Here is a 57,205-nt window from a genome sequence, read left to right on the forward strand (position 1 = left end):
CAATGACTTCGTCACCAACGTCGATCGCGATGCAGAGCATCTGATCATCGACGTCATCCGCAAGTCTTATCCGCAACACAGTATCGTGAGCGAAGAACGCGGTGAGCTGATCGGCGAAGATCGCGATGTGCAATGGGTGATCGATCCACTGGATGGCACTGCAAACTTCATCAAACGTTTCCCTCATTTCTCCGTTTCCATCGCCGTACGCATCAAAGGCCGTACCGAAGTGGCCGTGGTTTACGATCCGATGCGCAACGAACTGTTCACCGCCACGCGCGGCCAGGGCGCACAGCTCAACGGTTACCGTCTGCGCGGCACCAACGCCAAAGATCTGGATGGCACCATCCTGGCGACTGGCTTCCCGTTTAAAGTCAAACAGCACGCCACGCCTTACATCAATATCGTCGGCAAGCTGTTCACCCAGTGCGCGGACTTCCGCCGCACCGGTTCCGCTGCGCTGGATCTGGCCTATGTCGCCGCCGGCCGCGTGGACGGTTTCTTCGAAATCGGCCTGAAGCCGTGGGACTTCGCCGCAGGCGAACTGCTGGTGCGTGAAGCCGGCGGCCTGGTCACCGACTTCGTCGGCGGCCACAATCACTTCAGTTCCGGCAACGTGGTCGCAGGCAACCCGCGCGTGGTGAAAGCCATGCTGGCCACCATGCGTGAAGAACTGAGCGAAGCGCTGAAGCGTTAATCGCCAGAAGCGAATCGAAAAAAAGCGCTGCCGATGCAGCGCTTTTTTTATGCCCGTTAGCGGGAGAAGGGGCGGATGCCGCCGCCGAATTCCGGCTGCGCGCTGACGTACAGCAACAGCCCGGCGGCCAACAGGATCAGACCGCCGGCCAGCGCCAGCGCTCCCCAGGCCACCGCGCTCCAGGCAGCGGGCGCGCGCGAACGGCTGAGGCGCACCGCCAGCCGGCGGCTGTAATGCACCAGCAGCGCCAGCATGGAGATGGTCAACGAGGTGCCGAACGCCATCGCCAGCGCGGAGATCACTCCCCAGCCGAACACGCCGATCACCTTGGAAAACAGCAACACCAAAATCGCTCCCGAACAGGGACGCATGCCCATCGCCAGCACGATGGCGGCCTGAGTGCGCCAATCGCTTCCCGCCTGCAGCTCGCTGTCGCTCGGCAGATGCCGGTGGCCGCAGCCGCAATTGGCGCTGTGCACATGATCCGCCGCCAGCGGCGTCAGGCTGTTGATGCGCAGCGCCGGCGCCGGGCGCATCGCCTTGATCGCCGCAAACAGGCGTTTCAGCGCGCGCCAACTCAGCAGCACGCCAAGCAGCATCACCAGGATAAAACTGCCCTTCTCCAGCCAGAAACTGCTTTGATGCAGTTGGCGCGAAGAGAGCTGTAACACCACCAGCATCAACGTGACCAGCGCGATCGCCACCCCGCCCTGCACCAGTGAAGCGGCGAAGGTCAGCTTCAGGCTGCTTTTCAGCCGCGCCGGATGGGTGGCCAGATAGGTGGCGATCACCACTTTGCCGTGGCCGGGGCCGAGCGCATGCAAGACGCCATAGCCGAGGCTGAACAGCATCAGCGCCAGCCCGGCCTGCTGCGGCGCGGCCTTCACCTGCTGCAATAGCCCCGCCATCTGCTGGTGCAGCGCTTTTTGCCATACCACGCTCTGCATCAGCAGCTGCGGCCAATAGTGCCACGCCAGCAGCGCGGCGGCCGCCAGCGCCAGCGTAAACGGCAGCAGCGGCCACAGGCCGAAGGCCCAGTGGCGCCGGCTCGTCGTCGGTTGCGAGAGATTCAGCGACATTGCAGCGTCACCCGCTGGGCGAACTGCTGCCCCAGCGCCAGGTCTTCACCGGGCGAGTCGTTCTTGTCGAGCGACAGCGCATAGGCCTGCAGCGACGCATTCGGCTGCGGCGTCATCAGCTTGTAGCTGCACTGCTGCGCCATCTGCGGCGGCAAATGCAGCGCATTTTGATCTTTATAGGTCATATCCACGAAATAAGTCGGATCGTAAGTAGAAAGTTCGAACGGCTTGCCCGCCAGCGGCTGCGGTTCGGCCAACGGCAGCACGAACTCCAGCACCGCCTGGTTGCCCTGGCGCGACAGGTGATATTCGCTGGGCAAGTTCAGGTATTTCACCGGCTTGCCGTCGCGGTAAAGATCGGTGAAATAGTGCTGCCCCAGCACATTGGCCATCACTTCCGCCGCCAGCTTTTTCCATACTTCCGAATCGCTCTTGGCGTTTTTCGCATCGTAGAGCAGATCCGCCGAGGTGATTTCATCCATCACCCACACCATTTTCAGGCCGACCAGCCGCTGGTCCTTGGCGACAAAGGTGGTGTTCATGTCGATAAAGCTGTGCGGATGCGCGATTGCACCGGCGCTGAACACGGCGCCGAAAGCAGCCAAAAGACGACGTAACTTCATCATTATCCTGTCTTACCTGCATTTGTTATAACGTAACACAAATAACTGCCGAACGGCCCGCCTCTCCCGGCGATATTTGTGACGAAAGTTGTAAGCCGAAGTAAAAGCCGCGCTGTCATCCTGACGTTACAAAGCCTTTTGCTATGCTTAGGCATAATCGCAACCTTTTATGCCGGAAGGTGATAATGAGCCTGGACACCTCTCCCGTGCCCGCGCTCTCCGGACAACAACGGCGCTGCCATCTGCTGCTGATGCTGTACACGCCGGAGCCCGAGTTACAGCTGGAGACCCTAAGCCGAATCAACGGCGTCGCCCCCCCGATAACCCGGCAAGATATAGCCGAGGTAGCCAGTGAAATCCAGCGTTTCCATCACCTGGAGATCGCCGTCGATCCCGACCATGGCTACCAACTGCGGGGCAGCGCGCTTGACCAACGCCTGTGCCTGATCCATTGGCTGCGGCGGGCGCTGCGCTGCAGCCCGCTGTTTGTCGAAAGCGACTTCGCCCCGCGCCTGAGGCAAGCGCTGGCGGCCGATGCCGTCCCGACGTCTGCGCTGGCGGAGGCGATCGACGCCTGCGGGCCGCTGCTTAACCGCCACTTCGACGCGCGCGACCGCCAATTTCTGCAGCATTACCTGCTCTACTGCGCCTGGCAAAATCGCCTGCAGCAGCATCCGCGTTTCGACGCCGTTCAACGCGACTGGCTGCGGCAAAAGCCGGAGCAGCAAGCCGCCGCCTGGCTGCATCAGGCCTGCAACCGGCTGTTTAACCAGCCGCCGCAGGCAGACGAGCGCGATTTTTTGGCGCTGACCTTCACCCTGTTGAAAAATCACAGCTACCACAGCAATGACTCGGCGCAAGAGCAGCGGTTGATGACGGCGATCGACAGCATGGTCGAGCGTTTCCAGCAGCTTTCCGACATGGCCTTCAGCAACAAGGCGGAGCTGGTCAGCCAGCTGTTCGCCCACCTGGCGCCGGCGCTGGAGCGCTGCCGTTTCGCCATCGGCATCGACAATATGCTGTTGGAAGACGTGGTGCGCAAATACCCGCGGCTGATGCGCACCACGCAGGAAGCGCTGAAACCGCTGGAACAGGAGTACGGCGTGCATTTTTCCAACGAGGAGGCGGGCCTGGTGGCCATCAGCTTCGGCGCCTGGCTGATGCAGGACAACGCGCTGCAGGAAAAACAGGTGCTGTTGCTGACGCTGGACAACCCGCAGCTGGAAGAGGAGGTGGAATATCAGATCCGCGAGCTCACGCTGTTGCCGCTGAACATCAAGTACTTACCGCTGAGCGACTATCTGCGCGGCGGAGCGCCGCAGGGCGTCATGCTGGTGATCACTCCTTATGCGGCGGTGCACAACGAGCCGCACCCGCCGCTGATCTATACCGAACTGCCGCTGGAAAACCGGCAGCGCCAGGCCATCCGCGCGCTGCTGGAAGCGCCTTAATCAACGGCTGACGCTGACCGCCGGCGGCCGGATGAACAAGGCCGGCACCGCGACCGCCGCCATCACCCAGAATACCCCGCCCTGCCAATGTTCGAACAGGAACCCGGCAATGACCGTCATAACGGCGATGCCGCCGCCCATCGCCAGCGCCGAATACACCGCCTGCAGCCGGATCACCTCTTGCCCCTGACGCGCGGCGATAAAGCGCATCGCCGCCAGATGGCAGACGGTGAAGGTGCCGCAGTGCAGGATCTGGATCAGCAGCAGCCAACCCAGCTCGGTGCTGTAGGCCATCAGGCTCCAGCGCAGCACGCCGCAGCAGGCGGAAAGCAGCAGCAGGTTGCGCGCATTCCAGCGGCGGAACAGCACGTTGCTGCTGGCGAAAATAATCACCTCCGCCACCACGCCAAGCGACCACAGATAGCCGATGGTCGAGGCCGAATAGCCCGCCTCCTGCCAGTAAATGGAGCCGAAGCTGTAGTAGCCGGCGTGCGCGCCCTGCAGCAGCGTGACGCACAGCAGGAAGCGCCAGACCGGCCCCTCTTTCAGCAGCGCCCACAGCGAACGCTCGGCCCCGCCGTGCGTGCGCGCTTCGCCCTGCGGCATGACGCTCGGCTTCAGCAACATGCCCAGCAGCATCGCCAGCACGCTGAAGATCAGGCTGTAGAGAATGGCGTTATGGCCCCACACCGCCACCAATTGCCCGGTCAGCGCCGAGCCGATGACGAACGCCAGCGAGCCCCACAACCGCACCCGGCCATAGTCCATGCGGATCTGCTTTTGCCAGGTGGCGGCCAGCGCGTCGGTCAGCGGCACCAGCGGCGAGAAGAACAGGTTGAACCCCGCTATCACCAGCATCAGCCAGCCCCAACCGTTGCCGAAACAGAAGCCAACCGCGAAGGCCAGGGTCAGCAGCGCCAGCAGGCGCAGGGCGGAGACCAGATGAGAGGGATCTTTAACGCGGGGAGCAATCAGTAAACTGCCGAGGAAGCGGGCCACCAAACCGGCGCCGAGCAATATGCCGATGGTTTCGGGCGCGATGCCCTCGCCTTTCAGCCACACGCCCCAGAACGGTAAGAAGATGCCATAGGAAAAGAAGTAGGTGAAATAACTGAGCGCGAGCCAACGCGTGGATTGCAGAACCATGATCCCTCCGGAGTGAGGGCAATACTTTGACAGAGCTCACACCGGCCCGCAATCTTCATTCCACTTCAATGCGTTAGAGTGCCAGGCAGCTCACAGTTTGCCGCAAGCGGCCATAAAAAAACCCGCCGTAGCGGGTTTTGTCAGGCGAAAGCGGGATTAGGCGTAAACCGGCAGGCGGGCGCAGATATCCAGCACTTTCTTCTTGGTGCGTTCGATGGTGGCTTCATCGTTGATGTTGTCCAGCACATCACAGATCCAACCGGCCAGTTCGCGCACGTCGGCTTCTTTGAAGCCGCGACGGGTGACGGCCGGGGTGCCGATACGCACGCCGGAGGTGACGAACGGGCTCTTCGGATCGTTCGGCACGCTGTTTTTGTTGACGGTGATGTTGGCGCGGCCCAGGGCGGCGTCAGCTTCTTTACCGGTCAGGTTTTTGTCGACCAGATCCAGCAGGAACAGGTGGTTATGGGTGCCGCCGGAGACCACTTTGTAGCCGCGCTGCAGGAACACTTCCACCATCGCCTTGGCGTTGACCGCCACTTGCTGCTGGTAAACCTTGAACTCAGGCTCCATCGCTTCTTTCAGCGCCACCGCCTTGCCGGCGATCACGTGCATCAGCGGGCCGCCCTGGCCGCCAGGGAACACGGCGGAGTTCAGCTTCTTGTACAGCTCTTCATCGCCGCCCTTCGCCAGGATCAGGCCGCCGCGCGGGCCCGCCAGGGTTTTGTGGGTGGTGGTGGTGACGATGTGCGCGTGCGGCACCGGGTTCGGGTACACGCCGGCGGCGATCAGGCCGGCCACGTGCGCCATGTCGACGAACAGGTAAGCGCCGATGCTGTCGGCGATTTCGCGCATTTTGGCCCAGTCAACCACGCCAGAGTAGGCGGAGAAGCCGCCGATGATCATTTTCGGCTTGTGGGTTTGCGCCTGTTTGGCCAGATCGTCATAGTCGATTTGACCTTTGTCGTCGATACCGTAAGGCACCACGTTATACAGTTTGCCGGACAGGTTAACCGGGGAACCGTGGGTCAGGTGGCCGCCGTGCGCCAGGTTCATGCCCAGAATGGTGTCGCCCGGCTGCAGCAGCGCGGTGTAAACGGCGAAGTTAGCCTGGGAGCCGGAGTGCGGCTGCACGTTGGCGTAATCGGCGCCGAACAATTCTTTGGCGCGGTCGATAGCCAACTGCTCAACGATATCCACGTATTCGCAGCCGCCGTAGTAACGCTTGCCCGGATAGCCTTCAGCGTATTTGTTGGTCAGCTGGGAACCCTGAGCCTGCATTACGCGCGGGCTGGTGTAGTTCTCAGACGCGATCAGCTCGATGTGCTCTTCCTGACGCACCACTTCCTGCTCCATGGCACGCCACAGTTCCGCATCGTAATCGGCAATGTTCATTTCACGCTTTAACATCCGGCATCTCCTGACTTAAATCAGCTAACTAAAAAATCACCAAATAACTACCCGTTTGGGTTCTGGGCCACAGTGTAAACCGTTTCGCCCCACCGAAGATAGGTCTTGACAGAGGTTTTTACGCAAACGATTGGCATAAGGCGGCGCAAGGCTTTGATCCGCGAAACGCTCCCGTTTATCAACGGACATTTCCTCATGCGAACAATGCGCTTTTTTCATGTTCTGTGAGCGCGATCGACGCCCGAAGAACACCGCAACGAAAACAAGGGTATTTACAAGCGGCGCGGAACCCAATAAGATGCATTTAAAATACATCATTACAATTTTCGTCAAGATCCCAACCCAAGGAGCGCCCCCATGCTGGATAGCCAAACCATCGCCACCGTGAAATCCACCATTCCCCTGCTGGCAGCAACCGGGCCGAAGCTGACCGCCCACTTTTACGATCGCATGTTCGCCCACAACCCGGAATTGAAAGACATTTTCAATATGAGCAATCAGCGCAACGGCGATCAGCGTCAGGCGCTGTTCGACGCCATCTGCGCCTATGCCGCCAACATCGAGAACCTGGCGGCGCTGCTGCCGGCGGTGGAGCGCATCGCGCAGAAGCACACCAGCTTCAATATCCAGCCGGAGCAGTACCAAATCGTCGGCGGTCACCTGCTGGCGACGCTGGACGAAATGTTCAGCCCGGGCCAGGAAGTCTTGGACGCCTGGGGCAAAGCCTACGGCGTGCTGGCCAACGTATTTATCCAGCGTGAAGAGCAGATTTATCAGCAAAGCGAAACCGACAACGGCGGCTGGCGCGATCTGCGCGCATTCCGCATCCTGAAGAAACAGCCGCAGAGCGACGTGATCTGCAGCTTCGTGCTGGCGCCGGTGGACGGCGGCCGGGTGGCGGACTTCAAACCGGGGCAATACCTGGCGGTTTACATCAAGCACGACAGCCTGGAGCATCAGGAAATTCGCCAGTACTCGCTGACCACCTCGCCGAACGGCGAGTTCTACCGCATCGCGGTGAAGCGTGAAGATCAGGGTAAAGTGTCCAACTACCTGCACCAGCAGGCGCAGGAAGGCGACGTGATCTACATCGCCCCGCCGCACGGCGACTTCTTCTTCGACGTGACGCCGACTACGCCGGTGGCGCTGATCTCCGCCGGCGTCGGCCAAACCCCAATGCTCGGCATGCTCAACACCCTGCACGACAGCCAACATCAGGCGCAGGTCCACTGGCTGCACGCGGCGGAAAACGGCAGCGTGCACGCCTTTGCCGATGAAGTGGCGGATATTGCCGGGCGCATGCCGAATCTGAGTCGCCATGTGTGGTACCGCGAGCCGGGTGCCGATGACGTGGAAGGCCGCGACTACCACAGCCGCGGATTGATGGATTTGAGCGCGCTGCAAGGCAGCCTGGCCGATCCGCAGATGCACTATTACTTCTGCGGCCCGGTGGCCTTCATGCAGTTCGTGGGCAAACAGCTGCTGGAGATGGGGGTAGAGGCCGAGCGCATCCACTACGAATGCTTCGGCCCGCATAAAGTGCTGTAATGCGTGCGGAGCGCGGCCGTCAAGCCGCGCTCCCTCTTCATTTCGCCTGCAGTTGGCGCGCGTCCTGGACCTGCAGCGCCGTCACCGGCGCCGCCTGGTTGCCCCAGCTTCCCCGCAGATAGCTCATCAGATCCGCCGCTTGACGATCGTTCAACGCCCAGCCGTAGGCCGGCATGTCGAACGCCATCGCCTGCTGCGTGATCGGCGTATGCGCCCCTTCCAGCACCACCCGCAGCGCGGTCAGCGGATTGTCCGCCGTTACCGTGGCGTTGCCCGCCAGCGCCGGAATGGCGAAGTCGGTGCCTTCACCTTTATTGCCGTGGCAGGTCGAGCAGTACATCGCATAGGTCGCCTTGCCGCCCGAATTATCCGCCTGCACGGCAGGCGCAGCGGCTTTGGCGGCGGTGTCCGGCGCCAGGCTGCGCAGGTACACCGCGATGGCGTTCAGATCGCCGTCGCTGAGGTACTGCGTGCTGTGGGTCACCACCTCGCTCATCGGCCCGGCGACCGCCGCATGGCGGCTGCGGCCGGTCTTCAGCAGCGCCGTCACCTCTTCCGGCGGCAGCCCGCGCAGATTGGAGGCGTACCAGCCGTCCAGCTCGGCGCCGCTCAGGAACACCGGTTCCTTGCCGTCCAGCCCCTTCTCCTGCATCGCCCAGCCGCGCGGCGTATGGCAGCTGCCGCAGTGGCCCGCGCCCTGCACCAGATAAGCGCCGCGGTTCCACTCGGCGCTTTGCTGCGGATCCGCCTGATACGGCTGGTCGTCGTGGAACAGCTGGTTCCACACCGCCAGCGGCCAACGCATCGACAGCGGCCAGCTGATGTCGCTGTCCCGGTTGGCGACGTTCTGCGCCGGCACCTCATTCATCAGATAGTCATACAGCGCGCGCATGTCTTCCGCGCTCATTTTGGCGTACGAGGTGTACGGCATCGCCGGGTAGAGCCGGTGGCCGTCTTTGGCCACCCCCTGACGCATGGCGCGATCGAACTCCTCGAACGAATAGGCGCCGATGCCGTGCAGCTTGTCCGGCGTGATGTTGGTGGCGTAGATAGCCCCGAGCGGCGTCGGAAACTTCATGCCGCCCGCCAATTCTGCGCCGCCCGGCGCGGTATGGCAGGCGGTGCAGTCACCGGCTTTGGCGACGTATTCACCGGCCGACATCGCCTGGGCCGAGCCGCCGGCGGCCAACAGGCTCAACAGGTACAGCGAGCGCAGACTCATGCTCCCTCCTTGGCGGCAATCTTGCCGTAGGCCAGTTCATTCACCGCACGCCACGCCTGATCGATCGCCGAGTTAGCGTACGGGCTCCAGTCGGCATCGGAGTTGGCGATAGCGATCTTGCCGATCGGCTGCCGCGCCGTTTCGATGATTTTCTTGGCTTCGTCTTCGTCATCAAACAGCCCGTTAAGGAAGTAGGAGTAACCGTGTGACCAGCGGTTGACAGTGATCGCCTGAATGTCGCGCTGATGATCGAAACCGGCCTCGCCCAGCATGCCCTGCAGCTGTTCGCGGATCATCTGTTCGTGCACTTCGAACGGCGTGCCCAGCAGCAGCGCGCGCCCTTTGCGCGACTGTTCGCGCGTGCTGAGGCCGCTGCCCGGCAGCGTCGGCACATACACCATATGCAGGCCGATCGGCCGATCCGGATCGCGCGGGTGCTGATAGCCGCCCATGCTCACCGGATAGTCCAGCTTCACGCGGCTGTACGGCGCGGCCGGCGAATAGACCTCGTGCACGCCCAGCTTGATGAACGGCTGCCAGTTGCGGATCACCACCTTGCTGTACACCAGCGGCGCCTTGACGTTCTGCTTCAGCGCCTCCTGCTGCTCGTGCGCCATCTCCGGCACCAGATACGGGATCATCATGTTGTAGCCGGCCATCACCACCTGTCCGGCGCGCACTTTGGTCATCTTCTCGCCGGTCATGTAGGTGACTTCCACCTTGTCGCCGACGTTGGCCGCGTGCAGCCCGGTGCTGTTCAAACGCAGCTTCACCGGCGATTCCGGCCGATCGAGCTGGCTGTAGTCGAATTTGGCCAGCACCACATCGTTCATGTCCTTGCCGGCCGGCGCCACCGCCGGGATCAGTTGGCGCACCATCAGGCGCGCCAGCGTGGCGTTGCCGTCCGGGAAGTGGAACACGTAAGGATCGTCGAGATCCGCCTGCGACTCTTCGTCCAGCGGCGGCAGATTCATGCCGTTCAGGCCCGGCAGATCGCAAATGCGCGCATCGCTGCACGACGTGCCGTCGATGCCCACCGCCTGAAAATCGTTGGTGGTCTGCTGGAAATAACGGATCGCCAGTTCGCTCAGGCCCACCTTCTCGCGCAGGAACTGGGTGTAGCTGTGGCTGTCGAGCCAGTCGACCTTCTGCTCCAGCGTCATCTCCGGCAGATAGTCTTTCTCCACCGTGTGCAGCGCGATCAGCGCCTGGCGATCGCTTTCCGGCAGCGGGAAATCGCCGATGAACGCTTCATAAGAGCGGCCATTGAGGCGATCGCGCGGAATGTCGTCCGCCACCGTGCGGCCCGGATCGCCGCTCACCACCTTGTCGACGCCGAAGTTCTTGCGATCGAAGTAAACCCCGCGGCTCAAATTCAAATCCGGGTAGAAGGTGGTGTCGAAAGCCTGCTCCAGTTGATCGATATCGACGCCGAGCTTGCGCAGCAGCCCCATCGCCACCGGGCTGAAGTTGGAGCGCGGCGACTGCAGCGATTCGCTGCCGCCGTAGCCGAGCAGCATGCCGTCGTCGCTGTTGAACTCGTTGCGCTTGGCGTGGCCGCCGAAGTCGTCGTGGTTGTCGATCAAAAGAATGCGCTGCCGCTCGCCTTTCAGCTGCTGCCAGAAACAGGCGGCCGCCAGCCCGCTGATGCCGGCGCCCACCACCACCAGATCGAACTCTTCAACGGCGGGCACGCTGCCGAAATCAAAGGTTTTGCCGTCGCGCCCCAGCTGGTGCGCATGCTCGAACGAGCCCGGATGATTGCCCCGCAGCCCGGTCAGCGCCGGCGGATAGTACAGGGTTTGATTGGCGGTTTGCGGCGACGCGCGCAAGATTTGCAGCGGCGTCAACCCGGCGGCGATGGTGATCGCCACTCCGTTGAGAAAATCTCGTCTGGTGATACCCATATAGGCTTCCTTTCAATTTTTATTATCATCAGCCGGCCGGAGCCGGCTCGAAGGCCGCGCTATTGTGCGGATAATTACTGTAAAATCAATGTTTGAACATGACATGACGAATAGCCGTGTAATCCTCCAGCCCGTACATCGACATATCCTTGCCGTAGCCGGACAATTTCTGGCCGCCGTGCGGCATTTCGCTCACCAGCATGAAGTGGGTGTTCACCCAGGTGCAGCCGTATTGCAGGCGGGCGCTTAAGCGATGCGCGCGGCCCACGTCGCGGGTCCACACGGACGACGCCAGGCCGTAGTTGGATTCGTTCGCCCAGGCCAGCACCTGCTCTTCGTCGTCGAACGGCGTCACCGTCACCACCGGGCCGAACACTTCGCGCTGCACGATCTCATCGTCCTGGCGCGCGCCGGCCAACAGCGTCGGCTGGAAGTAATAGCCCGGCCCTTTCACCTTCTCGCCGCCGGTCACCACCTGCACGTGCGGCAACGCTTTGGCGCGCTCGACAAAACCGGCCACCCGCTCCAGATGCTGGGCGGTAATCAACGGCCCCAGCTCGGTGCTCTCGTCGTCCGGCGCGCCGATCTTCAGGCTGGCCACCGCCTCGCCCAACCGCTTGACCAGCTCGGGATAAATGTTTTTCTGCGCGTAGATGCGGCAGGCGGCGGTGCAATCCTGCCCGGCGTTGTAGAAACCGAAGCCGCGAATGCCGTCCACCACCTGCTGCAGATCGGCGTCGTCGAACACCAGCACCGGCGCCTTGCCGCCCAGCTCCATATGGGTGCGCTTAATGCCGGCGGCGGTGTGGGCGATAATGTGCTCACCGGTGGCGATCGACCCGGTCAGCGACACCATGCGCACCTTGTCATGCCCGGTCAGCCGATCGCCAACGCTGGCGCCGCGCCCGAACAGCACGTTGAGCACGCCCGGCGGGAACAGCCCGGCGGCCAATTCGGCCAGTTTGAAGGTGGTCAGCGGCGTCTGCTCCGACGGCTTGATCACCACGCAGTTGCCCGCCGCCAGCGCCGGCGCCAGTTTCCAGGCCGCCATCATCAGCGGGTAGTTCCACGGGGCGATCGAAGCCACCACGCCGAGCGGATCGCGGCGGATCATCGAGGTATGCCCGGCCAGATACTCGCCGGCCGCCATGCCGGTCAGGCAGCGGCTGGCCCCGGCGAAGAAGCGAAACACGTCGGCCACCGCCGGCAGTTCGTCATTCAATACGCAGTGATAAGGCTTGCCGCAGTTGAGCGACTCCAGCCTGGCGAAGGTCTCGGCATGCTCGTCGATCAGATCCGCCAGCTTGAGCAGATGCTCGGCGCGCTCCTTCGGCGTGGTTTGCCCCCAGGCGGCGAACGCGGCGTCCGCCGCCAGCACCGCGCGATCGACCTGCTCCGGGCTGGCCTCCGCCACCTGCGCGATCACTTCGCCGGTCGCCGGGTTATACACCGGCTGGGTCGCGCCCTGGCCGTTCACCAGTTGGCCGTCAATCAACAGTTGGCTTTGCATAGGGTTATCCTTTTATCAGAGGTCGGGTAAGGAAATTATTTGCCGCTGCCGGCGACGCTTTCCCCACCTTTGGTCAGGTAGTAAGCGCCGAGGATCGGCAGCATGGTCAACAGCATCACCGACAGCGCCACCACGTTGGTGATTGGCACGTCGCGCGGGCGGCCGAGCTGGTTCAGCAGCCACAGCGGCAGCGTGCGCTCGTGGCCGGCGGTAAAGGTGGTCACGATGATTTCATCGAACGACAGCGCAAACGCCAGCATGCCGCCGGCCAGCAGCGCCGAGCCGAGGTTCGGCAGGATCACATAGCGGAAGGTTTGCCAGCCGTCGGCGCCGAGATCCATCGACGCTTCGATCAGGCTGTACGAGGTACGGCGGAATCGGGCGATGACGTTGTTGAACACGATCACCACGCAGAACGTCGCATGGCCGACGACGATGGTCAGGATGCCCGGCTCGATGTTCAGCGCCTTGAACGCCGCCAGCAGCGCCAGGCCGGTGACGATCCCCGGCAGCGCGATCGGCAGCAGCAACAGCAGCGAAATGCTGTCTTTGCCGAAGAAATCGCGCCGATACAGCGCCGCCGCCGCCAGGGTGCCGAGCACCAGCGCGATGGCGGTCGCCAGGCAGGCGATCTGCGCCGACAGCAGCACCGCATCGAGGATGTCCTGCCGTCCGGCGGCGACGTTAAACCAGTGCAGCGTGAAGCCCTTCGGCGGGAAGCTGAAGGCCGCGTCCTCGGTGTTGAAGGCGTAGATGGCGATGATCGCCAACGGGAAATGCAGGAAGACAAGTCCGCCCCAGGCGGCCAGCTTCAGCCCTAAGGGCGCGCGTTCAGAGTGCATCGAAAGCCCCCAGACGTTTGACGATGGAAAGGTAGATGGCGATCAGGACGATCGGCACCAGCGTAAAGGCCGCGGCCATCGGCATATTGCCGATCGCGCCCTGCTGGGCGTAGACCATGCTGCCGATGAAATAGCCCGGCGGCCCCACCAGCTGCGGCACGATAAAGTCGCCCAGCGTCAGTGAGAAGGTGAAGATCGATCCGGCGGCGATGCCCGGCACCGCCAGCGGCAAAATGACATGGCGGAAGGTCTGCGCCGGCCGGGCGCCCAGATCCGCCGAGGCGTGCAGCAGCGAGGGCGGCAGGCGCTCCAGCGCCGCCTGGATCGGCAGGATCATGAACGGCAGCCAGATATAGACGAACACCAGAAAACGCCCCAGCCCCGAGGTCGACAGCGTGTTGCCGCCGACGCCGGGCACCGTCAACAGCGACGCCAACAACGGCTCCAGCCCCAGGTGCTGCAGGAACCACTGCGCCACGCCGTCTTTCGCCAGCAGCAAAGTCCAGGCATAGGCTTTAACGATATAGCTGGCCCACATCGGCATCATCACCGCGATGTAAAAGAACGCCTTGACGCGGCCGCTGGTGTAGCGCGCCATGTAATAGGCGATCGGGAACGCCAGCGCCGCGCTGGCCAGCGACACCAGCACCGCCATGGTCAACGTGCGCAGGATGATGTCGTAGTTGGCCGGGTTGAACAACGCCGCCAGGTTGGCGAAGGTCAGATCCGGCGTCACCGCCATGGTGAAATCGTCGAAGGTGTAAAACCCTTGCCACAGCAGCGTCAGCAGCGAACCGAGGTAGACCGCGCCGAACCACAGCAGCGGCGGCACCAGCAGTAACAGCAGATACAGCGTCGGCCGGCGATAGAGCCAGGTCGACAGCGCGCGCACGGTACCGCCGCGCGCCGGGGGGGAATCGATGCTCATGTCCATCTCACCTCTCCTCCAGCAGCGGCACCATCGCCGCGCGCGGCCAGCAGGCGACGATCGGCTGGCCGATCTGCCGCTGTTGCCCTTCGGCGATCCACTGCGGATTGGCCTGGCTGACCAGCAGCTTTTCGCCGCCGTTCAGCGCGATTTCATAGCGCGTGGCCGCGCCCTGGTAATGGATTTCCTGCAGCGTGCCCTGCACCTGGATCTCGTCCTGCGCCGCGCCGCCTTGCTCCAGCAGGCGGATATGTTCCGGCCGGATCGAGAAGGTTCGGCTTTCGCCGAGCAGGCGCTGCGCCAGCTCGCTGCGCACCACGTTGGAGGTGCCGACGAACTCGGCGACGAACGGCGTCTTCGGCCGCATGTAAAGCTCGCGCGGCGTATCCACCTGTTCGATGCGGCCGTTATTGAACACCGCCACCCGATCGGACATCGACAGCGCTTCGCTTTGATCGTGGGTGACGAAGATAAAGGTGATGCCCAGCTGGCGCTGCAGCTTCTTCAGCTCGCCCTGCATCTGCTCGCGCAGCTTGAGATCCAGCGCGCCGAGCGGTTCGTCCAGCAGCAGCACCCGCGGCCGATTGACCAGCGCGCGCGCCAGCGCCACGCGCTGCCGCTGGCCGCCCGACAGGTGCGCCGGCTTGCGTTCGGCGACGAAACCGAGCGCCACGCTCTCCAGCGCCTCTTGCGCCCGCGCCAGCCGCTCGCGTTTGGCGACCCCCTTCACCATCAGGCCGTAGGCGACGTTTTCCAGCACCGACATGTGCGGAAACAGCGCGTAATCCTGAAACACGGTGTTCACGTCGCGCTGGTACGGCGGCAGGTTGGCGGCTTCCTGGCCGTGGATGCGAATCGAGCCGGAAGTGAGCTGTTCAAAGCCGGCGATCAGGCGCAGGCAGGTGGTTTTGCCCGAGCCGGACGGCCCGAGCATGGAGAAGAATTCCCCGTCCTGAATGTCGATGGATACCCGATCCACGGCGCGAACATCGCCGAAAGTCCGCGAAACATCGATGAATTGCACGGCAATGGTCATTTTCTGTGCTCCATTCTGATGTAATTCGGGCGCAGCGGGCTGCGCCCCGCGGCTTAGCGGCCGCCCATGATGGCGATGTAATCCTGGGTCCAGCGGCTATATGGCACAAACTTGCCGCCCTGCGCCTGCGGCGTTTTCCAGAAGGCGATTTTATCGAACTGGTTAAAGCCGTTGGTTTCGCAGCCCTTCTCACCCAGCAGCGCGCTGGCCTTACAGCCCGCCGGCGAAGCCGGCACCGACCCGAACCAGGCCGCCACATCACCCTGCACCTTCGGCTCCAGCGACCAGTTCATCCACTGGTAGGCGCAGCTCGGGTGTTTGGCGTCGCTGTGCAACATGGTGGTATCCGCCCAGCCGGTCACGCCCTCTTTCGGGAACACGGTGGCGATCGGCTGCCCCTCGCCCTTCAGGGCGTTGGCCTGATACGGCCAGGCGCTGGAGGCCACCACGCCTTCGTTTTTAAAGTCGCTCATCTGCACCGAGGTGTCGTGCCAGTAGCGGTGGATCAGCGCGTGCTGGCTGCGCAGCAGCTTCAGCGCCGCCTGATACTGCTCTTCGTTGAGCTGGTAAGGATCGCTGATGCCGAGCTGCGGCTGGGTGGCTTTCAGGAACAACGCCGCGTCGGCGATGTAGATCGGGCCGTCGTAAGCCTGCACCCGCCCCTGGTTGCTCTTGCCGTCCGGCAGGTTCTGCTGCTGGAAGATCACCGCCCAGCTGTCCGGCGGCGTCGGGAAGGTTTTGGTGTTGTACATCAGCAGGTTCGGCCCCCACTGGTACGGCGTGCCGTAGGTTTTGCCGTCCACGGTGTACCAGGCGCCGTTCAACAGGCGCGGATCGATGTTCTTCCAGTTCGGGATCAGCGCGGTGTTGATCGGCTGCACCCGCTTGCCGAAGATCAGGCGCAGCGAGGCGTCGCCGGAGGCGGTCACCAGATCGTAGCCGCCCTTGGCCATCAGGCTGACCATTTCATCGGAGGTGGCGGCGGTCTTCACGTTCACCGCACAGCCGGTTTGCTTCTCAAACTGGGTGACCCAGTCGTAGTTTTTGTCGGACTGGCCGCGTTCGATGTAGCCGGGCCAGGCGATGATATCCAGCCGGCCTTCGCCTTTGCCCAGCGACTGCGGCAGATCGGCCGCCTGGGCCAGGCCGCACAGCACGGTGAGACAGAGCGCGGAGACGGTGGTGGTGACTGCGGTAGTTTTTCCCATCGTAATTACCCCTGTGTTGCTTATCGGTATGCGGCAGGGAACGGCTGCCGCCTGATTTTTCTTGATATAACCGTTAGAAGCCGGCTTTGAACTTCGCCATTACGTGCCTGACAACGCTGTAATCCTGCAGCGAATCGCTGGACAGATCCTTGCCGTAGCCGGAGCGTTTCAGGCCGCCGTGCGGCATTTCGCTCGCCAAGGTGAAATGGGTGTTGATCCAGGTGCTGCCGTACTGCAGATGAGCGGCGATGTGCAGCGCCCGATCGATATTTTGCGTCCACACCGACGAGGCCAGGCCGTATTCCGAGTCGTTGGCCCACGCGACCGCCTGCTCCAGGTGTTCGAAGCGCGTGACGCTGACCACCGGGCCAAACACCTCACGCTGCACGATCTCGTCGCTTTGCAGGCAACCCGCCAGCAGGGTCGGCTGGTAGTAGAACCCCGGCCCGGAGTGCGCCGCGGCGCCGGTGATCAATTCGATATGCGGTTGGCTGAGCGCCCGCTCGACAAAGCTGGCGACGCGATCGCGCTGGCGGGCACTGATCAGCGGGCCGATCTCGTTGTCCTGATCGCGCTTGCGGGCGAAGCGCAGGCTGGCGACCGCCTCGCCCAGCGCGTCCACCAGTTTGGGATAGATGCCGGCCTGCGCGTAGATGCGGCAGGCGGCGGTGCAGTCCTGGCCGGCGTTGTAATAGCCGTAGGTGCGAATGCCGTTGACCACCTCGTCGAGATCGGCGTCGTCGCAGACGATCACCGGCGCTTTGCCCCCCAGCTCCAGATGAGTGCGCTTGACGCTTTTGGCCGCCGCCTGGAGAATTTTTTGCCCGGTGACGATATCGCCGGTGACCGACACCAGCCGCACCTGCGGGTGCCCCACCAGCTGGCTGCCGACCCCTTCCCCGCCGCCGTAGACAATATTCAGCACGCCCGGCGGCAGGATCTCCTGCAGCGCCGGCACCAGCGCCAAAATGGTCAGCGGCGTGTGCTCGGACGGTTTGAACACCACGGTATTGCCCGCCGCCAACGCCGGCGCAATCTTCCACGCCGCCATCATCAGCGGATAGTTCCAGGGAGCGATCGAGGCCACCACGCCGATCGGATCGCGGCGGATCATCGAGGTGTGGCCCGGCACATACTCACCGGCCAGTTGCCCTTGCTGCGTACGCACCGCGCCGGCGAAGAAGCGGAACACGTCGACCGCCGCCGGCAGATCGTCATTGAGCGCCTGATGCAGCGGCTTGCCGCAGTTGAGGGCTTCCAGCTGCGCCAACTGCGGCGCCTGCCGCTCGATGGCGTCGGCGATGCGCAGCAACAGCGTGGCGCGCTGGGCCGGCGTAGTGCGCGACCAATGGCCAAACGCCTGCTGCGCGGCTTTCACCGCGCTGCCGACCTGCGCCGCAGAGGCTTCGGTAAGGGCGATCAGCGTCTCGCCGTTGGCCGGATTGACGATGCATTCCTGCTGGCCTTCGCCGTCGATAAGCTGACCGTTAATGAACTGCTGACAGGACAAACCTGAGAGAACCTGCACATCCGCCATCGCCTGACGCCCCTAAGTGACAAAAACGTTAACCAAATGTGAATAAGTTAGTTTTAATCAGCCTAAGCGAGCCTCTGGCGGGCAACAAATTCTAAATACTGAACGACGCGTTCGATTAAATCGAATGCTTAAGCCCGGCGGCGTGTTTGCTGCCGTTCTCACGCGCGATGGTGAGGAACGGCGTCACCAGCTCCGGCCGCGCGCTACCGCGCCGCCATGCCAACCCGATATCCAGCGGCTCCAGCAAATCGTCCAGCTTGCGCGCCTCGATCATGTTGCCCTCCAGCGACCAGGCGCGGTACGCCATGTCCGGTTGGATGGAGACGCCCATCCCCGCCGCCACCAGGCTGCGCACCGCCTCGGTCGAGGCGGTCTTCATGGCGATCTCCGGCTTCAGCCCGGCGCGCGCCCAGATGCGCCGCGCGTGCACGTCCATTTCATCGGCGTTGAGCTGGATCAGCGGCTGTTTGGCCACGTCCGCCAGGCTGATGCTCTCGTGCTCCAGCAGCGGGTGCAGCGGCGGCAGCCACAGACGATACGGCGAGTGCATCAGCACCTCGGTCTGCAACGCGTCGCGGTCTTCGATATTCGACAAGATCAGCACGCCGATATCGATCTCGCCGCTGACCAGCAGATGCTCGATGTACGGACGTTCGTCTTCAACCACCTGCACGGTGACGTTGGGATAAGCCGATTTAAAGCGCGTGAGCAACTCCACCAGGAAATAACCGGCCACCAGGCTGGTGACGCCGATAGTCAGCTTGCCGGTCAGGCTTTCGGTACCGATCTGCAGGCTGCGCTTGGCGTTGTCCACCGTCGCCAGGATCAGATACGACTGGCGCAAAAATTGGTGCCCCTGATGGGTCAGCGTCATGCCCTTGGCGTGGCGATCGAACAGCCGCACGCCGATCTCGGTTTCCAGCTGCTGGATAGCGAGCGTCAGCGAAGACTGGGAGACAAACACCGCCTGGGCGCCGGCGGAGATCGACCCGGTTTCCGCCACGGCGATGAAGTGGCGGATTTGGCGTAACGTCATCATCCCCATCGCCTTTCAAGCCGCTGCGTTGTTGTCTGCGTGCGCTTACCCCAGTCACTTACTTGAGTAAGCTCCTGGGGATGCACGCCCTTGCCGCCTAGCCGCAACTTGAAATTCATTGGGGATCACCTCAATCAAGATAGTTAGATTGATTGTAGATCCCGCGAGAAAAGCGATCGGGAAAAGTGTCAAAAACGCGATAGCGTTCGCTTTTTTAGAATGCCTACGGACAAAAAGGGGGAAACGGCGAGGCTAAGAAGTGCGATGTGCGGGGGGACAAAAATGACAAGGGCGCAGCACGCTGCGCCCTGATGGCCGATAATCCTGCGGAGGATCAGATCGCTTCTTCGTCCTGCTCGCCGGTACGGATGCGCACCACGCGCGCCACGTCGAAGACGAAGATTTTGCCGTCGCCGATCTTGCCGGTCTGCGCCGTCTGCATGATGGTTTCCACGCAGGTGTCGACGATGTCGTCGGCAACCACAATCTCGATCTTCACCTTAGGCAGAAAGTCGACCATGTATTCGGCGCCGCGGTACAGCTCGGTGTGGCCCTTCTGGCGGCCGAAGCCTTTCACTTCGGTGACCGTCATGCCGGTGATGCCCACTTCGGCCAGCGCTTCGCGGACGTCATCCAGTTTGAACGGCTTGATAATCGCGTCGATCTTTTTCATCTTCTTTCCTTTTACCAATTTTTGCGGCCAAAACCGGATGTGATGGGGTAGCGGCGGTCTTTGCCGAAGTTACGGGCGGTGATGCGCGGCCCGACGGCGGCCTGACGCCGCTTGTATTCGTTGATGTCCACCAGGCGGATCACCTTGCGCACGATCGCTTCGTCGAACCCTTCGGCCACCAGATCGGCGACCGACTTGTCGCGCTCAACGTAGCCTTCCAGGATCGCATCCAGGATATCGTACGGCGGCAGGCTGTCCTGATCGACCTGATCCGGCGCCAGCTCGGCGGACGGCGGACGATCGATCACCCGCTGCGGGATCACGTAGGAGACGGTGTTACGGTATTCGGACAGCTTGAACACCAGCGTTTTCGGCACGTCTTTCAACACGTCGAAACCGCCGGCCATATCGCCGTACAGCGTGGCGTAACCGACCGCCATTTCGCTCTTGTTGCCGGTGGTCAGCACGATGCTGCGGCGTTTGTTGGACAGCGCCATCAGCACCACCCCGCGGCAACGCGCCTGCAGGTTTTCTTCGGTGGTGTCGCGCTCGGTGCCGGCGAACATCGGCGACAGCTGGCCCATAAAGGCGTCGAACATCGGTTCGATGGAGACGATATCGAACTCCACGCCGAGGATTTCCGCCTCTTCCTTGGCGTCGGCGATGCTGATATCCGCGGTGTAGCGGAATGGCATCATCAGCGCCTGCACCTTGTCTTTGCCCAACGCATCCACGGCGATCGCCAGCGTCAGCGCCGAGTCGATGCCGCCGGACAGCCCCAGCACCGCGCCTTTAAAGCCGTTTTTGGTCACGTAGTCGCGCACCGCCAGCACCAGCGCCTGATACACCTGCGCCAGCTGCGGCAATTCGGCGGCCGGATCGGCCATCGGCACCACATCCAGCTCGTTGAATTCCAGACGAGTCACCTGCTCGTCGAAGGCCGCCAGACGGTGGGTCATGGTGCCGGCGGCATCGAATACCTTGGAGCAGCCGTCGAAGATCAGCTCATCCTGGCCGCCGACCTGATTGAGGTACACCAGCGGCAGCTGGGTGCGCTGGCAGTGGCCGGCCATCAGCGTTTTACGGATATACGGTTTTTCGCGGTTATACGGCGAGGCATTGATCGACAGGATAATCTCCGCGCCGGCCGCCTTGGCGGCGTCGATCGGCTCAGGGAACCACAGATCTTCGCAAATCAGCAGCCCCAGACGGTAGCCTTTCAACTCCACCACGCAGGTGTCGTTGCCGGCGTGGAAATAGCGCTTCTCATCGAACACGCCGTAGTTCGGCAGCTGCTGCTTGAAGTAGCGGGTCAACAGGCGGCCTTCGGCGAACAGCGACAGCGCGTTATACAGCTTGTCGCCTTCGCGCCACGGGTGGCCGACCAGGATCGCCGTCTCGGCGGAAGCCTGCTGCAGGCGCAGCAGCTGCGCATCACAGCGCTCATAGAAATCATTGCGATACAGCAGATCTTCCGGCGGGTAGCCGGACAGCGCCAGTTCGCTGAACATGACCAGATCGGCTCCCGCCTTCTGCTGCTCCTGCACGATTTGCAACATGCGTTCGGTGTTGCCTTCAATGTCGCCGACCAGCAGGTTCAGCTGGGCCAGGGCGATGGAAAGTGATCTGCTCATTTGTGTACGATCCCGCTTAATACGTTCCATGGTGCTCTACGCCGGGGCGCGCCGCGGCAAAGAGAACGGAGTGTAAATCATTCCGCCGGATTTGTTGAGAACCTGCGTGGCAGGCGCCGGCGGGAAACTGTCATTCTTTAAAATCGTTGGCGTCCAGCTCGTGGCGCGACAGCAATTTGTAAAACTCGGTGCGGTTGCGTCCCGCCATGCGCGCGGCCTGGGTCACGTTGCCCTTGGTGATCTGCAGCAGTTTGCGCAGATAGTGCAACTCAAACTGGTTGCGCGCTTCGGCGAAAGTCGGCAGCGCGGTGTTTTCCCCTTCCAGCGCCTGCTCAACCAACGCTTCGCTAATCACCGGCGCCGAAGTCAGCGCCACGCACTGCTCGATGACGTTGACCAGCTGACGCACGTTGCCCGGCCAACTGGCGGTCATCAGCCGCTTCATGGCGTCGGTCGAGAAGCTGCGCACGAACGGCTTGTGCCGCTGCGCCGCTTCGCGCAACAGGTGATTGGCCAGCAGCGGGATATCTTCGGCGCGCTCGTTGAGCGCCGGGATCTTCAGGTTCACCACGTTGAGGCGGTAGTAGAGATCCTCGCGAAACTCGTTCTTCGCCATCGCCTTTTGCAGATCGCGGTGGGTGGCGGAGATGATGCGCACGTCAATGTCCAGATCGCGATTGCTGCCGAGCGGCCGCACCTTGCGTTCCTGCAGCACGCGCAGCAGCTTCACCTGCAGCGACAGCGGCATATCGCCGATCTCGTCGAGGAACAGCGTGCCGCCCGCCGCCGCCTGGAACAGCCCTTCGCGGCTGCTGACCGCGCCGGTGAAGGCGCCCTTGGCATGGCCGAACAGTTCGGACTCCAGCAGTTGCTCCGGCAGCGCGCCGCAGTTGATGGCGATGAACGCCTTGCTGGCGCGCGGGCTGGCCGCGTGGATCGCCTGCGCCACCACCTCTTTACCGGTGCCGCTCTGGCCGTTGATCAACACGCTGACGTCTGACTGCGCCACCATTTTCACCTGCTCCAGCAGGCGCAGCATCAACGGGCTGCGGGTGACGATGTCTTCCCGCCAGGCATCGTCGCCGGCCGGGCTGGCCGACAGCGCGAGCGCCTCGTCGATGGCCTTGTACAGCGCATCGCGATCCACCGGTTTGGTGAGAAAGCTGAACACCCCCTGCTGGGTGGCGGCCACCGCATCGGGAATCGAACCGTGCGCGGTGAGAATGATCACCGGCATGCCCGGCTGATGTTTTTGGATCTCGGCGAACAGCGCCATGCCGTCCATCTCATCCATGCGCAGATCGCTGATCACCAGATCGATCTGCTCGCGCGCCAGCAGGCGCAGCGCTTCCTGGCCGCTTTCGGCGGTGGTGACGTGAAAACCTTCGCTGGTCAGGCGCATGCCCAGCAGCTTCAGCAAGCTGGGATCGTCGTCAACCAATAACAGGTTGGCCGGTTTGCGTGCGGTCATTGCGCGTGGGACTCCTTATTGGCGGGGTGCGGCGTATAGGTGTCTTCCGGTTCAACCGGCAGCGCAGTGCCCTTTTCCGGTTCGTCCTGCGGCTCAGCCCCTTTGGCGGCCGCGCCGTTTTTACCGGCGGCGTCGCCCTTTTGCGAGCCCGCGCCGTTGTCCGGTATTTCCCCTTGCAACTGCTTGCGCGATGAGAGCTGGCGCTCGATGTCGGTCAGGTTTTCCAGCTTGCGCGAGGTGTCCTGCAGCTGCGATTGCAAGCGCGCCTGGCTCTGGCGCAGCGAATCGATCTGGCTGTCGCTGCTCTCCTGCAGATGCTGATAACGCGCTTTCTCATCGAACAGCGTGATCTGCAGCATCTGCTGCTGGCGCCACAGCTGCGTCAGTGGACGCAGCGAACCGGGAAACTCCATCCGGTAGCTGTTGATCCTGTCGATCATCTGGCGGCGTTCGCCGGAGGTCGGCTGTGCGCTCCCCAGCAGGATGCTCTGTTTGAAAACGCCGGACCAGCTGTCGCCAGGCACCGTTTTCGCCAGCGCGCGCGCCTGGGTTGAGCCGATGCGATCGGCGCAGTCCATCGCGCGCAGCCAGTAGAGCGCGTTATCCAGCGCATCCTTGTCGTCCAACTGCCACAGGGTATCGCAAGCCGCGGTGCGGTAATCGATCACCTTGGTATCCGGGATCGCCTCTTGCTGCTGAGCGCTCAGGCCGCCGCTGACGGCGCGATCGACGCAGCCCGCCAGCAACAGCGGCATAAAGAAAACGGCGCCCAACCAGCTGATCGGGCGTTTGCCGAGCGGCGCTCTGTGCGTGGCACGCGGTGAACGTTCGGTCTGTGAAAGACGAAGGCGCTTAGACCATGTGTACATTATTTATTCATTCTCGGCGGTTAACGGCAGTTCAATGCGGAAGCAGACGTCTGCACCGGCGACCGTCGCCAGTTGCAGCTCACCGCGCATGCGACGGATACAGTCCTGAGCGATGCTCAACCCCAGTCCGCTTCCTTTTACCGCCCCTTTTCGCTGGTGACTACCCTGGAAAAAAGGCTCGAAAATCATGGCTCTTTCAGCCTCGGGGATCGGCGTGCCGGTATTGGCGACGTCGATTTGCACCCGTTGCCCAACCTGACGGCTGCGGATCCAAATGTTACCGGATTCCTTGCCGTAGTGCACCGCATTGGAGTAGAGATTATCCAGCACGCGCATTAATAGCGTAGGCTCTGCCCAGCAGATTTCCGCCTCCAGCGCGATTTCGGTGGAAATCATCTTCGCCCGCGCCGGCAAACTGTGCGCGGCGACCACCAAATCGACCATCTCGCGCAGCTCGACGTTCTCGTGTTCCGCCGGGCCATCGGCCAGTTTGCGGTTGTAATCCAGCAGCTGTTCAATCAGCTGCTGCAGGTGGCGACTGCTGTTGTCGAGGATCGCCACCACCTCTTTCTGATCGGAAGTCAGCGGCCCCGCCACCTCGTCGGCCAGCAGCTCGGTGCCTTCGCGCATGCTGGCCAGCGGCGTTTTCAACTCGTGCGAGATATGGCGCAAGAATTCGTGGCGCTGCGATTCCAGCCACGCCAACCGCTCGCTCAGCCAAATGATGCGCTGCGCCAGCGAACGCAGCTCGCGCGGCCCTTTGAACGATGCGGTGCTGCCCAGCGCACGCCCCTCCCCCAGGCGGTTGATCATCCGTTCCACGGCCTTGACCGGCCCGATGATCATGCGGGTAAACAGCACCACCAGCAGCACGCTGACCAGGAACAGCAGCAGCGCCTGCCAGCCGAAGAACTGGCCGCGCTCGGCGATGGCTTGCTGCAGCTGCTGGCCGCGCGAGAACACCACCGCGCGCGTGGCCTGCACCATTTCGGCGTTGGAACGGGAGAACGATTCGAGCAAGGCCGAAGCCTCTTGGTCCGGCCCGCTGTTATGGCATTTGATCGCCGCCAGCTGGGTCAACAACTGACGCAGCGTTTGGTAGTAGCGCTCGTCCGGCAGAATCGGCGCATGGGCGTCCAGCATCTGCGAATACTGTTTGCGCTGGTTCTGGTACAGCTTCTGCAGCGTAGGATCGACCAGCACGCAGTACTGACGATAGCTGCGCTCCATCTCCAGCGCCACGCTGGTCATCGCCTCGCTGCGCCGCGCGTCCACCAGCGTGGTGCGGTTAATGTCCGCCGCCTGCGCGCTGAGGTGATCCAGGCTCTGGTAGGCTTGATAGGCCAGCACCAACAGCGGCAGCAGCACCAACAGGAAGGCCAGCAGCACCAATTGCCGCAGCGAACGGGGGAATAAACGCCATTTTTTCAACGAAATCATCTCATTCTCTCAGCTCTGTCACGATGCTAACTGACTCGCCGGAAAGAGAAAAGCCCGGCAGGGGAGAATCCTGAACGCACAAGGAAAAAGCGGCAGAATCGGCGAACCGCGCCCATGGACCTGGCCTGCCGACGGCATGCGGCCCCGGTAACATCAACCGGTGCGAAAACGAGCGTGTGGGGATAGCGTCTGCGTTCGAGGACATAGGCAACGAAACGGGCATAAGCGCAGCGTTGAGAATTGACATCGGGGCAAGAAACTTGCCCCAACGCAAGGAAAGTGTGGATGCCCTTAAACCTCGTCCCCAGGCTGATGTAGCGCAGCGGCTGGCATCGAACAGGACGAATAGCATCCGTAAGTATCCAGGATTGATGAACCCTTCATCACAGTTGGATACAGGCGGTGCCTCACTCCACGTGTCGCCCGATGCTTGATAAAGCCGCTTGCGCGGTCTGTTATCGGTTTGGTTGGACGATAGGCACCATTTCTTTGGCATCATTCGGAGGCTTATGAGGCGATTTGCCGTCTAATGACGGCGCCGTCATAAAAAGGTGAATGAGCAGCCGCCGAGAATAATGCACGTAGCGTGCCAATTTTGCAATAAAAATCATAACACAATGATTTTATTTGAAAATAAAATAAAATCAGCAAATTCCCTCGTCCATTACACGGTGATGAATGATGAAAAAAACGCCGCGCTGTCGCCAAATGCAGACAACTAAAGTCAAACCTGCTTACCACCAATAAAATCAAATAGTTAAATGTCTCCATTTAGCGACACGAAAAATAGCGCCTGTCGCAAAATGCAGACACTGCCGCCAGACGGCGAACGCCGGCCATAAAAAAGGGCGCAATTGCTTGCGCCCTCTGTACGGTGGTGGCCGTTTTTAACCCAGTTGCTTACGGGCGTTGCGGAACATGCGCATCCACGGGCTGTCCTCGCCCCACTCTTCCGGGTGCCAGGAGTTGCTGACGGTGCGGAACACGCGTTCCGGGTGCGGCATCATCACCGTGGCGCGCCCGTTGGCGCTGGTCACGGCGGTAATGCCGTTCGGCGAACCGTTCGGGTTAGCCGGGTAAGCCTCCGTGACCTGACCGGCGTTATTGACGAAACGCAGCGCCACCAGGCCATGGCTTTCCAGCGCCGCCAGATGCGCCGCATCGCGCACTTCGACGTGCCCTTCACCGTGGGAAACGGCGATCGGCATGCGCGAACCGGTCATACCTTGCATGAACAACGACGGGCTGGCCGCCACTTCCACCAGGCTGAAGCGCGCCTCGAAGCGATCCGACAGGTTACGCACGAAGCGCGGCCAGTGTTCGGCGCCCGGGATCAGCTCGCGCAGGTTGGACATCATCTGGCAGCCGTTGCATACGCCCAGCGCCAGCGTCTGCGGACGGTGGAAGAACGCCTCGAACTCGTCACGCACCCGCTCGTTGAACAGGATAGACTTCGCCCAGCCTTCGCCGGCGCCCAGTACGTCGCCGTAGGAGAAGCCGCCGCAGGCCACCAGCGTGTGGAAGTCCTGCAGATCGCGGCGCCCTGCCAGCAGATCGCTCATGTGCACGTCCACCGCGTCAAAGCCGGCGCGGTGGAACGCCGCCGCCATTTCAACGTGGGAGTTCACCCCCTGCTCGCGCAGCACCGCCACTTTCGGGCGAGCGCCCTTGGCGATGTACGGCGCGGCGATGTCTTCCTGCGGCGCAAAGGTCAGTTTCACGTTCAGGCCGGGATCTTGTTCATCCTGCTTGGCCTGATGTTCCTGATCGGCGCACGCCGGGTTGTCGCGCAGACGCTGCATCTGCCAGGTGGTTTCCGCCCACCAGGTGCGCAGCGTATTGCGGCTTTCGCTGTACAGCGCCTTGCCATGTTGGTTGATGACGAAACGATCGCCGGCCTGCGCGCTGCCGATGTGATGCACGTTGTCGGTCAGCCCGTGCTGCGCGAACGCCCGCTTCACGTCGTCAAGACGTTCGGCGCTCACCTGGATCACTGCGCCCAACTCTTCGTTGAACAGCACCGCCAGCGCATCGTCACCGAGGCCATCGAGGTTAACCTCTACGCCGCAGTGACCGGCGAAGGCCATTTCCGCCAGCGTCACCAGCAGGCCGCCGTCGGCGCGATCGTGGTAAGCCAGCAGCGCGCGATCGGCCACCAACTGCTGCATGGCGTTGAAGAAGCCCGCCAGCTGCGCGACGTTGCGCACGTCGGCCGGTTTGTCGCCCAGTTGGCGATAAACCTGCGCCAGCGCGGTGGCGCCCAGCGCGTTATGCCCGTTGCCCAGGTCGATCAACAGCAGCGCGCTGTCGCCCTTATCGGTGCGCAATTGCGGCGTCACGGTATGGCGCACGTCTTCCACACGGGCGAAGGCGGTGATGACCAGCGACAGCGGCGAGGTCATTTCACGCTGTTCATTGCCTTCCTGCCAGCGGGTTTTCATCGACATGGAGTCTTTACCCACCGGAATGGTGATGCCCAGCGCCGGGCACAGTTCTTCACCCACCGCTTTTACCGCCTCGTACAGGCCGGCGTCTTCACCCGGGTGGCCGGCGGCGGCCATCCAGTTGGCGGACAGCTTCACGCGCTTCAGGCTGCCGATTTCCGTAGCGGCCAGGTTGGTCAGCGCTTCCCCGACCGCCAGGCGGCCGGAAGCGGCGAAGTCCAGCAGCGCCACTGGCGCGCGTTCGCCGAGCGACATCGCCTCGCCGTAATAACTGTCCAGGCTGGCGGTGGTGACCGCGCAGTCGGCCACCGGGATCTGCCACGGGCCGACCATTTGGTCGCGCGCCACCATGCCGGTGACGGTGCGGTCGCCGATGGTGATCAGGAAGGTTTTCTCCGCGACGGCCGGCAGATGCAGCACGCGCTTCACCGCGTCGGCCAGCGTGATATTCTCACGCTGCACCGCCTGGCCCTGCGCCTGCAGACGGGTCACGTCGCGGGTCATCTTCGGCGTCTTGCCGAGCAGCACGTCCAGCGGCATGTCGATCGGTTGGTTGTCGAAGTGGCGGTCGTTCAGCGTCAGGTGCTGTTCTTCGGTCGCTTCGCCGATCACCGCGTAAGGCGCGCGCTCGCGGCGGCAGATCTCATCGAACTGCGCCATCTGCGCCGGGGCGATCGCCATCACGTAACGTTCCTGCGATTCGTTGCACCACACTTCCAGCGGGCTCATGCCCGGCTCGTCGTTGAGGATATCGCGCAGCTCGAAGCGGCCGCCGCGGCCGCCGTCGCTCACCAGCTCCGGCATGGCGTTGGACAGGCCGCCGGCGCCGACGTCATGGATAAACAGGATCGGGTTCTGGTCGCCCAGCTGCCAGCAGCGGTCGATCACTTCCTGACAGCGGCGTTCCATTTCCGGGTTGTCGCGCTGCACCGACGCGAAATCCAGATCGGCATCGGACTGGCCTGACGCCATCGATGACGCCGCGCCGCCGCCCAGGCCGATATTCATCGCCGGGCCGCCCAGCACTACCAGCTTGGCGCCGACGGTGATTTCCCCTTTCTGGACGTGATCGGCGCGGATGTTGCCGATGCCGCCCGCCAGCATGATCGGTTTGTGGTAGCCGCGCAGCTCGACGCCGTTATGGCTGTTGACGCGCTCTTCATAGGTGCGGAAGTAGCCCAGCAGCGCCGGACGGCCGAATTCGTTGTTGAACGCCGCGCCGCCCAGCGGGCCTTCGGTCATGATATCCAGCGCGGTGACGATGCGTTCCGGTTTGCCGAAGTCCTGCTCCCACGGCTGTTCAAAGCCGGGAATGCGCAGGTTGGATACTGAGAAGCCCACCAGGCCCGCCTTCGGCTTGGCGCCGCGGCCGGTAGCCCCCTCGTCGCGGATCTCGCCGCCGGAGCCGGTCGCGGCGCCCGGCCACGGCGAGATCGCCGTCGGGTGGTTGTGAGTTTCCACCTTCATCAGGATGTGCGCGTCTTCCTGATGGTAATCGTACGTGCCGTTGTCCGGCGCGGCGAAGAAGCGGCCGACCTGCGAACCTTCCATCACGGCGGCGTTATCTTTATACGCCGACAGCACGTAGTCCGGCGTCTGCTCATAGGTGTTCTTGATCATTTTGAACAGCGATTTAGGCTGCTGTTCGCCGTCGATGATCCAGTCGGCGTTGAAAATCTTGTGGCGGCAATGCTCGGAGTTGGCCTGCGCGAACATATAGAGTTCGATATCCGTCGGGTTGCGCCCCAAACCGGTAAAGGCATTCAGCAGGTAGTCGATCTCGTCCTGCGCCAGCGCCAGGCCGAGCCGGACGTTGGCCTGCTCCAGCGCGGTGCGCCCTGCGCCCAGCACGTCGACCGACTGATACGGCGCCGGCTGATGGTGCGCGAACAGCTGTTCGGCCTGTTGCAGCTCGCTGAAGACGGTTTCCATCATGCGATCGTGCAACAGCGCGGCGAGTTGGCGCCACTGGGTTTCCGTCAGCTCGGGCGCCTTGACGTAGAACGCCAGGCCGCGCTCCAACCGCAGCACCTGCTGCAAACCGCAGTTGTGGGCGATGTCGGTGGCTTTGGAAGACCAGGGAGAAATGGTGCCCGGGCGCGGCGTAACCAGCAGCAGCCGGCCTTCGGGAGCGTGTTCGGCGAGAGAAGGACCGTACTTGAGCAGACGCTGAAGCTTGGCGTGTTCTTCGGCACTTAGCGGTGCGCTGACATCGGCAAAGTGGACGTACTCGGCGTAGATATCACTGACGGGCAGGTGAGCGTCCTGGCAGCGGGACAGCAGTTTGGTAATGCGAAAAGCCGATAAAGCGGGCGAACCACGCAGAATTTCCATAATCAAAGTTCTCTCGTCTTCGAAGCGACGGATAAGACGCTTCATTGGGCGCAACAGGGGAAAACGCGCGTCATTATAGAGAATCCTCGCCGCCGACGAAACCGTTTGCGTAGGGATTATTGATAAAAGCATGCCGCACCGTCGAATTGTCATAACGTGTCAATAAAGTTGCACACTGGCGTTTTGTTGCGCAAAATGCCCCCCGCACTGGTGATTTAACCATGAGAAAAGTCGCGGTTGTCGTCGCCGGTGCACCTGTGCCACCACTGGATAACTATTTGAAACGTCTTAAAATAAACTACATTCTCATCGGCGTTGTCACCCTGCTTCTGGCTCTCGCGCTGTGGCCCAATATCACCTGGCGCAGCGGCCAGGGCGGGCAACTCCAGGAGATCATTTCCCGCGGCGAGTTGCGCATCAGCACGCTGAACTCCCCGCTGACCTATTTCAACACCAAGCAAGGGCCAGGTGGGCTCGACTACGAACTGGCCAAGCGCTTCGCCAACTACCTCGGGGTGAAGCTGGTGGTGATCCCCCATCAGAACATCAATGACCTGTTCGACGATCTGGACGACGACGACGCCGACCTGCTGGCGGCGGGCCTGATCTACAACCAGGAACGCCTCAGCCGTGCGCGCACCGGCCCGGCCTACTACTCTGTTTCCCAACAGCTGGTGTACCGGCTGGGGACCCCGCGGCCGAAAAGCTTCGCCGACATCAAAGGCAAGCTGGCGGTCGCCTCCGGTTCCGCGCACGTCAGCACGCTAAAACAGCTCAAGCAGGATAAATACCCGGATCTCGCCTGGGAGTCCTCCAGCGATCTCACCTCCAAAGAGCTGCTGGAGCGGGTTGCCGACGGCAAGCTGGACTACACCCTCGGCGATTCGGTGACCATCGCGCTGCTGCAGCGCATCCATCCGCAGCTGGCGGTGGCGTTCGACGTCACCGACGAAGAGCCGGTCACCTGGTATCTGAAACGCGACGGCGACGACAGTCTGTACGCGGCGATGCTGGATTTCTACAGCCAGATGGTGGACGACGGCACCCTGGCGCGGCTGGAAGAGAAGTACCTCGGCCACGTCGGCAGCTTCGACTATGTGGACACCAAAACCTTCCTGTCGGCCATCGACTCGGTGCTGCCCAACTTCCGCCCGCTGTTCGAGAAGCACGCCAACGAGATCGACTGGAAGCTGCTGGCGGCCATCGCCTATCAGGAATCGCACTGGAATCCGCAGGCCACCTCCCCCACCGGCGTGCGCGGCCTGATGATGCTGACCCGCGCCACCGCCGACGGCCTGGGGGTCAACGACCGCCTCGATCCGGAAGAGAGCATTCAGGGCGGCGCGCTCTACCTGCAGCGGCTGATGGCCAAGGTGCCGGACAGCGTGCCGGAAGACGAGCGCATCTGGTTCTCGCTGGCGGCCTACAACATGGGCTGGGGCCACATGCTGGACGCGCGCAAGCTGACCAAGACGCAAAAAGGCAACCCGGACAGCTGGGTCGACGTCAAACAGCGCCTGCCGATGCTCAGCCAAAAGCGCTACTACCCGCAGTTGACCTACGGCTATGCGCGCGGGCGTGAAGCCTACAACTATGTAGAAAATATCCGCCGCTATCAGGTCAGCCTGGTGGGCTATCTGCAGGAAAAAGAGAGAAAGGCGGCGCAAGCGGCCGCCGAGCAGGAAGCGTTGGGAAAAGGCTATCCGACGGTGATGCCGGAACTGGCGCTCAACTACTGATTATTCCGGCTTATCCGCCGCCCGCTGCGCCAGCCTGAGCGCTTTTTTCTGTTCGCGGCGCAGACGGAAGAAATTGCTCAGGGTGGCGGCGCATTCGTCCGCCAGCACGCCCGAGACGATCTCCACCTGATGATTCATGCCCGGATGGCGCAAAATATCCACCAGCGAACCGGCCGCGCCGGTTTTCTCGTCGGCGGCGCCATACACCAACCGGCGGATACGGCTGTGCACCATCGCGCCGGCGCACATCACGCAGGGCTCCAGCGTGACGTACAGCGTGGCGTTCAACAAGCGGTAGTTTTGCAGCACCGCGCCGCCCTGGCGCAGCGCCATGATCTCGGCGTGCGCGGTAGGATCGTGTCGGCCGATCGGGCGATTCCAGCCCTCGCCGATGACCTGATTGTCCAGCACCAGCAGCGCTCCCACCGGCACCTCGCCCTCTTCCTGCGCGCGCAGGGCCAGCTGCAATGCCTGACGCATCCAGTACTCATCGTTATATTCAGTCATCGCATAATTCCTCGTGCGCTTTTGCGGCGGGCATTATACACACTAGCCTCCCTTTGTCGTAGCCGCCCGCCAATGGCTATACTGGCCGAATCAGCATGTGATTCAGGGACAAGAAACATGAAACTCAGTAAAAAGAACGCCGTCGTGGTGCGCAAGGCGCTGGACGGCTGGGTTGGGGAAGGCGCCATGACGCCCGAACAACGGCAGCAGTTGCTGCTGCATGTGGACGTACAACCTTTCGATTGGCGGCGGCTGGCGCGCTATGCATTTCTCGCCGCGCTGGCCTCGCTGCTGATCGCCGTCACCAGCCTGTTCGCCGACAGCGCACTGCTTGCATGGCTGAGCGAACTGTTCCGCTTCGACGCGCCGGTACGCATGGCGATCGCCGGGGTGTTGGCAGCGCTGGCCTACGTCTGGGCGCTGCGCCGCCGCCAACGGCACCCGGAAAAACGCTACGGCAACGAGGCGGCATTGTTTGTCGCCGTGTTGCTTACCGCCTGCGCCTTATGGCAGTTGGGGGTCTGGCTGGATAACGGCAGCGGCCGGATTTCCGTACTGCTGCTGGTCGCCGCGCTGCTGTACGGCGCGATCGGCTGGTTCAGCCGCTCCGGGCTGGTGTGGTGGTTCGCCCTGCTATCGCTCGGCAATGCCTTCGGCGCCGAGACCGGCTACCTGTCCGGCTGGGGCGCCTACTGGCTCGGCATGAGCTACCCGATCCGCTTTATCGCCTTCGGCGCGGTGCTGATCGCCTCCGCATTGCTGCTGCGGCCGCTATTGGCGCAACGCGGCCTGCAGCGGGTGTCGCTGGCGATGGGCCTGCTGTACCTGTTCATCGCGCTGTGGCTGCTGTCCATCTTCGGCAACTACGGCGATCTCGACAGCTGGTACCGCGCGCGCCAGATTGAGCTGTTCCACTGGAGCCTGCTGTTCGGGCTGGCCGCCCTCGCCGCCATCTGGCTGGGGTTGAAGCATGACGACGCCATGCTGCGCGGTTTCGGACTGACCTTCCTCGGCATCAACCTGTATACCCGCCTGTTCGAGTTTTTCTGGGACAGCATGCCGAAGGCGATTTTCTTCGCGCTGCTCGGCCTGAGCCTGTGGGCGTTGGGGCATTATGCGGAGAAGATTTGGCAGCTCGGGCGCAAACCGCACGACGTAACCGACGACTGATCGCGGCAGCGATAACAGCAAAGGGCGGAATTCTCCGCCCTTTGTTTATTCCAGCTGCTGCAGCTCGCCCTGCTTGCTTACCCGCCAGCGGTGTTCGCAAAAAAACAGCAGCGGATTGTCCTGCTTGCTGTCGCTGTAACCGCTGTAAAGCTTCAGCGGCGCGCCGAGCCGCTGTTCCAGCTGCACCACTTTCTGCGCCCCCAGGCAGCGCAAGGTCAAGACCCAACCGCCGCAGCGTCGCGTGATGCGGCTGCCGATCAACCGCACCCGCGGCAGAAACGCCGAATCCCGATACACCTGCTCCACCAGTTGCTCCGGCGAGCCGGTAATCAGCCACACCTCGGCATCGTGTTCATCCAAATACTGCCTCAGCCGCATTTGCACCACCGGAAACGCGGTCACCTTCTGGCGGAAAGCCTCGATAAACTGCCGCTCCAGCGCCTTCAGCGTCGCTTCGGAGCGCCCGAAAGTGATCGCCCACAGCAGCAGGCTCATCGGCCAACGCGCGGCGCGCCCCAGCAGCAGCAGCGCCAACCCGATCGGCGGCAGCAGCGGTATCACCAGCAACAGGTTCAGCGGTAAGCAGCGCAGCAGAAAGCGCAAGAAACTGCCGAACATATCCTCCTGATGCAGGGTGCCGTCCAGATCAAAGAAGACCACGCGGCGCCCCTCTGCGGCCGGTTGTTGCTGCTTGTCGCTCAAACGCTACTCCTCGGGATCGTTGAACCCCATCATCCAGGTGAAGAGAAAACCGGCGATAATCGTAATCAGCATCCCCGCCAGATACAACATCACCTTACCTGAGACGATGGTCAACGCCAAAGGCAGCCCCGAAATGCCGAAGGTAATCACCGTCGCCACTTTCCAGTAGCTGATTAGCGCGCCGCCTACCGCGCCGCCGAGGCAGGCGCCGATAAACGGCCGGCCCAGCGGCAGCGTCACCCCGAAGATCAGCGGCTCGCCGATGCCGAGAATGCCGACCGGCAACGCCCCTTTGATCACCTGCTTCAGCCGCGCGTTGCGGGTTTTCAACAGCACCGCCAGCGCCGCCCCCACCTGCCCGACGCCGGCCATCGCCAGGATCGGCAGCAGCGGGTTGGAACCGTGCGCCTGCACCAGCTCGACGTGGATCGGCACCAGCCCCTGATGCAGGCCGGAGAGCACCAGCGGCAGGAACAGCCCCGAGAGCAGCGCCCCCACCAGCAGCCCGCCCTTGTCGATCGCCAGATTGGCGCCGTGGGCGATGGCATCGGAAATAACCCCCCCGACCGGCTGCAGGATCAGGATCGCCAATGAGGCGGTGACCAGCGTGGTCAGCAGCGGGTTAAGGATCAGCTCGACCGACTCCGGCAACAGCGTGCGCAGGCGTTTCTCCACCCAGCACATCAACGCCACCACCAGCAGCACGGCGATCACCCCGCCGCGCCCCGGCTGCAGCGCCTCCCCGAACAACGTGATCTGCGCCAGCGCCGGGCTGGAGAGAATGCCGGCCATCACGCCGCCCATCGCCTGCGAGCCGCCGAATACCCGCGCGGCGTTGACCCCGACCAGAATGTTCATGATGGCGAACACCGCGCTGCCGAAGATCGCCAGCAGCCCCAGCGCGTTCGGGTAGTCCACGGCCAGCTGACCGGCGATGTCGGGCCGTTTCAGCAGGTTGATGATGCCGGTGATCAGGCCCGAGGCGATAAACGCCGGGATCAGCGGAATAAAAACGTCGGCCAGCTTTTTCAGCGCGCCGCTCATCGGCGCAGCATATTTTTGCTTGGCCTGCGCCTTGGTGCGGGCGGCGTCACCGACGGCGGGCTGCGCGCTGCCGCTCAACAGCCCGCGCATGGCGTCCACCACCTTGGCGGCGGCGCCCGGGCCGACGATAAACTGATGCTGCTCACCCTGTTTGATATAGCCTTTCACGCCGGGCAGCTGCTTGAGGGCGGCCAGGTCCAGACGCTGCTCGTCGCTGACCTCAACGCGCACCCGCGTCATGCAGTTCTCCAGTTTGAGGATATTGCCCTCGCCCCCCACGCCCGCCAGGATCTGTGTCGCCAATGCCGTTGTCTTGTCCATCGCCGCCCCCACCGTGAATTAACGCGCCAGCGCCGCGCGCAGGTAGCCATCGTGCCGCTGCAGCCGCTGCTGCGCCTCTTCGGCGCTGACGCCGGCCAAAAGCATCAGGATCGCCGGTTTAACCTCAAAGCCGGTCTGCGCCAGCGCCGCTTCCGCCTGAGCGCGTTCGGCGCCGGTGGCCTCAACCACGATGCGGCAGGCGCGATCCACCAGTTTGACGTTGGTGGCCTTCACGTCCACCATCAGGTTCTGGTAAACCTTGCCCAGTTTGACCATCGCGCCGGTCGACAGCATGTTGAGCACCAGTTTCTGCGCAGTGCCGGATTTCAGGCGCGTCGAACCGGTCAGCGCCTCCGGCCCTACCACCGGCGAAATCGCCACCTGCGCTTCGTGCGCAATCGGCGAATCCGGGTTGCAGGAGATGGCCGCCGTCGGGCAGCCCAGTCCGCGCGCATAGCGCAGTGCGCCGATCACGTAGGGCGTGCGCCCCGAGGCCGCCAGCCCCACCACCATATCGATGGCGCTGAGGTTCAGCGCCCGGAGATCGGCTTCGCCCAGGGTCTCGTCATCTTCCGCCCCCTCCACCGCTTTGAGCAGCGCGCCCGGCCCGCCGGCGATCAGCCCCACCACCACGCCGTGCGGCACGCCGAAGGTCGGCGGGCACTCGGAGGCATCCAATACCCCCAGGCGGCCGCTGGTGCCGGCGCCCAAATAAATCAACCGGCCGCCGGCCTTCAACGCCGCCGCGGCCAAATCGACCGCCTGCGCAATCGCCGGCAGCACCTGTTCAATCGCCTCCGGCACCTTGCGATCTTCCTGGTTAAAGCAACGGACCATGTCCAGCGTCGACATTTCATCCAGCCCCATGGTGGCCGGGTTGCGGGTTTCCGATACCAGTGCGCCTAAGTTCATCTGTTCACCTTTGAATTTTTAATTCACAAAACTTAATCAATATTTGAATATTTTATTCAACAAAGCGAGCGCTATTTGCTATTTTAACGGTGAGCTCACAAAAATTTTCACCGCGCGTTTTCGCCCTCTGCATGGCAAAATGGCCGCTGGTTTCCAGGGAAAGAACAATGAGTACCCTTCTGCGCATTCGCCAGATGTATCCGACACTGGCGCAAAACGACCGCAAGCTGGCGGACTTTCTGCTGAATAACGCCGAGCAGGCGCGCCATCTCAGCTCGCAAAAGCTGGCCCAGTTGGCCGGCATCAGCCAGTCGAGCGTGGTGAAGTTCGCCCAAAAACTGGGCTATAAAGGTTTCCCGGCGCTGAAGCTGGCGCTGAGCGAGACGCTGGCTCAGCCACAGGTTGAACCGGTAGTGACCGTTCACAACCACATCCTCAGCAGCGACACGCTGAAAACCGTCGGTGAAAAGCTGCTGGCGGAAAAGCAGGCGGCGCTGCGCGCGACGCTGGACATCAACAGCGAAGAACGGCTGCATCAGGCGCTGGACATGCTGCGCCAGGCGCGCCGGGTGATGCTGATCGGCATCGGCGCCTCCGGGCTGGTGGCCAAGGATTTTTCCTTCAAGCTGCTGAAAATCGGCGTGATGGCGGTGGCCGAAGCGGACATGCACGTCCAGTTGGCGGCGGTGCAGGCGCTGGACAAGCGCGATCTGCTGCTGGCTATCTCCTTCAGCGGCGAACGGCGTGAAATCAATCTGGCGGCGGAAGAGGCGCGCCAGGCCGGCGCCAGGGTGCTGGCGCTGACCAGCTTCTCGCCCAATGGTCTGCAGCAGCGCGCGGACCACTGCCTCTATACCATCGCCGAAGAGCCCCATACCCGCAGCGCGGCCATCTCCTCCAGCACGGCCCAGTTCGCCCTCACCGACCTGTTGTTTATGGCCCTGATCCAGCACGATCTCGATCATGCCCGCGATCGCATCAAGCACAGCGAACAGTTAATGAAAAAGTTGGTTTGACGCGTATAATGGCGGCCGATAAAACGCCGCCAGTTCAATTATTTCCCTTCTCTGCATTCGAAAAATAATGTGCGGGCGGTGACCTGCTCAATTATCGATCAATAATTGGGCGTGCATGGACAGCATTATTTAACGATACCATTATGAATACACACACTGTTATTTTAGATAAGTTGCGGCATTCCGTGACGCATCCGATTCTGCGTACCTTTTTGCTCTATGTCATTACTGCATTGATTCTAATCAAGGCGATGGGATACAGCGGTGGAAAAGGTATTGATATTCTTTTTATTGCGCTTACTTTGCTATTATTATCTATTCATTCGCTTACCCGATACGGCCTGATTATTCCGTTTATTCTGCTGTGCGCGCTGTATGCGCCGGTCGGGGCCATTTACGGTACCCCTTCCGCTGCCGTGATGTCCGCCCTGTTGCAAACCAACCTCATAGAAGCGAGGGAGTTTTTGCAGACCCTGCCGGCCAGTTGTTATCTGCTGCCCGCCGCCATTCTGGTTATGCTGGCCATTCTCGGCCTATTTATTTGGCGGCAAGCCATTTCAAAAAAAACTATACTTCCCTTGCTAGCCCTGCTGATGGTTATCATTATCGCCAGAGCCTTCAATGGCGGTGTGGCGAATCTTAAATTGCCTGACTTCTTTTTATCCCTCTACTCGGCTTACCATCAATACCAACAGCAGGTTGATGAATTAAGTGCCGGTGCTACAACACCGGATACTTGGTCAATAACCGCAGGCGCACCGACAAATGGAAACTATGTCATTATCGTCGGCGAAAGTATGCGCAAAGATCATATGTCATTATTTGGTTATCCGGTGTCCACTACGCCGTTTCTGGATAATGCCAATGGACGATTTTACAGCAATTATATTTCCACTGCGCCAAATACGTTCGAATCGCTTCCTCGCACGCTGGCTTTGAGCAACGGCCACAACATTGCCATCGGAGATAATATCATCACCCTGGCAAAAGCCGCCGGTCTCAAAACCCACTGGCTGTCCAATCAGGGCATGTTCGGACAATTCGATACGCCGGTATCAAAAATCGCCATGTTCAGCGATAGCCATTATTTCCTGAAGAAAGGCGACTTCCAATCGCGCAATACCGATGACGATGCGCTGCTGCCGATATTTGACCCATTATTGCGTCGCCAAGGACAAGGCAATCTGTATGTGCTGCATCTGATGGGCTCGCACGCCGACTTTTGCGAGCGGCTTAACGGCGAACCGCCGAGCGTCGAGTCGCCGAATAAGGAGCTGGCCTGCTATCTCTCTACCTACCGCAAGACCGACCGTTTTATCGAGCAGGTTTATCACAGCCTGAAACAGAGCGGCGCAACGTTTAAACTGTTCTATTTCTCCGATCACGGCCTTTCCCACAAGGATATCGGCGGTGGGCGTTCTTTACGCCACAGCGGCGATACCCGGCAGAATTACCAGGTGCCGTTGCTGGTGCTGAGCGATCGCGACCAACAGCACCAGATCATTGATGATCCCTTAAGCGCGTTCGATTTTATCGGGTTGTTTGCCCAAGAGGCGGGAATACGGATTGCCCATCCCGAAGTGATGCCTACGATACGCATCGCAGATGCAGATAAACGCTGGGTGTTTGACGGGCAGAGAATGGTTGATTTCGATCAGTTGGCTGACGATCCGCCTGAGTTACCCTAAGCGGTAAGATGACGAAAAAGTGCCCGTTGCGCGGCGATTCTATGATAGATTGCGCGCCAGCCCGAGCACACCGATGGAAAGATAACTGACAATGGCACTGCTGATTACCAAGAAATGCATCAACTGCGACATGTGCGAGCCGGAATGCCCGAACCAGGCAATTTCGATGGGTGATGACATTTACCAAATCGATACCGATCGCTGCACCGAGTGCGTTGGTCATTACGATACGCCGACCTGTCAGCAGGTTTGCCCTATCGACAACACTATCATCACCGATCCGCAGCATCGCGAGACTAATGAGCAGCTGTGGGACAAGTTCGTGGTGTTGCACCACGCCGATCGCATTTAATCGCCGCAGGACTGACAAGGGCGCCACAGGCGCCCTTTCTCTTTTCAGCTTTCGACGATCACCGTCGCGCAGGCATAACGCCGTTCATCGGCCAGCGAAACGTGGATCGCGGTGACCCCCATCTCCCCCGCCAGTTCGGCGGCGCGACCGTGCAAACGAATATTCGGCTTGCCCAGCGCATCGTTGAACACTTCGAACTGATTGAACGCCAGGCCGTTGCGAATGCCGGTGCCGAACGCCTTGGCGGCGGCCTCTTTCACCGCGAAACGTTTGGCCAGAAAGCGGATCGGCTGCTGGTGCTGCTGATACAGCGCCCACTCGGCGTCGCTCAGCACCCGGCGCGCCAGACGATCGCCGCTGCGCTCCACCACCGCTTCGATACGCGCCATCTCGACGATGTCGGTACCCAGCCCGAGCACCGCCATTACCGGCGCGCTTCCCGCATCAACACTTTCATGTCGGCAACCGCGGCCGGCAGCCCGCTCATCACCGCCTGGCCGATAATCGCATGGCCGATGTTGAGCTCGTGCATTTCCGGCAGCGCGGCGATCGGCTGCACGTTATGGTAGGTCAGGCCGTGGCCGGCGTTGACCTTCAGCCCCTTCTCGGCCGCGTAGGCGGCGGCTACCGCGATGCGGCGCAGCTCGGCCTGTACCGCCAGCTCGCCCTGTGCTTCCGCGTAGGCGCCGGTGTGGATTTCGATGTAAGGGGCGCCCACCGCCACCGCCGCGTCGATCTGGCGATGATCGGGATCGATGAACAGCGAAACCAGAATGCCAGCCTGCGCCAGGCGCTCGACCGCCACGCTCATTTTGTCCAGCTGGCCGGCGACGTCCAGGCCGCCTTCGGTGGTCACTTCCTCGCGTTTTTCCGGCACCAGACAGCAGAAATGCGGCTGCAGCTCAATGGCGATGTCCAGCATCTCGTCGGTCACCGCCATCTCCAGGTTCATGCGCGTCTGGATGGTCTGGCGCAACAAGCGCACGTCGCGGTCGGTGATATGGCGGCGATCTTCGCGCAGATGCACGGTAATGCCGTCGGCCCCCGCCTGTTCGGCAATGAATGCCGCCTGAACCGGATCCGGGTATTGGGTTCCGCGCGCGTTACGTAACGTGGCGATGTGATCGATATTGACGCCCAGCAGCAAATCAGCCATGACAACCTCTAAATACGATTTTCAGTGCCAGCAGTTTACACGCGGGCGCAGGGCGGCAAAAGGGGAAAAGGTCAGGCGTCGTCGACCGGCGTATTCGGCTGTTTGCGCACGAATTGGCGGAACAGTTCGCGGCTCTTCAACGGCTTGCCGCCGAGGTAGGGCTTCAGCGCCATGCGGGTGAAGCGCTTGGCGGCGCGCAGCGTCTCGGCATCGGGAAAATGCCGCTCCGCCAGCGCGCGCAGTTCGCGCCCGGTGAAGCTGTAATGATCCACCACCAGGCTGGCGATAAAGCCTTTCTCTTCGCGGTAGCGGTAGGTCATGGCGTCATCCACCGGCAGGCCGCTGCCGGCACAGTGCAGAAAATCGAGGCCGTAGCCGAGATGATGCAACAAAGCCAGCTCGAACTGGCGCAGCGCCTGTTCCGGCGAACTGTCTTCCGCCGCCAGCGCCTGCAGGCATTGCAAGTAGTCGAAGAACAGCACCGAGTAGTTGGTTTCCTGCTCCAGCACGCGCGCCAGCAGTTCGTTCACGTACAGGCCGCTGTAAAGCATCATGCCGCTGAGGGGTAAACCGAGAGAGACCGCTTCGGCGTTGCGCAGCGTTTTCACTTCGCCACGCCCGCCCCAGCGCACTAACAGGGGGGTAAAGGGCTGCAGGCAACCCTTCAGATTGGAGCGGCGGCTGCGCGCGCCTTTCGCCAGCAAACGCACCCGCCCATGACCTTCGGTAAACAGATCCAGCATCAGACTGGTTTCACTGTACGGCCGCCCATGCAGGACGAAAGCGCGCTCCCAGCCGTCCACGGATCGTTACTTCAGATCGTCAACATAGCCCAGGCTGCGCAGCGCACGTTCGTCGTCCGCCCAACCGGATTTCACTTTCACCCACAGCTCGAGATGCACTTTGGCGTCGAACATCTGTTCCATGTCCTGGCGCGCTTCGATGCCGATGGTTTTGATCTTGGCGCCCTTGTTGCCGATGACCATTTTCTTCTGGCCTTCGCGCTCAACCAGGATCAGGCCGTGCACATCGTAGCCGCCGCGATCGTTGGCCACGAACTGTTCGATTTCTACCGTCACTGAGTACGGCAGCTCTTCACCCAGGAAACGCATCAACTTCTCGCGGATGATCTCAGACGCCATAAAGCGCTGGGAACGATCGGTGATGTAATCTTCCGGGAAGTGGTGTTCCGCTTCCGGCAGCAGCTTGCGCACGATGCCGGCGATGGTGTCGACGTTCATCCCTTTCTCGGCGGAGATAGGCACCACGTCGAGGAAATTCATCTGCTGGCTGAGGAACGCGATGTGCGGCAACAGCTTGGATTTGTCGGTAACGTTATCGACCTTGTTGATCGCCAGCAATACCGGGCAACGCAGGCTGCGCAGCTTGTTGACCACCATTTCGTCGTCGGCGGTCCAGTTGGTGCCTTCGACCACGAAGATCACCAGCTCAACGTCGCCGATTGAGCTGCTGGCCGCGCGGTTCATCAAACGGTTGATGGCGCGTTTTTCTTCGATGTGCAGCCCTGGGGTATCGACGTAGATCGCCTGATAGGCGCCATCGGTGTCGATGCCCATGATGCGGTGACGGGTCGTCTGCGGCTTACGCGACGTAATGGAAACCTTCTGCCCCAGCAGTTGGTTCAGCAACGTCGATTTGCCCACGTTCGGGCGGCCGACGATGGCGATAAACCCGCAGTGTTGTTTTACTTCGCTCATTCAAGCTCCAGCTTTTTCAGCGCTTGTTCCGCTGCCGCCTGCTCGGCTTTACGGCGGCTCGAGCCGGTGCCCACCACGGGCTCGCTCAAACCACTCACCTGGCAGTGGATGGTAAACTCCTGGTCGTGCGCTTCTCCGCGAACCTGCACCACCAAATAAGAAGGCAACGGCAGATGACGCCCCTGCAAAAATTCCTGCAAACGGGTTTTCGGGTCTTTCTGCTTATCGCCGGGGCTGATTTCGTCCAACCGGCTGCGATACCAGTCCAAAATCAGGCGCTCGACGGTCTGGATGTCGCTGTCCAGGAACACGCCGCCGATCAATGCCTCCACCGTATCCGCCAGGATTGACTCGCGGCGGAACCCACCACTTTTCAATTCGCCCGGCCCAAGCCGCAGACATTCGCCCAGGTCAAACTCGCGCGCCATCTCCGCCAGCGTATTGCCGCGCACCAGCGTGGCGCGCATGCGGCTCATGTCGCCCTCGTCTACGCGAGGAAAACGGTGATAGAGCGCATTGGCGATGACAAAGCTCAGAATCGAGTCACCCAGAAACTCAAGACGTTCATTGTGTTTACTGCTGGCGCTGCGGTGAGTCAAAGCCTGCAGTAAAAGCTCCTGCTGTTGAAAAGTGTAGCCCAGCTTCCGCTGCAGCCTGTTTATTACGATGGGGTTCATGAGTTACCAATAGATCAAGAATGCGTCAAAAACTTGCAGCACACGGAACAGGCCTGCTTCGCCGAAAGCCGATCCAAAGCTGTTTCGTTTGCAGTGGCTCCCAGCAGGAGCCAACTTTTATCGCTCGAGAAAGTATTCTACAACGAGTGGAAACATAATGCTGTGTTTATATCCCCTTAATCTTTCACGCCGCAGTAGGCTGCGGCGTGAAATTGACAGGGAATAAATCAGCGATTAATGAATGCCGCCGATCCGGCTGAAACGCACGCCGGTAGGCCACTCGCCTTCCTGTTTTTCAAAGCTCATCCAGATGGCCGTGGCTTTGCCCACCAGATTCTTCTCCGGCACAAAGCCCCAGTAACGGCTGTCCGCGCTGTTGTCACGGTTGTCGCCCATCATGAAGTAATGCCCGGCCGGCACCACCCACTCCGCCAACGGTTTGCCCGGCTGTTGATAGTAAGCGCCCACCCGATCCTGCGCGTCCGGCACGGTCAGGATGCGATGTGTAACGTTGCCGAGGCTTTCCTGGCGCTCACGCATGCGAATGCCGCCCGACGGCACGTTATCGTTCAGCGGGATCTGGTAGAAGCCGTTGCTGGCCTCGCCCATGCCGCTGCGGCTGAACAGCTGCACGAAGTCGCTCGGCTGCGCATCGGCGTAGGTCACGGCCAGCGCGGTATCGCAGGACTGCCCGCTGTTGCAGGACGGCTGCACCGTAACGCGCTTATTCACCGGATCGTAAGTAATACGGTCGCCCGGCAGGCCAATCACGCGCTTGATATAATCCAGCTTCGGATCCAGCGGATATTTAAATACCGCAATATCGCCACGCTTCGGATGGCCGGTTTCAATGAGCGTCGTCTGGGTAATCGGATCTTTAATGCCGTAGGCATATTTCTCCACCAGAATGAAATCGCCAATCAACAGCGTCGGCATCATTGATCCGGACGGGATCTGGAACGGTTCGTAAATAAACGAACGCACCACAAAGACCAGCAGCAGCACCGGGAACACCGATGCGCCAGTCTCTACCCAACCAGGCTGCTTCGCCACTTTCGCCAGCGTTTTATCGTCGACGGCGCCCGCGGTCTGTTCGTTGACCGCCGCGATCTTCGCGCGGCGGGCCGGCGCCCATTTAAAGCGCTCGAAGCACCAGATGATCCCGGTGACCAGAGTGGCCAACGCCAGGACCAGGGCAAACATATTCGCCATGCAAACTCCCTCGTTTCGCGAACTCGTCGCGGTTACTTGCCGTCTTTACCGACGTGCAGAATGGCCAGGAACGCTTCCTGCGGCAGCTCGACGTTGCCGACCTGCTTCATGCGTTTCTTACCGTCTTTCTGTTTCTGCAGCAGCTTTTTCTTACGGCTGACGTCACCGCCGTAGCATTTCGCCAGCACGTTTTTACGCAGCTGCTTCACGGTGGAGCGCGCGATGATATGCGTGCCGATCGCCGCCTGAATCGCGATGTCGAACTGCTGACGCGGGATCAGATCTTTCATCTTCTCCACCAGTTCACGGCCGCGATACTGCGAGTTGTCGCGGTGGGTGATCAGCGCCAGCGCATCCACGCGCTCGTTGTTGATCAGCACGTCCACGCGCACCATGTCGGAGGCCTGGAAGCGCTTGAAGTTGTAATCCAGCGACGCATAACCGCGCGACGTGGACTTCAGGCGGTCGAAGAAGTCGAGCACCACTTCCGCCATCGGGATTTCATAAGTCAACGCCACCTGGTTGCCGTGGTAAACCATGTTGGTCTGCACGCCGCGCTTCTCAACGCACAGGGTGATGACGTTGCCCAGGTATTCCTGCGGCATCAGCATGTGACATTCGGCGATCGGCTCGCGCAGTTCCTGAATGTTGTTCAGCGGCGGCAGCTTGGACGGGCTGTCGACGTAGATCACTTCTTTGCCGGTGGTTTCCACTTCGTAGACTACCGTCGGCGCGGTGGTGATCAGATCCAGATCGTATTCACGCTCCAGACGCTCCTGAATGATCTCCATGTGCAGCAGACCGAGGAAGCCGCAGCGGAAGCCGAAGCCCAACGCGGTGGAGCTTTCCGGCTCGTAGAACAGGGAAGCGTCGTTAAGGCTCAACTTGCCCAGCGCATCACGGAAAGATTCATAGTCGTCGGAGCTGATTGGGAACAGACCGGCGTACACCTGCGGCTTCACTTTCTTGAAGCCCGGCAGCGCTTTATCCGCCGGCTGACGCGCCTGCGTCAGGGTATCGCCCACCGGCGCGCCGAGGATGTCTTTGATCGCGCAGACCAGCCAACCCACTTCGCCGCAGTTCAGCACGTCGCGATCGACCTGCTTCGGCGTGAAGATGCCCAAACGATCGGCGTTATACACCTGACCGGTACTCATGACCTTGATCTTGTCGCCCTTGCGCAGGGTGCCGTTCTTAACGCGCACCAGAGACACGACGCCCAGGTAGTTATCGAACCAGGAGTCGATGATCAACGCCTGCAGCGGCGCATCCGGATCGCCCTGCGGCGGCGGGATGTCGCGCACCAGGCGCTCCAGCACGTCGGGCACGCCGACGCCGGTTTTGGCCGAGCAGCGCACGGCATCGGTGGCGTCGATGCCGACGATGTCTTCGATTTCCTGCGCGGCGCGATCCGGATCGGCGGCCGGCAGGTCGATTTTGTTCAACACCGGCACCACTTCCAGATCCATTTCGATCGCGGTGTAGCAGTTGGCCAGCGTCTGGGCTTCTACGCCCTGGCCGGCGTCCACCACCAGCAGCGCGCCTTCGCAGGCCGCCAGCGAGCGGGAAACTTCATAGGAGAAGTCAACGTGGCCGGGAGTGTCGATAAAGTTAAGCTGATAGGTCTGCCCATCCTGCGCTTTATAATCCAGCGTCACGCTCTGCGCCTTGATGGTGATGCCGCGCTCACGCTCCAGATCCATGGAATCGAGCACCTGCGCAGCCATTTCACGGTCGGTCAAGCCACCGCAGATTTGGATAATGCGGTCAGACAGCGTCGACTTACCGTGGTCAATATGGGCAATAATGGAGAAATTTCGTATATGCTTCATTATAAAAGTTTTTCTGCCTTGGTATTTCTGAATTACTCGCCTATAGAAACCCGCATGGACCTAAAGCGACAGTGAATGGGTGAGGCCGTCTTGCACCTGAATCGCTGCATTCTACATGCCACACCACTGAAAACCTAGCGATCGGTGCAGTGAAGGCATTCTATTATGCGCCGCTAAATGTTACAGGGCGCCCCGGCGGGTGAAAACAGATGTTAACGCGGACGATGCGGCCTGAACCCAAGGCTTGCCGGTGCTTCGTGGCCGTCAAACTCCGGCACTAATACATAACCGGCCACAGCGCAATAAACCCTCTCCGAAATTATAAAAAAAGAATATTTGGATCAACCTCTTAGAATTCCATTTTGCCCCACTTCCTTTAGGAAAAACCCCATATACGCCACCACCGTCCCTCGGATAGAAAGGGCATGAGCTCCGCGACAAAACATTATTCAGGGCACTACATCGGCAGCCCACCGGGGTTCACCAGCATATCTGCGTACGTTGATTGGAAGGTGCATTATGATCGATAAAGGGCAAATGCTGAGCCGGCACGATTTTTCAAAGGTCAACTGGGGCATACTGGCGGCGGCGGCGCTGCTGTTTAGTGTGGGGGCGGCGCTGTTGGTGCTGCCGCTGCTGAGCAGCATTGACGAGAGCCAGGTCATCACGCTGTTGCAGGCCGGCGCGGGCACGATTTTACTCGGCTGTACGCTGCTGGCGCTGCGGCATTATCTGCGTCCGGCGCTGACTTATCGTCTGTACGAGCACGGCGTGCGGGTCTTTGACAGCCACCATCACAAAGAGCGTTTCATCCCGTTTGAGAAGATCAGCGACATCTATCGCTTTCGCGGCGGCCAGGCTTTCGGCGGGCTGTTTGACGTTACGGCGTTCCGCGCCGGTGCGGATCAGCCCTGGTGCACGGTTTTCAGCAACGTCGCCCACTCGTGGCGATTGGCCGACGTAATCGTCGACCAACAGCTGCAGCAGCGCGGGCCGCTGGCGCTGAATGCGCTCTATCAGGGGGGGACGGTGTCGTTTCACACCATAGAGGGCGACGCGCGCTGGCTGTGGCAGTTGCTGCTCGGCAAGCGGCAAGGCACGCCGGCCGAAACGCTGCGGCTGAGCGCCACCCTGCTGACGACGGAACGGGGAAACGTGCCTATCGAACAGATCCGCACGTTGGAAAATCATCCGCAGCGCGGCATCCGCTTATTCGATGGCCAGGGAAATGTGCTGTTCGCGATTAACTACGATTCGCTGCTCAGCGCCGATCTGTTCATCGCGCTGTTGGAGCATATGATCCACAACCGCATCCCCGCCTATCACAACCCGGCGATGACGCGGCCATCGGTTTAAATCAGCGGGGAGTTTTCCGCCTGCATGCGCATCGCGGTAGGCGGCAACCCAATCTGCAGCACCACCGGCTGGTAATCGGCCTGCTCACCCAGACGTCGAGCCAAGCGGCGAGCCAGCATAAAGGCCGCACCACCGCCCAATACGGCGCCGACTGCCGCCGAGGCGTCGCTGCCGAAACAATATTGCAGCAACGTGCCGCCCAACATCATGCCCAGCAGCGGCGTCAGGTAAACCAGCATGGCGGAGCGCAGCAGGCTGCCTTCCGCGATGCCGACCTCGACGCGCTGCCCCGGTTCGAGCGGCTGATCGATATGCACCTGCAGCTGATGCTCGGTTTCCGGCACCAGCTCGTTCAGCGCACGCGCGCCACAGCCGGATCGCGCGGTGCAGCTGCCGCAGCCGGCCTTGGGTTCACAGCGCAGCAGCGCTACGCCCTGTTGCCACGAAACCACCGTGGCCCACTCTTTCATCATTACGGCGATACCTTGAAAGAAATGCTGTCGGCGATGCGCTTGGCCGTCGCCGGCGGCAATTCGCCCACAATCGTGATTTCGTTGCCCGCGCGCACTTCGGTCTGAATGGTGCGGCGCCCCTGACGGTAGTACTGCTGCCCGGCGCCGCTGCCCGCCGGGCTGACGTTGACCGAGAAGCTGAACAGACCGTCGCTGTAGAGCCGGGACTCCACCGGCACGGCGACGTTCGGCAATTTGCGGCGATTGCGCGCCACCTCGTCCACGCCAGCCGGCAGCCAGCCGGTGCTCCAGCTGAGCTGGACGTTTTCCACCGCCGGCAGCGACAGCAGCGGCGGCAAATTGGCTTTGAGCAGCCCCTGCATCGCGCCCTGCACGTCGGCGCCGACCGCGAAGGAGATCACCCGATATTGCTCCAGCGTTTCGCCGTCGCGATCGAGCAGATCCACCCGCAGCGGCAGCTTGGTGTCTTCGTCCATCCAAACGATGTAGCTGTAGCGGGAACCGTCGCGCGCCACCACGCGCAGCACTTCACACGGCCGATCGGCGATGCGGGTGCTGCCCACGGAGATGAAGTCGTAATACTTCGCCAGACGAGTAAAATCAGCATAGACGATCGCCGGCAGCGCATCGACGATGTGATCGCCGGTGAGCGTGAACGGTTCCAGACCGGGTTCGAAGTAGCTGATCCCGCCGCCGCGCTGCAACACTTCGCGGCGCGGGCCGTCCATATGCAGCAGCTGGCCGAGCGGCACGTTGCCGATCACCGCATGGCGATAGCGCAACGACTCGATTCCCTGCTTGCTGACGCTGATGTAGGCGAGCTCGTAATTGAGAGAACGGCTGGCGCTGCTCATCTGTTGCAATAACGCCCCGGACGCAGTTGGCTGCGCCGGGGCGATGCTGGAATAGAGCAGGCTGCCCGTCAATAAACAAACGGAGAACCAGATTTGCTTCATTACTGCTGTTGCATTCCTAAAGACTGAGTTCCGGGAACCTGAATGGCAGCCTGTTGCGGGTTGCCTTGCTCAAGCTGCAGCTGATCCGAATGCAGGCGACGTTGCAGTTCATAGTCCTGCAGCATGGCGTTGATACGCTTGCGCTGTTCCTGCACCTGCTGCTGTTGGCCGCTGCCGGTGGAGAAACTGTCGGCAGGTACGCCCAGGCTGACCGGCGAGGCCTGGCCCATGATCGGCAGCGTGGTGAAGGCCGGCGATTCGGACGCGTTCGATGGCGCAGAAGGCTGGTTGTACTGCTGCACGCCGACGATCACCGCCAGCGACACGCAGGCCGCCATGCCGATTTGCGTAATCTGGCTCGCCCAAGGACGCACTTTGTCCCAGAACGGCATTTTCTGCCAGGTGTGAGGCTGCGGCTGAGATTCCTGAACGGCGGAAGGCGCCAGCCGGGCGGGTTCTTTCTCAAGTGCAGCGGCGACGCGATCGGCGATGTCGAGATGCATCACTTGCCCGACATCACCTCGCAGTGTGTCACGTATCAGGTGATAGCTCTGCCAGCTTTGTTGAAGCGTTCGATCTTGCGACAGAGAACTCAACAGCTCGCTGTCGAACGATTCACCATCCATCAGAGCGGAAAGCTTTTCTTTCTGCATGCCTAAGTACCCTTCCTGTGCCCGCCATTGCTAACGCTGGATCAGCGGTTGAACTTTATTATCGATAGCTTCCCGGGCGCGGAAAATACGCGAACGTACGGTTCCGACCGGGCAATCCATGATGGCAGCTATCTCTTCGTAGCTTAGACCATCCAACTCCCGCAGGGTAATCGCCATGCGAAGATCCTCAGGGAGCGACTCAATGGTACGGAAAACTATCTGTCTCAGCTCTTCTGACAACATTAAGTTCTCAGGGTTCGAAATTTCTTTCAGTGCGCCCGCACTTTCGTAATTTTCCGCATCGTTGGCGTCCACATCACTGGATGGCGGACGGCGCCCCTGAGCAACCAGATAATTCTTTGCCGTGTTCACGGCGATTCGATACAACCAGGTATAAAAAGCGCTGTCGCCACGGAACGATTCCAGTGCGCGATAGGCCTTGATAAACGACTCCTGCACCACATCGGGCACATCGCCCTGCGGCACATAGCGGGAAACGAGACTCGCCACCTTATGCTGATAGCGCACTACCAGTAGGTTAAACGACTTCTGGTCGCCCTTTTGGACCCGCTCGACCAGAACTTGATCCGTTAACTGCTCGCTCATCCGAGGTAAACTCTCCCCAAATCCGTCTCCACGCGTAAAATTGTACTGCCAGCCATACATTATTTTCCTGAGCAAGCACTCGCTTGGAGTTCATATAGAACACGAAGTTCCATATCGCCATTGTTTTTTCTGTTGATGTCACCCTATCCGTGGCTTTTGCCCGGACAGTTAGGCTAACATGAAATTCACTCTTCTTCTGCACACATCATACGTTATGCAACCATCATCTGAACATGTTAGCGATGTCCTGATCGTCGGCAGCGGCGCTGCGGGCCTGTCACTGGCGCTGCGCCTGGCGCAGCATTGCAAGGTTACCGTCCTCAGCAAGGGGCCGCTCAGCGAGGGCGCCACCTTTTACGCCCAGGGCGGGATCGCCGCGGTGTTCGATGAGACGGACAGCATTGCCTCACACGTTGATGACACTTTGATTGCCGGCGCCGGCCTGTGCGACAAAGAGGCCGTCGAATTCATCGCCGGCAACGCGCGCCACTGCGTGCAGTGGCTGATCGATCAGGGCGTGCTGTTCGACACCGAGGTCAACGCGCAGGGCGAGGCGCATTATCACCTCACGCGCGAAGGCGGCCACAGCCATCGCCGCATCTTGCACGCCGCGGACGCTACCGGTAAGGAAGTAGAGACCACGCTGGTGGGGAAAGCAAGCGCTCACCCCAATATTTGCGTGATGGAACGCCGCAACGCGGTTGACCTTATCACCTCGAACAAAATCGGCCTGCCGGGCACCCGCCGAGTGGTGGGCGCTTACGTCTGGAACCGCGAGCTGGAACGGGTGGAAACCTACCGAGCCAAAACGGTGGTGCTGGCCACCGGCGGCGCGGCCAAGGTGTACCAATACACCACCAACCCGGACATCTCCTCCGGCGACGGCATCGCCATGGCCTGGCGCGCCGGCTGCCGGGTCGCCAACCTGGAATTCAACCAGTTCCACCCGACCTGCCTGTTCCATCCGCAGGCGCGCAACTTTCTGCTGACCGAAGCGCTGCGCGGCGAAGGGGCTTACCTGAAGCGCCCGGACGGCAGCCGCTTTATGCCGGATTTCGATCCGCGTGGCGAACTGGCCCCGCGCGATATCGTCGCCCGCGCCATCGACCATGAAATGAAGCGCCTGGGCGCCGACTGCATGTACCTGGACATCAGCCACAAGCCGGCGGAATTCATCACTCAGCACTTCCCGATGATCCACGAAAAGCTGCTGACGCTGGGCTTCGATCTGACCCGGCAACCGATCCCCATCGTTCCGGCGGCGCACTACACCTGCGGCGGCGTGATGGTCGATCAGCACGGCCGCACCGATCTCGACGGGCTGTACGCCATCGGCGAGGTCAGCTACACCGGCCTGCACGGCGCCAACCGCATGGCGTCGAATTCGCTGCTGGAGTGCCTGGTTTACGGTTGGTCGGCGGCGGAAGACATTCTGCAGCGCCTGCCGTTCATCCAGCAGGCCAAACAGGTGCCGCACTGGGATGAGAGCCGGGTGGATGATGCGGACGAACGGGTGGTGATCCAGCACAACTGGCACGAGCTGCGGCTGTTCATGTGGGATTACGTCGGCATCGTGCGCACCACCAAGCGGCTGGAGCGCGCCCTGCGCCGCATCAACACGCTGCAGGCGGAAATCGACGAGTACTACGCGCACTTCCGCATCTCCAACAACCTGCTGGAGCTGCGCAATCTGGTGCAGGTGGCCGAGCTTATCGTGCGCAGCGCCATGGCGCGCAAAGAGAGCCGCGGCCTGCACTACACGCTGGACTACCCGGATTTGCTGCAGGAAGCGCTGCCGACCATTTTGCAGCCTTAAACGAAGCGACAGGGCGCCTTATCGGCGCCCTTTTCCTTTCAGTAGAACAGATAGAAGTCGGCGATCAACCGGCGGAAATCGTCGGTATAGCCGCCGTCGGCCTGTTTGATCGCCAGCGCCTGCTCCCGCAGCGGCGTTTCCCGCCGGGTCAGCGCCAGCAGCATCCGGTGCCGCGGCGTATCGGCGCGATCGCTGACGTTCACTTTCGCCGCCGTGTGCCAGCCGCTTTGCTGCGCCAGGCGTTCGAATTCGGCGCCGATGTCGTGCGGCAGCACCACGCAAAACGTCCCCTGCGCGGCCAGCAGCTGCGCCGCGCAGGCCAACAGCGCCTCGTGCGTCAGGGTTTCGGTGTAGCGCGCGTTGTGGCGCGCCTGGTCGCGGCAGGCCACCGCCGGCTCGAAATACGGCGGGTTGCTGACGATCAGATCATACTCAGCGGCATGCTGCTGCGCATAATGGTGAATATCCTGCGCATGCACGCGGATGCGCTGCGGCCACGGCGATTCTGCCGCGTTTTCGCGCGCCTGCCCGGCGGCGGCTTCATCCAGCTCCACCGCGTCGATGGTCACTTCGTCGCCGCTGCGCTGCGCCAGCATCAGCGCGATCAGCCCGCTGCCGCTGCCGATGTCCAGCACCCGGCGCGCCTGCCCCAGCGGCGCCCAGGCGCCGAGCAACACCCCGTCGGTGCCCACTTTCATGGCGCAACGATCGTGGGCGACAAAGAATTGTTTAAAGGTAAAACCCCCGCGGCGCGGGGTAAAATCGGCTTTCGATCGCTTGCTCACACTCACCACCTGGCTATAAAACTGGCGTAGCATAAGGCAATCTGATCGGCGGGAAAAGAGCGGCTTTCCGCTTAAATAGGTGAAGATCGCGGCCAACCCGTCTATAATCGGCGCCCCAAGTAGAGGTAGACCATGACAGCAACCACTTTTTCCGAACTCGAACTCGATGATCGCCTGATCGACGCGCTGCGCGACAAAGGCTACGATCGCCCCACCGCCATTCAGGCCGCTGCGATCCCGCCGGCGATGGACGGGCGCGACGTCTTAGGTTCGGCTCCGACCGGCACCGGCAAAACCGCCGCCTTCCTGCTGCCCGTGTTGCAGCACCTGCTGGACTTTCCACGCAAGAAATCCGGCCCGCCGCGCGTGCTGATCCTGACGCCAACGCGCGAGCTGGCGATGCAGGTCGCCGACCAGGCGCGTGAATTGGCTGCTCATACCTCGCTGGATATCGCCACCATCACCGGCGGCGTCGCTTACATGAACCACGCGGAAGTGTTCAGCGAAAACCAGGACGTGGTAGTCGCCACCACCGGCCGCTTGCTGCAATACATTAAAGAAGAGAATTTCGACTGCCGCGCGGTGGAAACCCTGATCCTCGACGAAGCCGACCGCATGCTCGACATGGGCTTCGCGCAGGACATCGAAACCATCTCCGCCGAAACCCGCTGGCGCAACCAGACGCTGCTGTTCTCCGCCACGCTGGAAGGCGAAGCGATCCGCGAATTCGCCGAACGCATCCTGAAAGAGCCGGTGGAAGTGGAAGCCGATCCGTCGCGCCGCGAACGCAAGAAGATCCTGCAGTGGTACTACCGCGCCGATGACGTGCAGCACAAAACCGCGCTGCTGATCCACCTGCTGAAACAGCCGGACGTGCAGAAATCGGTGATTTTCGTGCGCAAGCGCGAGCGCGTGCATGAGCTGGCCACCTGGCTGCGCGAAGCGGGCATCAACACCTGCTATCTCGAAGGCGAGATGGTGCAGGCCAAACGCAACGAAGCGGTCAAACGCATGATGGATGGCCGGGTTAACGTGCTGGTCGCCACCGACGTTGCCGCACGCGGCCTGGATATCCTCGATATCACCCACGTGTTCAACTTCGACATGCCGCGCACTGCGGATACCTACCTGCACCGCATCGGGCGTACCGGCCGCGCCGGGCGCAAAGGCACCGCCATTTCGCTGGTGGAAGCGCACGACCATCTGCTGCTGGGCAAAGTGGGCCGTTATCTGAACGAGCCGCTGAAAGCGCGCGTGATCGACGAACTGCGGCCGAAAACCAAGGTGCCGAACGAGAAGAGCAACGGCAAGCCATCGAAGAAAGTGCTGGCCAAACGCGCGGAAGATAAAGCGAAGAACAAAGAGAAGGCCAAGGTGAAAGTGCGCCATCGCGACGCCAAAAACGTCGGCAAACGCCGTCAGGCGAAGGCTAAACCGGCCGGCGACGCAGAATAACCACCGCTGCCTAAGAAAAAACCGCCTGTACAGGCGGTTTTTTTATGGGCGTTTACTGCTGTGCGTAATGCGTGGCCAGGCGGCGCCCCTGCAGCCATTTATCCAGCTCGCGGAACTGCGCCTTCAGCTCGTCATTCTGCAAATGCGCCGGCGTTTGCGAGAAATAAAACTGGAACGCATAACCCTGCTGATTGCGCGCCTGGGCATCGGCCCCGGCCTGCAACAGCAACAGCGCCAGATGCGGCGCGTTGATCTTCGCCGCCACATGCAGCGGGGTATCCCCCAGCCGATCGCTCAGGGTGGTGTCCGCCCCGGCCGCCAGCAATAACCGCAGTTGCTCCTCGCGCCCGGCCAGCACCGCCGCCGCAAGCGGCGTGGCGCCGGTAACGGCATTGCGCACGTTCACCTGCGCCCCTTCAGCCAGCAGTAACCGCAGATACTGCGCGTCTTGCAGTATCGCCGCGGTGTGCAGCGCGCTGTTGCCGTCCAGCCCCGCTACCGACGGGTCGGCCCCGAGATCCAGCAACGCCTGCACGCTGGCCGGCTGCTGCGAAAGCACCGCCCACTGCAACAGCGTGACCTGCCGATCGCCCCGTTCGCGCAAGCGATCCTGCGTAGCCTGCGCATGGATGCCCTGCGCATCGCCGCGCGCCACCGCCTGAGCCAGCGCCAGGTTGCCACGGCCATCAAACGGTGAAATCTCCTGCCCCATCTGTTGCTCCTTAGCCATCATCAGTAAACCGGTCACCGCGGCCAGCGCCAGTAAGGCTATCGCCAGCGCCCGCCGCAAGCGACGCCCTTCAGGCATTGGCCTTCGCCTCCCACGGCTTTTGTTCCGCCATCGAGCTTATCACCTTGTCGATGCCGTGCGCCGTCAGGCTGCGATCCAGATGCTTGCTCGGCCGCCAGTCATCGATACCGGTCAGGGTATCGTTGTTGGCCAGGGTGATGTTGTGGCCAATAGCGTCCGGGATCAGCGAAGTCGACTCCTGGGTGCTGGTCAGCATGTCATATTGTTCGCTGTAACGACGGATGCCGCCGGCTTCGGCGTCTTTCTTCGCCGCCGCCGGATCGATACCCAGGCGATTCAGCGTGTAATCTGACACCCCGGCCGCATTGAAGGTGACCGCGACGGTGCCGGTCGCCAGCGCCGCCGTGGCCGCCAGACCGCCGCCGAGCGAATGACCGGCGATCACAAGCGCATCGCCGAAGGCCGCCTTGGCGCTTTTGGCGGCGGCAACCGCCTGATTGTACTGCACATCATCATAGCCCGTCGCTTGCCGCACGTTGCTCAGCCAGTCGCGCCAGTCGTTGGTGCCGGCAAACGCCAACACATACTGCTTGTCATTGCTGTAAACCCCGGCCTGGAAACCGCTGCCCGCGTCGTGCAGGCTGGCGGGATCGATGCCGAAACCGAGCAGCGCGCTGTCGCTCAAGCGGTTGAACCCAGCAGCGCCCTGACCGTTCAGTGAATAAACGTCCTTGGCCAACAGCGCCAACGCATAATCACCTTCCTGCGATTGCTGCCCCCGGGTCACGCCCGGCGCTGCCGCCGCCGTCGGCGCCGCCGCGGAGATATCGCCGACCAGCGTATTCAACAGGGCCTGCGCATTGAGCGAGTTCTGAGAGGGAGTGGCCACCGGCGCCGGATTTGCCGGCGCTGCCGCAGACTGCGCCGCCGTCGCCGTCTCGGCAACGGCGCGAGGTGTAGGGATCGCGGCCACCGGGGATACTGCAGAGGTAAAACTTAAAGGCATACTCATGCCGACTCCTTGTCGATAGACTTTTTATTGAGCACCTGAATAGGTGCTGATTTAGCTATCGGCAGGTCGGATGAGTTCTGTATTAGAAATGCTTATCTTTGTACAGAATGTGATCCGCATTCCGTTTTCGGCCGTCAAACGCAAGAAAGGGAGCCGAAGCTCCCTGATTGACTGCGCCGCAAATTACAGGCTTTCGGTAAAGGTGCGGGCGATAACGTCGCGCTGCTGTTCCGGCGTCAGGGAATTGAAGCGCACCGCATAACCGGACACGCGAATGGTCAGCTGCGGGTATTTTTCCGGGTGCTTGACCGCGTCTTCCAGGGTTTCGCGACGCAGCACGTTGACGTTCAGGTGCTGACCGCCTTCCACGCGCACGGTCGGCTGCATTTCCAGCGGCACTTCACGGTATTCGATCTGGCCCAGATCGCTCACCGCGACAACCTGATCTTCCGCGTAGTTGGCCTTGGCACACACGCAGCGGGCTTCCGCTTTTTCATCGTCCAGCAGCCAGAAAGAGTTCACCAGCGCCTGGTCGTTCGCTTTGGTAATTTGAATACCGGTAATCATTATGTTGCCTCCGTACAAGGGCGTAAAAATTCACGTCGTGAGAAAACCCAATCCTGGTTTCGGCCATTTGGTAAAACCATTGTTGTCTTGTTGTTCTGTATACCAGCCTGACCGGGCCAGTTCCTTGATTAAAGTCAATTTTTACCGGGTAGGCGCAGGGCGTGAAGGGGCAAATTTATGTTTTATATCAATTTTCCCACTGCGGCAAAAACCAATTATTTTTGTAAATTTTCAAAAATAATTGCATGGCGCGCGGAGGCGAGAAATGAAAATCGGGTTTCGCTGCGCGAGCCGACACGGTAAGCTATAGCCCATGAATTGCTAAAGAAAACAAAGGAGAGCGTTTATGGCCACCTCCCTCACCTGGCATGACGTGATCGGCAAAGAGAAAGAGCAGCCCTATTTTGTTGAAACGCTCGCCTTTGTTGCCGCTGAACGTCAGGCCGGTAAGACCATTTATCCACCGCAGAAAGACGTGTTCAACGCGTTCCGCTTTACCGAGCTGGCGGACGTCAAGGTCGTCATCCTCGGCCAGGATCCGTATCACGGGCCCAATCAGGCGCATGGCCTCTCTTTCTCGGTGCGCCCCGGCGTGCCGGCGCCGCCGTCGCTGGTGAATATGTATAAAGAGCTGGCGACCGACATTCCCGGTTTCGAACGCCCGGATCACGGCTACCTGCAAAG

General features: G+C 61.4%; 50 protein-coding genes (2 of these 50 running past the window's edge). 12 read left to right on the forward strand and 38 right to left on the reverse strand.

The features are described from left to right. A protein-coding gene (gene suhB, locus J0F90_RS18455) for an inositol-1-monophosphatase (RefSeq protein ID WP_004941400.1) crosses the window boundary here: on the forward strand, window positions 1-697 show its 3' portion. 107 nt of this gene lie to the left of the window's left edge; only the last 697 of its 804 coding nucleotides appear in the window; its start codon lies off the left edge, out of view; the stop codon is at window positions 695-697. A gap of 56 nt (window positions 698-753) precedes the next feature. Here the strand turns inward: suhB and J0F90_RS18460 are convergent, their stop codons facing one another. Both J0F90_RS18460 and J0F90_RS18465 read right to left on the reverse strand, forming a co-directional pair. Next, the gene (locus J0F90_RS18460) at window positions 754-1,776 is read right to left on the reverse strand and encodes a nickel/cobalt transporter (protein WP_016929766.1); all 1,023 of its coding nucleotides are present in this window, start codon (window positions 1,774-1,776) and stop codon (window positions 754-756) included. Continuing rightward, complete coding sequence (locus tag J0F90_RS18465; RefSeq protein ID WP_042706722.1) at window positions 1,767-2,402, reverse strand: DUF1007 family protein; 636 nt, start codon at window positions 2,400-2,402, stop codon at window positions 1,767-1,769. Before J0F90_RS18465 ends, J0F90_RS18460 begins: the two co-directional genes overlap by 10 nt. Before the next feature lie 182 nt (window positions 2,403-2,584). On the opposite strand from J0F90_RS18465, the gene csiE reads away from it, so the two are divergent. Beyond that, the gene (gene csiE, locus J0F90_RS18470; protein WP_033639614.1) at window positions 2,585-3,850 is read left to right on the forward strand and encodes a stationary phase inducible protein CsiE; all 1,266 of its coding nucleotides are present in this window, start codon (window positions 2,585-2,587) and stop codon (window positions 3,848-3,850) included. Here the strand turns inward: csiE and J0F90_RS18475 are convergent, their stop codons facing one another. Both J0F90_RS18475 and glyA read right to left on the reverse strand, forming a co-directional pair. Then, window positions 3,851-4,996 (reverse strand): 3-phenylpropionate MFS transporter, encoded by a 1,146-nt coding sequence (locus tag J0F90_RS18475; protein ID WP_033639613.1) that lies wholly within the window; start codon window positions 4,994-4,996, stop codon window positions 3,851-3,853. A gap of 156 nt (window positions 4,997-5,152) precedes the next feature. Then, window positions 5,153-6,406 carry a serine hydroxymethyltransferase gene (gene glyA, locus J0F90_RS18480; protein ID WP_004941389.1) on the reverse strand — a complete coding sequence of 418 codons (1,254 nt, stop codon included), beginning with the start codon at window positions 6,404-6,406 and terminating at the stop codon, window positions 5,153-5,155. Window positions 6,407-6,763: 357 nt separating this feature from the next. Between glyA and hmpA the strand changes: the two genes are divergently transcribed. Next, window positions 6,764-7,954: an NO-inducible flavohemoprotein gene (hmpA, locus tag J0F90_RS18485; RefSeq protein ID WP_033639612.1), complete on the forward strand. Its 1,191-nt coding sequence runs from the start codon at window positions 6,764-6,766 to the stop codon at window positions 7,952-7,954. Between the two features lie 37 nt (window positions 7,955-7,991). Here the strand turns inward: hmpA and J0F90_RS18490 are convergent, their stop codons facing one another. The 15 genes from J0F90_RS18490 to purL all read right to left on the reverse strand — a co-directional run bounded on the left by J0F90_RS18490 (window position 7,992) and on the right by purL (window position 30,045). Continuing rightward, on the reverse strand, window positions 7,992-9,176 hold the full coding sequence (locus tag J0F90_RS18490) for a c-type cytochrome (protein WP_033639611.1): 1,185 nt from the start codon (window positions 9,174-9,176) through the stop codon (window positions 7,992-7,994). Then, a complete protein-coding gene (locus J0F90_RS18495) occupies window positions 9,173-11,083 on the reverse strand; it encodes an NAD(P)-binding protein (RefSeq protein WP_033639610.1) in 1,911 nt (636 codons plus the stop codon). The genes J0F90_RS18490 and J0F90_RS18495 overlap by 4 nt, the downstream gene beginning before the upstream one ends. 85 nt (window positions 11,084-11,168) lie before the next feature. Continuing rightward, window positions 11,169-12,593 (reverse strand): aminobutyraldehyde dehydrogenase, encoded by a 1,425-nt coding sequence (gene patD / locus J0F90_RS18500; protein ID WP_033639609.1) that lies wholly within the window; start codon window positions 12,591-12,593, stop codon window positions 11,169-11,171. Between the two features lie 35 nt (window positions 12,594-12,628). After that, entirely contained in the window at window positions 12,629-13,435 is an 807-nt protein-coding gene (locus J0F90_RS18505; protein ID WP_004941378.1) for an ABC transporter permease, read from the reverse strand. After that, the gene (locus tag J0F90_RS18510; protein WP_016929775.1) at window positions 13,425-14,369 is read right to left on the reverse strand and encodes an ABC transporter permease; all 945 of its coding nucleotides are present in this window, start codon (window positions 14,367-14,369) and stop codon (window positions 13,425-13,427) included. The genes J0F90_RS18505 and J0F90_RS18510 overlap by 11 nt, the downstream gene beginning before the upstream one ends. A gap of 1 nt (window position 14,370) precedes the next feature. Then, a complete protein-coding gene (locus J0F90_RS18515; RefSeq protein ID WP_015378790.1) occupies window positions 14,371-15,399 on the reverse strand; it encodes an ABC transporter ATP-binding protein in 1,029 nt (342 codons plus the stop codon). Between the two features lie 53 nt (window positions 15,400-15,452). Next, window positions 15,453-16,607 carry a putative ABC transporter substrate-binding protein YdcS gene (gene ydcS, locus J0F90_RS18520; protein ID WP_033639608.1) on the reverse strand — a complete coding sequence of 385 codons (1,155 nt, stop codon included), beginning with the start codon at window positions 16,605-16,607 and terminating at the stop codon, window positions 15,453-15,455. A gap of 73 nt (window positions 16,608-16,680) precedes the next feature. Further along, window positions 16,681-18,144, reverse strand: coding sequence for a gamma-aminobutyraldehyde dehydrogenase (locus J0F90_RS18525; protein WP_033639607.1), 1,464 nt, complete (start codon window positions 18,142-18,144; stop codon window positions 16,681-16,683). 115 nt (window positions 18,145-18,259) lie between these two features. Continuing rightward, window positions 18,260-19,183, reverse strand: a complete 924-nt coding sequence (locus J0F90_RS18530; protein WP_015378793.1) for a LysR substrate-binding domain-containing protein — start codon at window positions 19,181-19,183, stop codon at window positions 18,260-18,262. 331 nt (window positions 19,184-19,514) lie between these two features. Further along, window positions 19,515-19,853 (reverse strand): nitrogen regulatory protein P-II, encoded by a 339-nt coding sequence (gene glnB, locus J0F90_RS18535; RefSeq protein ID WP_004847623.1) that lies wholly within the window; start codon window positions 19,851-19,853, stop codon window positions 19,515-19,517. An 11-nt stretch (window positions 19,854-19,864) separates the two neighbouring features. Beyond that, window positions 19,865-21,487, reverse strand: coding sequence for an NAD+ synthase (locus J0F90_RS18540; protein ID WP_004941363.1), 1,623 nt, complete (start codon window positions 21,485-21,487; stop codon window positions 19,865-19,867). 130 nt (window positions 21,488-21,617) lie between these two features. Further along, the gene (gene glrR / locus J0F90_RS18545) at window positions 21,618-22,958 is read right to left on the reverse strand and encodes a two-component system response regulator GlrR (protein ID WP_004941361.1); all 1,341 of its coding nucleotides are present in this window, start codon (window positions 22,956-22,958) and stop codon (window positions 21,618-21,620) included. Then, window positions 22,955-23,827, reverse strand: a complete 873-nt coding sequence (qseG, locus tag J0F90_RS18550) for a two-component system QseEF-associated lipoprotein QseG (RefSeq protein ID WP_050072195.1) — start codon at window positions 23,825-23,827, stop codon at window positions 22,955-22,957. The genes glrR and qseG overlap by 4 nt, the downstream gene beginning before the upstream one ends. Window positions 23,828-23,830: 3 nt before the next feature. Next, window positions 23,831-25,267: a sensor histidine kinase gene (locus J0F90_RS18555; protein ID WP_004941357.1), complete on the reverse strand. Its 1,437-nt coding sequence runs from the start codon at window positions 25,265-25,267 to the stop codon at window positions 23,831-23,833. Between the two features lie 887 nt (window positions 25,268-26,154). Beyond that, window positions 26,155-30,045, reverse strand: a complete 3,891-nt coding sequence (purL, locus tag J0F90_RS18560; protein WP_033641370.1) for a phosphoribosylformylglycinamidine synthase — start codon at window positions 30,043-30,045, stop codon at window positions 26,155-26,157. Window positions 30,046-30,323: 278 nt separating this feature from the next. Between purL and mltF the strand changes: the two genes are divergently transcribed. Beyond that, window positions 30,324-31,784 carry a membrane-bound lytic murein transglycosylase MltF gene (gene mltF / locus J0F90_RS18565; RefSeq protein ID WP_004941352.1) on the forward strand — a complete coding sequence of 487 codons (1,461 nt, stop codon included), beginning with the start codon at window positions 30,324-30,326 and terminating at the stop codon, window positions 31,782-31,784. Here mltF and tadA read toward each other — a convergent pair whose 3' ends face one another. After that, window positions 31,785-32,291: a tRNA adenosine(34) deaminase TadA gene (gene tadA, locus J0F90_RS18570; protein ID WP_015378796.1), complete on the reverse strand. Its 507-nt coding sequence runs from the start codon at window positions 32,289-32,291 to the stop codon at window positions 31,785-31,787. Window positions 32,292-32,408: 117 nt separating this feature from the next. Here tadA and J0F90_RS18575 point away from each other — a divergent pair, with 117 nt between their 5' ends. Next, entirely contained in the window at window positions 32,409-33,461 is a 1,053-nt protein-coding gene (locus J0F90_RS18575; RefSeq protein WP_033639606.1) for a DUF2157 domain-containing protein, read from the forward strand. 45 nt (window positions 33,462-33,506) lie between these two features. Here J0F90_RS18575 and yfhb read toward each other — a convergent pair whose 3' ends face one another. From yfhb to murQ, 3 genes are read right to left on the reverse strand one after another with little or no spacing between them, the layout of a single operon-like run. Continuing rightward, window positions 33,507-34,163: a phosphatidylglycerophosphatase C gene (yfhb, locus tag J0F90_RS18580; RefSeq protein ID WP_033639605.1), complete on the reverse strand. Its 657-nt coding sequence runs from the start codon at window positions 34,161-34,163 to the stop codon at window positions 33,507-33,509. Between the two features lie 3 nt (window positions 34,164-34,166). Then, window positions 34,167-35,528 carry a PTS transporter subunit EIIC gene (locus tag J0F90_RS18585; protein WP_033639604.1) on the reverse strand — a complete coding sequence of 454 codons (1,362 nt, stop codon included), beginning with the start codon at window positions 35,526-35,528 and terminating at the stop codon, window positions 34,167-34,169. Between the two features lie 18 nt (window positions 35,529-35,546). Continuing rightward, the gene (murQ, locus tag J0F90_RS18590) at window positions 35,547-36,440 is read right to left on the reverse strand and encodes an N-acetylmuramic acid 6-phosphate etherase (protein ID WP_033639603.1); all 894 of its coding nucleotides are present in this window, start codon (window positions 36,438-36,440) and stop codon (window positions 35,547-35,549) included. Window positions 36,441-36,607: 167 nt separating this feature from the next. Between murQ and J0F90_RS18595 the strand changes: the two genes are divergently transcribed. The 3 genes from J0F90_RS18595 (at window position 36,608) to J0F90_RS18605 (ending at window position 39,496) form a co-directional block, all read left to right on the forward strand. Beyond that, a complete protein-coding gene (locus J0F90_RS18595) occupies window positions 36,608-37,456 on the forward strand; it encodes a MurR/RpiR family transcriptional regulator (RefSeq protein ID WP_033639602.1) in 849 nt (282 codons plus the stop codon). Between the two features lie 143 nt (window positions 37,457-37,599). Beyond that, window positions 37,600-39,144, forward strand: a complete 1,545-nt coding sequence (locus J0F90_RS18600) for a phosphoethanolamine transferase (RefSeq protein WP_195757900.1) — start codon at window positions 37,600-37,602, stop codon at window positions 39,142-39,144. 91 nt (window positions 39,145-39,235) lie between these two features. Beyond that, window positions 39,236-39,496 carry a YfhL family 4Fe-4S dicluster ferredoxin gene (locus J0F90_RS18605; protein ID WP_033639601.1) on the forward strand — a complete coding sequence of 87 codons (261 nt, stop codon included), beginning with the start codon at window positions 39,236-39,238 and terminating at the stop codon, window positions 39,494-39,496. Between the two features lie 44 nt (window positions 39,497-39,540). Here the strand turns inward: J0F90_RS18605 and acpS are convergent, their stop codons facing one another. The 7 genes from acpS to lepA form a co-directional block, all read right to left on the reverse strand. Beyond that, window positions 39,541-39,921, reverse strand: a complete 381-nt coding sequence (acpS, locus tag J0F90_RS18610) for a holo-ACP synthase (RefSeq protein ID WP_004929169.1) — start codon at window positions 39,919-39,921, stop codon at window positions 39,541-39,543. After that, a complete protein-coding gene (pdxJ, locus tag J0F90_RS18615; RefSeq protein ID WP_016929790.1) occupies window positions 39,921-40,652 on the reverse strand; it encodes a pyridoxine 5'-phosphate synthase in 732 nt (243 codons plus the stop codon). The genes acpS and pdxJ overlap by 1 nt, the downstream gene beginning before the upstream one ends. Window positions 40,653-40,723: 71 nt before the next feature. Then, on the reverse strand, window positions 40,724-41,455 hold the full coding sequence (gene recO / locus J0F90_RS18620; protein ID WP_033639600.1) for a DNA repair protein RecO: 732 nt from the start codon (window positions 41,453-41,455) through the stop codon (window positions 40,724-40,726). A gap of 6 nt (window positions 41,456-41,461) precedes the next feature. Continuing rightward, window positions 41,462-42,370 carry a GTPase Era gene (era, locus tag J0F90_RS18625; protein ID WP_004929162.1) on the reverse strand — a complete coding sequence of 303 codons (909 nt, stop codon included), beginning with the start codon at window positions 42,368-42,370 and terminating at the stop codon, window positions 41,462-41,464. Next, window positions 42,367-43,047 (reverse strand): ribonuclease III, encoded by a 681-nt coding sequence (gene rnc, locus J0F90_RS18630; protein ID WP_004929158.1) that lies wholly within the window; start codon window positions 43,045-43,047, stop codon window positions 42,367-42,369. The genes era and rnc overlap by 4 nt, the downstream gene beginning before the upstream one ends. A 234-nt stretch (window positions 43,048-43,281) precedes the next feature. Beyond that, entirely contained in the window at window positions 43,282-44,259 is a 978-nt protein-coding gene (lepB, locus tag J0F90_RS18635; RefSeq protein WP_016929791.1) for a signal peptidase I, read from the reverse strand. A 32-nt stretch (window positions 44,260-44,291) separates the two neighbouring features. After that, a complete protein-coding gene (lepA, locus tag J0F90_RS18640) occupies window positions 44,292-46,091 on the reverse strand; it encodes a translation elongation factor 4 (RefSeq protein WP_004929150.1) in 1,800 nt (599 codons plus the stop codon). A 519-nt stretch (window positions 46,092-46,610) separates the two neighbouring features. Between lepA and J0F90_RS18645 the strand changes: the two genes are divergently transcribed. Further along, entirely contained in the window at window positions 46,611-47,447 is an 837-nt protein-coding gene (locus tag J0F90_RS18645; protein WP_016929793.1) for a hypothetical protein, read from the forward strand. Here J0F90_RS18645 and rseC read toward each other — a convergent pair. Genes rseC through rpoE form a run of 4 tightly spaced genes read right to left on the reverse strand, consistent with a single transcriptional unit; the run spans window position 47,444 to window position 50,135 of the window. After that, window positions 47,444-47,920: a SoxR-reducing system protein RseC gene (rseC, locus tag J0F90_RS18650; protein ID WP_004929144.1), complete on the reverse strand. Its 477-nt coding sequence runs from the start codon at window positions 47,918-47,920 to the stop codon at window positions 47,444-47,446. The two genes, J0F90_RS18645 and rseC, sit on opposite strands and share 4 nt — an antisense overlap. Beyond that, window positions 47,920-48,876, reverse strand: coding sequence for a sigma-E factor regulatory protein RseB (rseB, locus tag J0F90_RS18655; protein ID WP_016929794.1), 957 nt, complete (start codon window positions 48,874-48,876; stop codon window positions 47,920-47,922). Before rseB ends, rseC begins: the two co-directional genes overlap by 1 nt. Then, complete coding sequence (rseA, locus tag J0F90_RS18660) at window positions 48,876-49,529, reverse strand: anti-sigma-E factor RseA (RefSeq protein ID WP_033639599.1); 654 nt, start codon at window positions 49,527-49,529, stop codon at window positions 48,876-48,878. The genes rseB and rseA overlap by 1 nt, the downstream gene beginning before the upstream one ends. A gap of 30 nt (window positions 49,530-49,559) precedes the next feature. Next, window positions 49,560-50,135: an RNA polymerase sigma factor RpoE gene (gene rpoE / locus J0F90_RS18665; protein WP_004929136.1), complete on the reverse strand. Its 576-nt coding sequence runs from the start codon at window positions 50,133-50,135 to the stop codon at window positions 49,560-49,562. A gap of 214 nt (window positions 50,136-50,349) precedes the next feature. On the opposite strand from rpoE, the gene nadB reads away from it, so the two are divergent. Then, a complete protein-coding gene (gene nadB, locus J0F90_RS18670; protein WP_195757899.1) occupies window positions 50,350-51,951 on the forward strand; it encodes an L-aspartate oxidase in 1,602 nt (533 codons plus the stop codon). A 38-nt stretch (window positions 51,952-51,989) separates the two neighbouring features. Here nadB and trmN read toward each other — a convergent pair whose 3' ends face one another. Next, on the reverse strand, window positions 51,990-52,769 hold the full coding sequence (trmN, locus tag J0F90_RS18675; RefSeq protein ID WP_033639597.1) for a tRNA(1)(Val) (adenine(37)-N(6))-methyltransferase TrmN: 780 nt from the start codon (window positions 52,767-52,769) through the stop codon (window positions 51,990-51,992). Between the two features lie 99 nt (window positions 52,770-52,868). On the opposite strand from trmN, the gene srmB reads away from it, so the two are divergent. Beyond that, a complete protein-coding gene (gene srmB, locus J0F90_RS18680; protein ID WP_016929798.1) occupies window positions 52,869-54,191 on the forward strand; it encodes an ATP-dependent RNA helicase SrmB in 1,323 nt (440 codons plus the stop codon). Between the two features lie 52 nt (window positions 54,192-54,243). Here srmB and J0F90_RS18685 read toward each other — a convergent pair whose 3' ends face one another. The 3 genes from J0F90_RS18685 to grcA form a co-directional block, all read right to left on the reverse strand. Continuing rightward, window positions 54,244-54,999: an ankyrin repeat domain-containing protein gene (locus tag J0F90_RS18685; RefSeq protein WP_033639596.1), complete on the reverse strand. Its 756-nt coding sequence runs from the start codon at window positions 54,997-54,999 to the stop codon at window positions 54,244-54,246. After that, a complete protein-coding gene (locus tag J0F90_RS18690) occupies window positions 54,992-55,954 on the reverse strand; it encodes a Tle-like phospholipase domain-containing protein (protein ID WP_033639595.1) in 963 nt (320 codons plus the stop codon). The genes J0F90_RS18685 and J0F90_RS18690 overlap by 8 nt, the downstream gene beginning before the upstream one ends. Window positions 55,955-56,137: 183 nt before the next feature. Further along, window positions 56,138-56,521, reverse strand: a complete 384-nt coding sequence (grcA, locus tag J0F90_RS18695) for an autonomous glycyl radical cofactor GrcA (protein ID WP_004929114.1) — start codon at window positions 56,519-56,521, stop codon at window positions 56,138-56,140. 346 nt (window positions 56,522-56,867) lie between these two features. On the opposite strand from grcA, the gene ung reads away from it, so the two are divergent. After that, window positions 56,868-57,205, forward strand: the start of a protein-coding gene (gene ung, locus J0F90_RS18700) for a uracil-DNA glycosylase (protein ID WP_004929112.1). The gene runs 346 nt beyond the window's last position; the window shows 338 of its 684 coding nt (coding positions 1-338); its start codon is at window positions 56,868-56,870; the stop codon falls past the right edge of the window.

Origin of the sequence: Serratia marcescens subsp. marcescens ATCC 13880 (genome assembly GCF_017299535.1) — a bacterium.
GTDB classification, from domain to species: Bacteria; Pseudomonadota; Gammaproteobacteria; order Enterobacterales; family Enterobacteriaceae; genus Serratia; species Serratia marcescens.

What these genes read in the sequence shown, in the direction of transcription:
- J0F90_RS18515 (WP_015378790.1), bottom strand. Translation starts at nt 15,399, where the DNA reads ATGACCATTGCCGTGCAATTCATCGATGTTTCGCGGACTTTCGGCGAT.
- rpoE (WP_004929136.1), bottom strand. Translation starts at nt 50,135, where the DNA reads ATGAGCGAGCAGTTAACGGATCAAGTTCTGGTCGAGCGGGTCCAAAAG.
- glnB (WP_004847623.1), bottom strand. Translation starts at nt 19,853, where the DNA reads ATGAAAAAGATCGACGCGATTATCAAGCCGTTCAAACTGGATGACGTC.
- rseB (WP_016929794.1), bottom strand. Translation starts at nt 48,876, where the DNA reads ATGAAGCAAATCTGGTTCTCCGTTTGTTTATTGACGGGCAGCCTGCTC.
- acpS (WP_004929169.1), bottom strand. Translation starts at nt 39,921, where the DNA reads ATGGCGGTGCTCGGGCTGGGTACCGACATCGTCGAGATGGCGCGTATC.
- J0F90_RS18505 (WP_004941378.1), bottom strand. Translation starts at nt 13,435, where the DNA reads ATGCACTCTGAACGCGCGCCCTTAGGGCTGAAGCTGGCCGCCTGGGGC.
- J0F90_RS18465 (WP_042706722.1), bottom strand. Translation starts at nt 2,402, where the DNA reads ATGATGAAGTTACGTCGTCTTTTGGCTGCTTTCGGCGCCGTGTTCAGC.
- trmN (WP_033639597.1), bottom strand. Translation starts at nt 52,769, where the DNA reads ATGCTACGCCAGTTTTATAGCCAGGTGGTGAGTGTGAGCAAGCGATCG.
- murQ (WP_033639603.1), bottom strand. Translation starts at nt 36,440, where the DNA reads ATGAACTTAGGCGCACTGGTATCGGAAACCCGCAACCCGGCCACCATG.
- rseC (WP_004929144.1), bottom strand. Translation starts at nt 47,920, where the DNA reads ATGATGAAAGAGTGGGCCACGGTGGTTTCGTGGCAACAGGGCGTAGCG.
- era (WP_004929162.1), bottom strand. Translation starts at nt 42,370, where the DNA reads ATGAGCGAAGTAAAACAACACTGCGGGTTTATCGCCATCGTCGGCCGC.
- glyA (WP_004941389.1), bottom strand. Translation starts at nt 6,406, where the DNA reads ATGTTAAAGCGTGAAATGAACATTGCCGATTACGATGCGGAACTGTGG.
- J0F90_RS18525 (WP_033639607.1), bottom strand. Translation starts at nt 18,144, where the DNA reads ATGGCGGATGTGCAGGTTCTCTCAGGTTTGTCCTGTCAGCAGTTCATT.
- lepA (WP_004929150.1), bottom strand. Translation starts at nt 46,091, where the DNA reads ATGAAGCATATACGAAATTTCTCCATTATTGCCCATATTGACCACGGT.
- J0F90_RS18605 (WP_033639601.1), top strand. Translation starts at nt 39,236, where the DNA reads ATGGCACTGCTGATTACCAAGAAATGCATCAACTGCGACATGTGCGAG.
- nadB (WP_195757899.1), top strand. Translation starts at nt 50,350, where the DNA reads ATGCAACCATCATCTGAACATGTTAGCGATGTCCTGATCGTCGGCAGC.
- J0F90_RS18490 (WP_033639611.1), bottom strand. Translation starts at nt 9,176, where the DNA reads ATGAGTCTGCGCTCGCTGTACCTGTTGAGCCTGTTGGCCGCCGGCGGC.
- J0F90_RS18495 (WP_033639610.1), bottom strand. Translation starts at nt 11,083, where the DNA reads ATGGGTATCACCAGACGAGATTTTCTCAACGGAGTGGCGATCACCATC.
- ydcS (WP_033639608.1), bottom strand. Translation starts at nt 16,607, where the DNA reads ATGGGAAAAACTACCGCAGTCACCACCACCGTCTCCGCGCTCTGTCTC.
- J0F90_RS18595 (WP_033639602.1), top strand. Translation starts at nt 36,608, where the DNA reads ATGAGTACCCTTCTGCGCATTCGCCAGATGTATCCGACACTGGCGCAA.
- J0F90_RS18475 (WP_033639613.1), bottom strand. Translation starts at nt 4,996, where the DNA reads ATGGTTCTGCAATCCACGCGTTGGCTCGCGCTCAGTTATTTCACCTAC.
- J0F90_RS18685 (WP_033639596.1), bottom strand. Translation starts at nt 54,999, where the DNA reads ATGCCTGAAGGGCGTCGCTTGCGGCGGGCGCTGGCGATAGCCTTACTG.
- pdxJ (WP_016929790.1), bottom strand. Translation starts at nt 40,652, where the DNA reads ATGGCTGATTTGCTGCTGGGCGTCAATATCGATCACATCGCCACGTTA.
- J0F90_RS18690 (WP_033639595.1), bottom strand. Translation starts at nt 55,954, where the DNA reads ATGAGTATGCCTTTAAGTTTTACCTCTGCAGTATCCCCGGTGGCCGCG.
- J0F90_RS18530 (WP_015378793.1), bottom strand. Translation starts at nt 19,183, where the DNA reads ATGATGACGTTACGCCAAATCCGCCACTTCATCGCCGTGGCGGAAACC.
- lepB (WP_016929791.1), bottom strand. Translation starts at nt 44,259, where the DNA reads ATGGCGAATATGTTTGCCCTGGTCCTGGCGTTGGCCACTCTGGTCACC.
- rnc (WP_004929158.1), bottom strand. Translation starts at nt 43,047, where the DNA reads ATGAACCCCATCGTAATAAACAGGCTGCAGCGGAAGCTGGGCTACACT.
- tadA (WP_015378796.1), bottom strand. Translation starts at nt 32,291, where the DNA reads ATGACTGAATATAACGATGAGTACTGGATGCGTCAGGCATTGCAGCTG.
- rseA (WP_033639599.1), bottom strand. Translation starts at nt 49,529, where the DNA reads ATGCAGAAAGAAAAGCTTTCCGCTCTGATGGATGGTGAATCGTTCGAC.
- J0F90_RS18645 (WP_016929793.1), top strand. Translation starts at nt 46,611, where the DNA reads ATGATCGATAAAGGGCAAATGCTGAGCCGGCACGATTTTTCAAAGGTC.
- J0F90_RS18585 (WP_033639604.1), bottom strand. Translation starts at nt 35,528, where the DNA reads ATGGACAAGACAACGGCATTGGCGACACAGATCCTGGCGGGCGTGGGG.
- J0F90_RS18600 (WP_195757900.1), top strand. Translation starts at nt 37,600, where the DNA reads ATGAATACACACACTGTTATTTTAGATAAGTTGCGGCATTCCGTGACG.
- hmpA (WP_033639612.1), top strand. Translation starts at nt 6,764, where the DNA reads ATGCTGGATAGCCAAACCATCGCCACCGTGAAATCCACCATTCCCCTG.
- csiE (WP_033639614.1), top strand. Translation starts at nt 2,585, where the DNA reads ATGAGCCTGGACACCTCTCCCGTGCCCGCGCTCTCCGGACAACAACGG.
- grcA (WP_004929114.1), bottom strand. Translation starts at nt 56,521, where the DNA reads ATGATTACCGGTATTCAAATTACCAAAGCGAACGACCAGGCGCTGGTG.
- J0F90_RS18510 (WP_016929775.1), bottom strand. Translation starts at nt 14,369, where the DNA reads ATGGACATGAGCATCGATTCCCCCCCGGCGCGCGGCGGTACCGTGCGC.
- srmB (WP_016929798.1), top strand. Translation starts at nt 52,869, where the DNA reads ATGACAGCAACCACTTTTTCCGAACTCGAACTCGATGATCGCCTGATC.
- glrR (WP_004941361.1), bottom strand. Translation starts at nt 22,958, where the DNA reads ATGACCGCACGCAAACCGGCCAACCTGTTATTGGTTGACGACGATCCC.
- J0F90_RS18460 (WP_016929766.1), bottom strand. Translation starts at nt 1,776, where the DNA reads ATGTCGCTGAATCTCTCGCAACCGACGACGAGCCGGCGCCACTGGGCC.
- purL (WP_033641370.1), bottom strand. Translation starts at nt 30,045, where the DNA reads ATGGAAATTCTGCGTGGTTCGCCCGCTTTATCGGCTTTTCGCATTACC.
- J0F90_RS18540 (WP_004941363.1), bottom strand. Translation starts at nt 21,487, where the DNA reads ATGAGCAGATCACTTTCCATCGCCCTGGCCCAGCTGAACCTGCTGGTC.
- qseG (WP_050072195.1), bottom strand. Translation starts at nt 23,827, where the DNA reads ATGTACACATGGTCTAAGCGCCTTCGTCTTTCACAGACCGAACGTTCA.
- patD (WP_033639609.1), bottom strand. Translation starts at nt 12,593, where the DNA reads ATGCAAAGCCAACTGTTGATTGACGGCCAACTGGTGAACGGCCAGGGC.
- J0F90_RS18575 (WP_033639606.1), top strand. Translation starts at nt 32,409, where the DNA reads ATGAAACTCAGTAAAAAGAACGCCGTCGTGGTGCGCAAGGCGCTGGAC.
- J0F90_RS18555 (WP_004941357.1), bottom strand. Translation starts at nt 25,267, where the DNA reads ATGATTTCGTTGAAAAAATGGCGTTTATTCCCCCGTTCGCTGCGGCAA.